General features: G+C 74.1%; 55 protein-coding genes and 1 rRNA gene (1 of these 56 only partly in view). 20 read left to right on the top strand and 36 right to left on the bottom strand.

Annotated features, from left to right (window positions below):
• Positions 1-292: the 5' portion of an ArsR/SmtB family transcription factor gene (locus HK417_RS15350; RefSeq protein ID WP_222267961.1), read on the bottom strand. It extends 236 nt beyond the left edge of the window; the window shows 292 of its 528 coding nt (coding positions 1-292); the start codon lies at positions 290-292; its stop codon lies off the left edge, out of view.
• Between the two features lie 58 nt (positions 293-350).
• On the opposite strand from HK417_RS15350, the gene HK417_RS15345 reads away from it, so the two are divergent.
• Both HK417_RS15345 and HK417_RS15340 read left to right on the top strand, forming a co-directional pair.
• Positions 351-1,628: an MFS transporter gene (locus tag HK417_RS15345; RefSeq protein WP_308123612.1), complete on the top strand. Its 1,278-nt coding sequence runs from the start codon at positions 351-353 to the stop codon at positions 1,626-1,628.
• Between the two features lie 37 nt (positions 1,629-1,665).
• Positions 1,666-1,854 carry a hypothetical protein gene (locus tag HK417_RS15340; RefSeq protein ID WP_222267959.1) on the top strand — a complete coding sequence of 63 codons (189 nt, stop codon included), beginning with the start codon at positions 1,666-1,668 and terminating at the stop codon, positions 1,852-1,854.
• A 6-nt stretch (positions 1,855-1,860) separates the two neighbouring features.
• On the opposite strand, the gene dapF is transcribed toward HK417_RS15340, so the two are convergent.
• Genes dapF through HK417_RS15325 form a run of 3 tightly spaced genes read right to left on the bottom strand, consistent with a single transcriptional unit; the run spans position 1,861 to position 4,372 of the window.
• On the bottom strand, positions 1,861-2,760 hold the full coding sequence (gene dapF, locus HK417_RS15335; RefSeq protein WP_222267957.1) for a diaminopimelate epimerase: 900 nt from the start codon (positions 2,758-2,760) through the stop codon (positions 1,861-1,863).
• On the bottom strand, positions 2,757-3,683 hold the full coding sequence (gene miaA, locus HK417_RS15330; RefSeq protein WP_222267955.1) for a tRNA (adenosine(37)-N6)-dimethylallyltransferase MiaA: 927 nt from the start codon (positions 3,681-3,683) through the stop codon (positions 2,757-2,759). Before miaA ends, dapF begins: the two co-directional genes overlap by 4 nt.
• Entirely contained in the window at positions 3,680-4,372 is a 693-nt protein-coding gene (locus tag HK417_RS15325; RefSeq protein ID WP_222267953.1) for a hypothetical protein, read from the bottom strand. The genes miaA and HK417_RS15325 overlap by 4 nt, the downstream gene beginning before the upstream one ends.
• A 41-nt stretch (positions 4,373-4,413) precedes the next feature.
• Between HK417_RS15325 and HK417_RS15320 the strand changes: the two genes are divergently transcribed.
• A complete protein-coding gene (locus HK417_RS15320; protein WP_308123611.1) occupies positions 4,414-6,207 on the top strand; it encodes a DUF349 domain-containing protein in 1,794 nt (597 codons plus the stop codon).
• Between the two features lie 89 nt (positions 6,208-6,296).
• Positions 6,297-6,941 carry a class I SAM-dependent methyltransferase gene (locus HK417_RS15315; RefSeq protein ID WP_222267949.1) on the top strand — a complete coding sequence of 215 codons (645 nt, stop codon included), beginning with the start codon at positions 6,297-6,299 and terminating at the stop codon, positions 6,939-6,941.
• A 27-nt stretch (positions 6,942-6,968) separates the two neighbouring features.
• Here the strand turns inward: HK417_RS15315 and miaB are convergent, their stop codons facing one another.
• Positions 6,969-8,402, bottom strand: a complete 1,434-nt coding sequence (miaB, locus tag HK417_RS15310) for a tRNA (N6-isopentenyl adenosine(37)-C2)-methylthiotransferase MiaB (RefSeq protein WP_439957927.1) — start codon at positions 8,400-8,402, stop codon at positions 6,969-6,971.
• A 197-nt stretch (positions 8,403-8,599) separates the two neighbouring features.
• Between miaB and HK417_RS15305 the strand changes: the two genes are divergently transcribed.
• From HK417_RS15305 to HK417_RS15285, 5 genes are all read left to right on the top strand, one after another.
• Entirely contained in the window at positions 8,600-9,319 is a 720-nt protein-coding gene (locus HK417_RS15305; RefSeq protein ID WP_222268064.1) for an amino acid ABC transporter ATP-binding protein, read from the top strand.
• Positions 9,320-9,346: 27 nt separating this feature from the next.
• Positions 9,347-10,234 carry a glutamate ABC transporter substrate-binding protein gene (locus HK417_RS15300; RefSeq protein ID WP_222267945.1) on the top strand — a complete coding sequence of 296 codons (888 nt, stop codon included), beginning with the start codon at positions 9,347-9,349 and terminating at the stop codon, positions 10,232-10,234.
• Between the two features lie 74 nt (positions 10,235-10,308).
• Complete coding sequence (locus HK417_RS15295) at positions 10,309-10,959, top strand: amino acid ABC transporter permease (protein WP_222267943.1); 651 nt, start codon at positions 10,309-10,311, stop codon at positions 10,957-10,959.
• Between the two features lie 28 nt (positions 10,960-10,987).
• Positions 10,988-11,881: an amino acid ABC transporter permease gene (locus HK417_RS15290; protein ID WP_222267941.1), complete on the top strand. Its 894-nt coding sequence runs from the start codon at positions 10,988-10,990 to the stop codon at positions 11,879-11,881.
• Between the two features lie 183 nt (positions 11,882-12,064).
• Complete coding sequence (locus tag HK417_RS15285; RefSeq protein ID WP_308123610.1) at positions 12,065-12,493, top strand: hypothetical protein; 429 nt, start codon at positions 12,065-12,067, stop codon at positions 12,491-12,493.
• 150 nt (positions 12,494-12,643) lie between these two features.
• Here the strand turns inward: HK417_RS15285 and HK417_RS15280 are convergent, their stop codons facing one another.
• From HK417_RS15280 to HK417_RS15270, 3 genes are all read right to left on the bottom strand, one after another.
• Entirely contained in the window at positions 12,644-13,555 is a 912-nt protein-coding gene (locus HK417_RS15280; RefSeq protein ID WP_308123609.1) for a regulatory protein RecX, read from the bottom strand.
• 8 nt (positions 13,556-13,563) lie between these two features.
• Complete coding sequence (recA, locus tag HK417_RS15275) at positions 13,564-14,598, bottom strand: recombinase RecA (RefSeq protein ID WP_222267939.1); 1,035 nt, start codon at positions 14,596-14,598, stop codon at positions 13,564-13,566.
• Between the two features lie 186 nt (positions 14,599-14,784).
• Positions 14,785-15,159, bottom strand: coding sequence for a winged helix-turn-helix transcriptional regulator (locus HK417_RS15270; protein WP_222267937.1), 375 nt, complete (start codon positions 15,157-15,159; stop codon positions 14,785-14,787).
• Positions 15,160-15,260: 101 nt separating this feature from the next.
• Here HK417_RS15270 and HK417_RS15265 point away from each other — a divergent pair, with 101 nt between their 5' ends.
• On the top strand, positions 15,261-16,118 hold the full coding sequence (locus HK417_RS15265; RefSeq protein WP_222267935.1) for an NAD(P)H-binding protein: 858 nt from the start codon (positions 15,261-15,263) through the stop codon (positions 16,116-16,118).
• Between the two features lie 26 nt (positions 16,119-16,144).
• On the opposite strand, the gene HK417_RS15260 is transcribed toward HK417_RS15265, so the two are convergent.
• Together HK417_RS15260 and HK417_RS15255 are read right to left on the bottom strand one after the other, a co-directional pair.
• Positions 16,145-16,339 (bottom strand): DUF3046 domain-containing protein, encoded by a 195-nt coding sequence (locus HK417_RS15260; protein WP_222267934.1) that lies wholly within the window; start codon positions 16,337-16,339, stop codon positions 16,145-16,147.
• Between the two features lie 41 nt (positions 16,340-16,380).
• Positions 16,381-17,652, bottom strand: a complete 1,272-nt coding sequence (locus tag HK417_RS15255) for an MFS transporter (RefSeq protein ID WP_222267932.1) — start codon at positions 17,650-17,652, stop codon at positions 16,381-16,383.
• Positions 17,653-17,718: 66 nt separating this feature from the next.
• Here HK417_RS15255 and HK417_RS15250 point away from each other — a divergent pair, with 66 nt between their 5' ends.
• Positions 17,719-18,891 carry a glycoside hydrolase family 3 N-terminal domain-containing protein gene (locus tag HK417_RS15250; protein WP_222267930.1) on the top strand — a complete coding sequence of 391 codons (1,173 nt, stop codon included), beginning with the start codon at positions 17,719-17,721 and terminating at the stop codon, positions 18,889-18,891.
• On the opposite strand, the gene HK417_RS15245 is transcribed toward HK417_RS15250, so the two are convergent.
• Positions 18,888-20,033: an acyl-CoA dehydrogenase family protein gene (locus tag HK417_RS15245; RefSeq protein ID WP_222267928.1), complete on the bottom strand. Its 1,146-nt coding sequence runs from the start codon at positions 20,031-20,033 to the stop codon at positions 18,888-18,890. The two genes, HK417_RS15250 and HK417_RS15245, sit on opposite strands and share 4 nt — an antisense overlap.
• A gap of 65 nt (positions 20,034-20,098) precedes the next feature.
• Between HK417_RS15245 and HK417_RS15240 the strand changes: the two genes are divergently transcribed.
• Positions 20,099-21,136: an acyl-CoA dehydrogenase family protein gene (locus tag HK417_RS15240; RefSeq protein ID WP_222267926.1), complete on the top strand. Its 1,038-nt coding sequence runs from the start codon at positions 20,099-20,101 to the stop codon at positions 21,134-21,136.
• 9 nt (positions 21,137-21,145) lie between these two features.
• On the opposite strand, the gene HK417_RS15235 is transcribed toward HK417_RS15240, so the two are convergent.
• Positions 21,146-21,367, bottom strand: coding sequence for a KTSC domain-containing protein (locus tag HK417_RS15235; protein ID WP_222267924.1), 222 nt, complete (start codon positions 21,365-21,367; stop codon positions 21,146-21,148).
• A gap of 62 nt (positions 21,368-21,429) precedes the next feature.
• Positions 21,430-22,239 carry a glycoside hydrolase family 16 protein gene (locus tag HK417_RS26510; protein WP_222267922.1) on the bottom strand — a complete coding sequence of 270 codons (810 nt, stop codon included), beginning with the start codon at positions 22,237-22,239 and terminating at the stop codon, positions 21,430-21,432.
• A 64-nt stretch (positions 22,240-22,303) separates the two neighbouring features.
• On the opposite strand from HK417_RS26510, the gene HK417_RS15225 reads away from it, so the two are divergent.
• Positions 22,304-26,893, top strand: coding sequence for an ATP-dependent helicase (locus HK417_RS15225; RefSeq protein ID WP_222267920.1), 4,590 nt, complete (start codon positions 22,304-22,306; stop codon positions 26,891-26,893).
• A 9-nt stretch (positions 26,894-26,902) separates the two neighbouring features.
• Here the strand turns inward: HK417_RS15225 and HK417_RS15220 are convergent, their stop codons facing one another.
• The gene (locus tag HK417_RS15220; protein ID WP_308123608.1) at positions 26,903-27,490 is read right to left on the bottom strand and encodes an antibiotic biosynthesis monooxygenase; all 588 of its coding nucleotides are present in this window, start codon (positions 27,488-27,490) and stop codon (positions 26,903-26,905) included.
• 120 nt (positions 27,491-27,610) lie between these two features.
• On the opposite strand from HK417_RS15220, the gene HK417_RS15215 reads away from it, so the two are divergent.
• Positions 27,611-28,462: a DNA-formamidopyrimidine glycosylase family protein gene (locus tag HK417_RS15215; RefSeq protein ID WP_222267918.1), complete on the top strand. Its 852-nt coding sequence runs from the start codon at positions 27,611-27,613 to the stop codon at positions 28,460-28,462.
• A 170-nt stretch (positions 28,463-28,632) separates the two neighbouring features.
• On the opposite strand, the gene HK417_RS15210 is transcribed toward HK417_RS15215, so the two are convergent.
• The 15 genes from HK417_RS15210 to HK417_RS15145 all read right to left on the bottom strand — a co-directional run bounded on the left by HK417_RS15210 (position 28,633) and on the right by HK417_RS15145 (position 46,179).
• Positions 28,633-29,490, bottom strand: a complete 858-nt coding sequence (locus tag HK417_RS15210) for a PspA/IM30 family protein (RefSeq protein ID WP_222267916.1) — start codon at positions 29,488-29,490, stop codon at positions 28,633-28,635.
• Positions 29,491-29,818: 328 nt separating this feature from the next.
• Positions 29,819-31,450, bottom strand: a complete 1,632-nt coding sequence (gene pgi / locus HK417_RS15205) for a glucose-6-phosphate isomerase (protein ID WP_222267914.1) — start codon at positions 31,448-31,450, stop codon at positions 29,819-29,821.
• Between the two features lie 114 nt (positions 31,451-31,564).
• A complete protein-coding gene (locus tag HK417_RS15200; protein ID WP_222267912.1) occupies positions 31,565-33,235 on the bottom strand; it encodes a glycoside hydrolase family 13 protein in 1,671 nt (556 codons plus the stop codon).
• Between the two features lie 25 nt (positions 33,236-33,260).
• Entirely contained in the window at positions 33,261-34,523 is a 1,263-nt protein-coding gene (locus HK417_RS15195) for an ABC transporter ATP-binding protein (protein WP_222267910.1), read from the bottom strand.
• Positions 34,524-34,570: 47 nt separating this feature from the next.
• On the bottom strand, positions 34,571-35,404 hold the full coding sequence (locus HK417_RS15190) for a carbohydrate ABC transporter permease (protein ID WP_222267908.1): 834 nt from the start codon (positions 35,402-35,404) through the stop codon (positions 34,571-34,573).
• Positions 35,404-36,366 (bottom strand): carbohydrate ABC transporter permease, encoded by a 963-nt coding sequence (locus HK417_RS15185; protein ID WP_222267906.1) that lies wholly within the window; start codon positions 36,364-36,366, stop codon positions 35,404-35,406. The genes HK417_RS15190 and HK417_RS15185 overlap by 1 nt, the downstream gene beginning before the upstream one ends.
• A 61-nt stretch (positions 36,367-36,427) precedes the next feature.
• On the bottom strand, positions 36,428-37,678 hold the full coding sequence (locus HK417_RS15180) for an extracellular solute-binding protein (protein ID WP_308123605.1): 1,251 nt from the start codon (positions 37,676-37,678) through the stop codon (positions 36,428-36,430).
• Between the two features lie 186 nt (positions 37,679-37,864).
• A complete protein-coding gene (locus tag HK417_RS15175; protein WP_222267902.1) occupies positions 37,865-39,136 on the bottom strand; it encodes a DUF4032 domain-containing protein in 1,272 nt (423 codons plus the stop codon).
• 181 nt (positions 39,137-39,317) lie between these two features.
• Positions 39,318-40,112 carry a TetR/AcrR family transcriptional regulator gene (locus tag HK417_RS25490; protein ID WP_261326834.1) on the bottom strand — a complete coding sequence of 265 codons (795 nt, stop codon included), beginning with the start codon at positions 40,110-40,112 and terminating at the stop codon, positions 39,318-39,320.
• Positions 40,113-40,177: 65 nt separating this feature from the next.
• Positions 40,178-40,303, bottom strand: coding sequence for a hypothetical protein (locus tag HK417_RS25485; protein ID WP_261326832.1), 126 nt, complete (start codon positions 40,301-40,303; stop codon positions 40,178-40,180).
• 15 nt (positions 40,304-40,318) lie between these two features.
• A complete protein-coding gene (locus tag HK417_RS26165) occupies positions 40,319-40,735 on the bottom strand; it encodes a helix-turn-helix domain-containing protein (protein WP_222267900.1) in 417 nt (138 codons plus the stop codon).
• A 162-nt stretch (positions 40,736-40,897) separates the two neighbouring features.
• Complete coding sequence (locus HK417_RS15160; RefSeq protein ID WP_222267898.1) at positions 40,898-41,383, bottom strand: CinA family protein; 486 nt, start codon at positions 41,381-41,383, stop codon at positions 40,898-40,900.
• Positions 41,380-42,060 (bottom strand): CDP-diacylglycerol--glycerol-3-phosphate 3-phosphatidyltransferase, encoded by a 681-nt coding sequence (gene pgsA / locus HK417_RS15155; RefSeq protein ID WP_308123604.1) that lies wholly within the window; start codon positions 42,058-42,060, stop codon positions 41,380-41,382. The genes HK417_RS15160 and pgsA overlap by 4 nt, the downstream gene beginning before the upstream one ends.
• 3 nt (positions 42,061-42,063) lie before the next feature.
• Positions 42,064-43,554 carry a 30S ribosomal protein S12 methylthiotransferase RimO gene (rimO, locus tag HK417_RS15150; protein WP_308123603.1) on the bottom strand — a complete coding sequence of 497 codons (1,491 nt, stop codon included), beginning with the start codon at positions 43,552-43,554 and terminating at the stop codon, positions 42,064-42,066.
• A gap of 93 nt (positions 43,555-43,647) precedes the next feature.
• Positions 43,648-46,179 carry a DNA translocase FtsK gene (locus HK417_RS15145; protein WP_222267896.1) on the bottom strand — a complete coding sequence of 844 codons (2,532 nt, stop codon included), beginning with the start codon at positions 46,177-46,179 and terminating at the stop codon, positions 43,648-43,650.
• A 670-nt stretch (positions 46,180-46,849) separates the two neighbouring features.
• Between HK417_RS15145 and HK417_RS25475 the strand changes: the two genes are divergently transcribed.
• Positions 46,850-47,047, top strand: a complete 198-nt coding sequence (locus HK417_RS25475) for a hypothetical protein (protein WP_261326860.1) — start codon at positions 46,850-46,852, stop codon at positions 47,045-47,047.
• The gene (locus HK417_RS25470; protein WP_308123602.1) at positions 47,023-47,238 is read left to right on the top strand and encodes a prolyl oligopeptidase family serine peptidase; all 216 of its coding nucleotides are present in this window, start codon (positions 47,023-47,025) and stop codon (positions 47,236-47,238) included. The genes HK417_RS25475 and HK417_RS25470 overlap by 25 nt, the downstream gene beginning before the upstream one ends.
• A 27-nt stretch (positions 47,239-47,265) precedes the next feature.
• Here the strand turns inward: HK417_RS25470 and HK417_RS15135 are convergent, their stop codons facing one another.
• Genes HK417_RS15135 through thyX form a run of 5 tightly spaced genes read right to left on the bottom strand, consistent with a single transcriptional unit; the run spans position 47,266 to position 52,064 of the window.
• Positions 47,266-48,984: a ribonuclease J gene (locus HK417_RS15135; protein WP_308123601.1), complete on the bottom strand. Its 1,719-nt coding sequence runs from the start codon at positions 48,982-48,984 to the stop codon at positions 47,266-47,268.
• A complete protein-coding gene (gene dapA, locus HK417_RS15130) occupies positions 48,981-49,877 on the bottom strand; it encodes a 4-hydroxy-tetrahydrodipicolinate synthase (RefSeq protein ID WP_222267894.1) in 897 nt (298 codons plus the stop codon). The genes HK417_RS15135 and dapA overlap by 4 nt, the downstream gene beginning before the upstream one ends.
• Before the next feature lie 9 nt (positions 49,878-49,886).
• Entirely contained in the window at positions 49,887-50,447 is a 561-nt protein-coding gene (locus tag HK417_RS15125) for a dihydrofolate reductase (RefSeq protein WP_222267892.1), read from the bottom strand.
• 23 nt (positions 50,448-50,470) lie between these two features.
• Entirely contained in the window at positions 50,471-51,268 is a 798-nt protein-coding gene (locus HK417_RS15120; RefSeq protein WP_222267890.1) for a thymidylate synthase, read from the bottom strand.
• Positions 51,269-51,311: 43 nt separating this feature from the next.
• Entirely contained in the window at positions 51,312-52,064 is a 753-nt protein-coding gene (gene thyX / locus HK417_RS15115; RefSeq protein ID WP_222267888.1) for an FAD-dependent thymidylate synthase, read from the bottom strand.
• Between the two features lie 93 nt (positions 52,065-52,157).
• On the opposite strand from thyX, the gene HK417_RS15110 reads away from it, so the two are divergent.
• Both HK417_RS15110 and HK417_RS26505 read left to right on the top strand, forming a co-directional pair.
• The gene (locus HK417_RS15110; RefSeq protein WP_222267886.1) at positions 52,158-52,631 is read left to right on the top strand and encodes a toxin-antitoxin system HicB family antitoxin; all 474 of its coding nucleotides are present in this window, start codon (positions 52,158-52,160) and stop codon (positions 52,629-52,631) included.
• A gap of 20 nt (positions 52,632-52,651) precedes the next feature.
• Positions 52,652-53,488 (top strand): DUF4097 family beta strand repeat-containing protein, encoded by an 837-nt coding sequence (locus tag HK417_RS26505; protein WP_222267884.1) that lies wholly within the window; start codon positions 52,652-52,654, stop codon positions 53,486-53,488.
• 5 nt (positions 53,489-53,493) lie between these two features.
• On the opposite strand, the gene HK417_RS15100 is transcribed toward HK417_RS26505, so the two are convergent.
• Positions 53,494-54,711: a winged helix-turn-helix domain-containing protein gene (locus HK417_RS15100; protein ID WP_222267882.1), complete on the bottom strand. Its 1,218-nt coding sequence runs from the start codon at positions 54,709-54,711 to the stop codon at positions 53,494-53,496.
• Positions 54,712-54,786: 75 nt separating this feature from the next.
• Here HK417_RS15100 and HK417_RS15095 point away from each other — a divergent pair, with 75 nt between their 5' ends.
• Together HK417_RS15095 and HK417_RS15090 are read left to right on the top strand one after the other, a co-directional pair.
• Positions 54,787-55,371: a GNAT family N-acetyltransferase gene (locus HK417_RS15095; RefSeq protein WP_222267881.1), complete on the top strand. Its 585-nt coding sequence runs from the start codon at positions 54,787-54,789 to the stop codon at positions 55,369-55,371.
• Entirely contained in the window at positions 55,368-56,033 is a 666-nt protein-coding gene (locus tag HK417_RS15090; protein ID WP_222267879.1) for a DUF2461 domain-containing protein, read from the top strand. The genes HK417_RS15095 and HK417_RS15090 overlap by 4 nt, the downstream gene beginning before the upstream one ends.
• Before the next feature lie 90 nt (positions 56,034-56,123).
• On the opposite strand, the gene rrf is transcribed toward HK417_RS15090, so the two are convergent.
• Positions 56,124-56,240 (bottom strand): 5S ribosomal RNA (rrf, locus tag HK417_RS15085).
• Between the last annotated feature and the right edge of the window lie 103 nt (positions 56,241-56,343).

The raw sequence follows: 56,343 nt of genomic DNA, 5'->3' as shown, positions 1-56,343 counted from the left end.
CGTCCATCAGCCAGCTCTTGCCGGTGGCCCGGTAGGGCACCTCCCGGGCACCGCGGGCGCCCCGGCGCTCTCCGTCCGCGGCGAGGAACCCCGCGTCGACCAGGGTGCGGACGTGGTGCAGGACGGTGGCCGGGTTCCTGCCCAGCCGGGCGGCGATCTCCTTGTTGGTCAGCGCCTGGTGGAGGCACAGCCGCAGGATCCGCAGCCGGACGGCGGAGGCCAGCGCGCGCGCCTCGGCGTCCGTGGCCGGACGGCGTTCCCCCTCGAGCCGCGGTGCCGCGTCCTCGCTCACACGGCACAGCCTAAAGCAGTGATTGACACTTCCCAATCAGTGCTCGAGGCTGCCGGTCGTGAGCTCTCTCTGGCACCACCGCGACTTCCGGCAGCTGTGGGCCGCGGAGACGGTGAGCCAGGTCGGCACGCAGATCACCCTGCTCGCGCTGCCGGTGCTGGCGGTGGGCGTGCTCGCCGCGACCCCGCTGGAGATGGGCGTCCTGACCGCCCTGGAGACGCTGGCCTTCCTGGTGATCGGGCTGCCGGCCGGCGCCTGGGTGGACCGCTGGCGGCGCAAGCGGGTCCTGGTGGCCAACGACCTGGTCCGCGCGGCCGCGCTGGGCACGCTGCCGCTGGCGTACGCCCTCGACGTCGTCACCCTCGCCCAGCTGTTCGTGGTCGCCGCGGTCACCGGCACGGCCACCGTCTTCTTCGACGTCGCCTACCAGAGCTACCTGCCCACGCTGGTCGCGCGCGACCAGATCGTCGACGGCAACGGCAAGCTGGAGGCCAGCCGCGCGGTCGCCCAGGTGGCCGGCCCCGGGATCACCGGGGTCCTGCTGCGGGTGCTGGGCGCTCCGCTGCTGCTCCTGGCCGACGCCCTCTCCTTCCTGCTGTCCGCGGGGTTCATCGGCCGGATCGGGCACGTCGACGTGGTGCCCGACCGGGCCGCCCGGCGGCCGCTGCGTGTGGAGATCGCCGAGGGGCTGTCGTTCGTCGTCCACCACCCGCTGCTGCGCCGGATGGTCGCCTGCACCGGCCTGGCGAACCTGGCCGGCTCCGCCACGTCCGCGCTGCTGGTCCTGTTCGCGTTGCGCGAGCTGGGCCTGTCCGAGTCGACGGTCGGGCTGGTGTTCTCCGCCGGCGCGATGGGCGGCGTGGTGGGCGCGGTCGTCGCGAGCCGTGTCGCCCGGTCGTTCGGCGAGGGGCGGACCATCCCGGCGTCGGCGCTGCTGTTCGCCGCCGCGGGAGCCGCGGTCCCGGCGGCCGACCTGGCGGCTCCCGTGCCGCTGCTGGTCGGCGGCTGGTTCGTGAGCAGCTTCGCGGTGATCGTCTACAACGTCACCCAGGTGAGCTTCCGGCAGCGGCTCTGCCCGCCCGCGCTGCTCGGCCGGATGAACGCCTCGGTGCGGTTCCTGGTGTTCGGCACGATGCCGATCGGCGGGCTGCTCGGCGGCGTCCTCGCGACCTGGCTGGGCGTCGTCCCGGCGCTCTGGATCGCCGTCGCGGGCCAGTTCGTCGCCGCCCTGCCGGTGCTGCTGTCCCCGCTGACGCGGATGCGGGACCTCCCCGACGAGCTGGACGCGACGCACCCCGCCGCGGTGCCGCAGGTTGGACCGCCGGCGGTCGGGTAGGCGTCGGGGCCCGATCGACCGCACGAGGAGGACGACGATGACCGATCCGCAGCGCAACGCCGACGGCGAGCTCGACGACCCGGGGCGTGACCCGATCGGCCTGGACCCGCCGCGGAACCCGCTGGGCGGTGCGGACCAGGACACCGGTCGCGGCACTCCGCGCGGTGCCGACGGCGACGCCCCGGGCGACAACGACGCGGCGGCGGGCGGCGCGGCGAAGCCCTGAGCGGGCTCAGGAGCCCAGCCACTCCGTGGTGAGGACGCCGGCGGCGACGACGACGGCGGGGCCGCTGAGCACCGTCGTCGTCCCGTCGAACTCCACCGAGAGCCGGCCGCCGGGGACGTCGACCACGACGGTCCCGGTGGTCCGGCCGCCGGCGTCCAGCGCCGCCCAGGCGGCCGCGCAGGCCCCGGTGCCGCACGAGCGGGTCTCCCCGACGCCGCGCTCGTGGACCCGCAGCCTGACGTGCGCGCTCGCCCCGGCGGGGGCGTCCCCGGCGGCGAGCACGTTGACCAGCTCGACGTTCACCCCGTCCGGGAACAGCGCGGGGTCGACCGCGGGCAGCACGGTCAGGTCCAGGGAGTCGACGGAGACGTCGGTGAGGCAGGCCAGGTGCGGGTTGCCCATCGACACCCCCACACCCGGGAAGTCGACGCCGGAGACGCGGGCGCCGCTGGGCCCCAGCGGCCGGGCCGGGCCCATGTCCGCCCAGTAGCCGCCGTCCGGCAAGGCACCGACCCGCCGGGGACCGCCGCGGGTGCCGACCAGGACGCCGGCCTCGGCGGTCTCCCGGTCCAGCAGTCCCTCGGTGAGCAGCACGTGCAGGAACAGCCGGATCCCGTTGCCGCACATCTCCGCGGTCGAGCCGTCGGCGTTGCGGTGGTCCATGAACCAGGTGCACTGCGGCAGCGCCTCGCCGAGCACGGCGAGGGCGTCGGGCACGCAGCGGCTGGGGACGACCCGCAGCACCCCGTCGCCGCCCAGGCCCGCGCGGCGGTCGCACAACCGGCGCACCAGCTCGGCGTCCAGCACGGACTCCGGCCAGGTCACGCCCTCGGGGTCGGGCAGGACGACGAAGTCGTTCTCCGTGCCGTGACCGAGGAGGACCCGGGGACCGGAACTGTCGCTCACCGCTCGATCGTACGGCCGGTGATCTCCGCGACCACCGCGTCGACCAGGCCGGGACGGCCCGCGTCGAACCACCGGGTCGTCGCGTCGCGGCGGAACCAGGAGCGCTGGCGGCGGACGAAGCGGCGGGTCGTGGACGCGGTGCGCTCGCGGGCCTGCTCCGGCGTCAACGTGCCGTCGAACTGCTGGAGCACCTGCGCGTAGCCCAGCGCCCGGGACGCGGTCGGGCCCTCCCGCAGACCGTCCGCGGCGAGCGCGGCCACCTCGTCGACGAACCCGGCCGCCCACATCGCGTCGACCCGCCGGGCCACCCGCTCGTCCAGCTCGCCGGGCTCCCGGTCCAGCCCCACGACGACCGCCGGGTAGTGCGGCCGCGGATCGGGCATCCGGGCGGCGAACGGCGCGCCGGTCAGCTCGATCACCTCCAGCGCCCGCACCACGCGCCGCCCGTTGCCGGGCAGGATCGCCGCGGCGGCCGCCGGGTCGACGGCGGCCAGGCGGGCGTGCAGCGCGGCGGGGCCCTCGGCCGCCAGCTCGCCGGTCAGCCGGGCCCGGACGTCGGGGTCGGTGCCGGGGAAGTCGAGCTCGTCGAGCACCGCCCGCACGTACAGGCCGGAGCCGCCGACCAGCAGCGGGACGACGCCCGCCGCGCGGAGCCGGTCGACCTCCGCGCGGGCCCGCTGCCGGTACTCGGCCACCGAGGCCGGCTGCCGCACGTGCCAGAGGTCCATGAGGTGGTGCGGCACGCCCTCCCGCTCGGCCGGGGTGGGCTTGGCCGTGCCGATGTCCATGCCGCGGTAGAGCTGCATGGAGTCCGCGTTGACGACCTCCCCGCCGAGCCGGTGGGCCAGCGCGACGGCGAGGGCGGTCTTGCCGGTGGCGGTCGGGCCGACGACGGCGACGACCGGTGGCGCCTGACCGCTCATCGGACCCGCCAGTCGGCGACCAGGTAGCCGACACCGAACGGTGCCCCGTCGAAGCGCAGCTCCGCGGAGACCTCCGCGCCGGCGAGCGCCGCGCCCACCGCCCGCCACACCGGTACGCCGGCGGCGAGCAGCCGGGCGCCCTCGTCCGGGTCGAGGGCGGCCAGCGCGGCGGCGTCCCCGGTGGCGAGCGCCTGCGCGACGGCCGCGTCGAACGGCGCCGCGGCGGGGTCGAGGTGCCCGGGCGCCTTCTCGCTGCGCCGCGCCGACCCGTCGCCCATGGCGAGCACGCCGACCGGGCCCGGGACGGCGCCGAGCGCCGTCCCCAGGTCGCCGGGAGCCACGCCCAGCCGGGGCCCGCCGTGGCCCGCCCGGTCGAGCAGCCAGGCCCCCAGCAGGTGCGGCAGCGGGATCCGCCGTCCGCCCGGGCGCACCCGGCCGGCGAACGGGACCTCCAGGTCCACGCCGAATCCGCGCAGGTCACCGGCGTCCCCGGGGCCGAACCGGACGCCGTCCACGTCGTCGCCCACGACGATCACCACCTCCGGCCGGTCGGCCAGCACGGTGTGCACGGCCGCGTCCACCGCGGCCCGCACCACGGTGAGCTCGGGGCTCGGCGCACCGGCCACGGCGGGCAGCAGGAGGGGCGGCTGCGGGCAGAAGGCCACCGTGACCGGACGAGGAGGTCTCACGCCAGGGAGTGTCGCGGATGCATCGTGGGAGACTTCCTGCCGTGTCGAGCACGGAGAACACCGGAGACCGGACGCAGCAGCCCGCCGCCGCCCCCGACGAGCGCCCCGACCTGACGGTCACGGAGGTCGCGCCGGTGGACGAGGGGCCCCTGTCGGCGACCCCGGACGGCGCCACGGGCGACGTCCCCGCCACCAGCGATCCCGCCCCCGTGGAGATGGGGGCCGAGGGCCCGGCCGGCGACGAGGTGACCGCTGTGGCCCCCGTGGACGAGGGCCCGCTGGCGGCGACCCCGGACGCCGCCGTCCCGCAGGACGCCCCCGCGGAGACGCCCGACGCTCCCGGGACCCCGGACATCATCGAGACCCCGGACCCCACCGCCACCCCGGACACCACCGTGGCCCCGGACGGCGTGGCACCGACCGTCGAGACCCCGGACGCCGAGGCTCCCGCTGCGGAGACCCCGGACGCCGAGGCCTCCACCGGGCGGCACACGGCCGAGGCCGTGACCGCTTCCGGCGGCACGCCCGCTGCCCCGACCCCGGCCGACGCCGCGCTCAGCGACGCCGCCCACCACTCGCACGCCGGGGGCGGCGAGACGCCGACCGTGATCCCGTCCGTGCCGGTGTCCGACCCGACGCAGTGGGGCCGGGTCGACGACGAGGGCACCGTCTACGTCACCACCGAGGCCGGCGAGCGCGCGGTCGGCTCGTGGCAGGCCGGCGACCCGGCCGAGGGGCTGGCCCACTACGGCCGCCGCTACGACGACCTCGCCACCGAGGTGGCCCTGCTCGAGGCCCGACTGGCGGCCCACACGGGCAACCCCGCCGAGATCCGCACCAAGGCCGAGGCGCTGGCCGAGACGATCCTCACCGCGTCCGTGGTCGGCGACCTGGACCACCTGGCGATGCGCGCCCGGGCGATGGTCAGCATGGCCGACACCGCCGTGGCGGCGAACCGGCGGGAGAAGGCGGCCCAGCGCGCCGCGCAGATCGCCCGCAAGGAGGCGCTCGCCGCCGAGGCCGAGCAGATCGCCGCGGAGTCCACGCAGTGGAAGGCGGCCGGCGACCGGCTCAAGGCGATCGTCGAGGAGTGGAAGACGATCAAGGGCATCGACCGCAAGACCGACGAGGCGCTGTGGCAGCGCTTCGCGGCCGCGCGGGACGCCTTCGGCCGCCGCCGGGGCGCGCACTTCGCCCAGCTCGACTCGCAGCGCGCGGAGGCCCGCGCCGCCAAGCAGGAGCTCATCACCGAGGCCGAGCGGCTGTCGGCGTCGACCGACTGGGGCCCGACCAGCGCGGCCATGCGCTCGCTGATGGACCGGTGGAAGGCCGTGCCGCGCACCGGGCGGGACACCGACGACGACCTGTGGAAGAAGTTCCGCGCCGCGCAGGACGTCTTCTTCGCCGCCCGCTCCGCCCACGACCAGCAGCGCAGCAGCCAGGAGGTGGCCAACCAGCAGCAGAAGGAGGAGCTGCTGGCCGAGGCCGAGCGGATCGACCCGAGCAAGGACCTGCGCAGCGCCCAGGCCCAGCTGCGCAAGATCCAGGACCGGTACGACGCGATCGGCCACGTGCCCCGCGGGGCGATGCGTCAGCTGGAGGACCGGATGCGAGCCGTCGAGCAGCGGATCCGCGGTGCGGTCGACTCGGTCCGCCCGCGGGTGGAGCCGGAGAACCCGCTGCTCACCTCGATGCGGCAGGCCGTCGCCAAGGCCGAGGACCAGCTCGCCAAGGCGCAGGCCGCGGGCAACGCCCGGCGGATCAGCGAGGCGGAGGCCAACCTGGCCACCCGCCGGGAGTGGCTGGCCGAGGCGGAGAAGTCCTCCCGCCGGTAGGGGTCGACGCGAGGGGCTCGTCCGGTCAGCCGGGCGGGCCCCGCGTGCATTCCGGGGACCGTCGGTGCTCTCCCCTACCGTCCGGTGCTGTGCCCGAGCCGTCGCACCTCACCCGGACCCGGGACGCCTACGACGCCATCGCGGCCGACTACGCCACGGCGTTCTGCGGTGAGCTGGCCGGGATGCCGCTGGAGCGGGCGCTGTACGCCGCGTTCGCCGAGCTGGTGCTGGCTGCCGGCGGGGGCCCGGTCGCCGACCTGGGCTGCGGCCCGGGCCACGTCACCGCGCACCTGACGGGGCTGGGACTCGACGTGTTCGGCGTCGACCTCTCCCCCGGCATGGTGGCCCTCGCCCGGGCCACCATGCCGGCACCGCGGTTCGAGGTCGGGTCGCTGACCGCGCTGGACGTGCCGGACGGGTCCCTGGCCGCCGCCGTCGCGCTGTACTCGCTGATCCACCTCCCGCCGACGGAGCTGCCGGCCGCCCTCCGCGAGCTGCACCGGGTGGTGCGCCCCGGCGGGCAGCTGCTGGTCGCCTCGCAGGTGGGCGGTGGGCAACGGCACCGCGCGGAGGCGTTCGGGCACGCGGTGGCGCTGGACTACTGCTGGCCGCACGCCGACGACCTGGCGGCCGTTCTGACAGGCGCCGGGTTCACCGTCCACGCCCGGCTGCTCCGCGAGCCGGCTAGGGAGACCGAGCAGGTGCCGCGCGTGCACCTCCTCGCCCGCCGCTGAACCCCCGCCCCGCGACAGGGTCCTCACTCAGACCGGCGCGCCGATCCTCGGCATGCCGAGCAGCACGCCGGGCGTGCTCGGCCGGGTCCCCGCCTCGGCGGCGTCGCCGGCGCGGGTGCGCCGGTGCGAGACCAGCGCCCCCTCGGCGATGAGGTGGTGCGGCGCCGCCTGGGTCACGACGGTCTCGACGACGTCCCCGGGACGGACGCCGTCCGCCGCGGTGAAGTGCACCAGCCGCCCGTCGCGGGCCCGGCCGGACAGCCGGCCGCGCACGGCGTCCTTGCTGCCCTCCCCGGCGGCCACCAGCAGCTCGACCCGGGTGCCGACCTGCGCCCGGTTCTCCGCCCAGCTGATCTCGTCCTGCAGCGCGGTGAGCCGCAGGAAGCGCTCCTGGACGACCTCCTTGGGCAGCTGCCCGTCCATCTCCGCCGCCGGGGTGCCCGGGCGCTTGGAGTACTGGAACGTGAAGGCGCTGGCGAACCGGGCCTGCCGGACGACGTGGAGGGTCTGCTCGAAGTCCGCCTCGGTCTCGCCGGGGAAGCCCACGATGACGTCGGTCGTGATCGCGGCGTCGGGCATCGCGGCCCGGACCCGGTCGATGATCCCGAGGTAGCGCTCCTGCCGGTAGCCGCGTCGCATCCGGCGCAGGACGTCGTCCGAACCGGACTGCAGCGGCATGTGCAGCTGGTGGCAGACCGCCGGGGTCTCGGCCATGGCCTCGATGACGTCGTCGGTGAACTCGCGCGGGTGCGGGCTGGTGAACCGCACCCGCTCCAGCCCCTCGATGCGACCGGTCGCCCGCAGCAGGTCGGCGAACGCGCCCCGGTCGCGGAACTCCACGCCGTAGGCGTTCACGTTCTGGCCGAGCAGCGTCACCTCGAGCACGCCCTGGTCGACCAGCGCCTGCACCTCGGCCAGGATCTCGCCCGGACGGCGGTCCTTCTCCTTGCCGCGCAGCGCCGGGACGATGCAGAACGTGCAGGTGTTGTTGCAGCCCACGCTGATGGACACCCAGCCGGAGTGGGCGGAGTCCCGCTTGGCCGGCAGGGTGGACGGGAAGACCTCGAGGGCCTCCTTGATCTCCACCTGCGCCTCGGCGTTGTGCCGGGCCCGGTCCAGCAGCGCGGGCAGCGAGCCGACGTTGTGGGTGCCGAAGACGACGTCGACCCACGGGGCGCGCCGGACGATCTCGCCGCGGTCCTTCTGCGCCAGGCAGCCCCCGACGGCGATCTGCATGCCCGGGTGGGCGTCCTTGACCGGACGCAGATGACCGAGGTTGCCGTAGAGCCGGTTGTCGGCGTTCTCCCGGACCGCGCACGTGTTGAGCACGACGACGTCGGGGTCCTGGTCCTCACTGGCGGCGGTGTAGCCGGCCTGCTCCAGGAGTCCGGACAGGCGCTCGGAGTCGTGCACGTTCATCTGGCAGCCGTACGTGCGGACCCGGTAGGTCTTGCCGTTCACCACCTGATCGTACGGAGCCCGTCGCGGCGGCCCGCCGCAGCCGGGTCCGACGGTGGTCCAGCCGACACGGCGGCCGGGAACCCACGGTCGGCGCCCAGCTTCGTTACAGCTTCGTGATGGACCGGCGACGTCGTCGGGATCACGGGCACCTAGTGTCCGAGACCGTGACCAGCGCGACCGCAGAGCCTCTCGTCCGGATGTCCGGCGTCAACAAGTGGTTCGGCGAGCTGCACGTCCTGCAGGACATCGACCTGACCGTCGCTCGCGGCGAGGTCGTCGTCGTCATCGGGCCCTCCGGCTCGGGGAAGTCGACGCTGTGCCGGACCATCAACCGGCTCGAGTCGATCGAGAAGGGCGAGATCAGCATCGACGGCCAGCGGCTGCCGGAGGAAGGCAAGGACCTCGCCCGGCTGCGCAGCGACGTCGGCATGGTGTTCCAGAGCTTCAACCTCTTCGCGCACAAGACCGTGCTGGAAAACGTGACCCTCGGCCCGATCAAGGTGCGCCGGCAGTCCAAGGCCGACGCCGAGCGGCGCGCCCGCGAGCTGCTGGACCGGGTCGGCGTCCTGCACCAGGCCGACAAGGTGCCCGCCCAGCTCTCCGGTGGGCAGCAGCAGCGGGTGGCGATCGCCCGGGCGCTGGCCATGGACCCGAAGGTGATGCTCTTCGACGAGCCGACCTCGGCGCTGGACCCGGAGATGATCAACGAGGTCCTCGACGTGATGATCGCGCTGGCGCGGGACGGCATGACGATGGTCGTCGTCACCCACGAGATGGGCTTCGCCCGCCGGGCGGCCGACCGGGTCGTCTTCATGGACGGCGGCCGGATCGTCGAGTCCGCGGACCCGGAGACCTTTTTCACCCACCCGGAGTCCGACCGGGCCAAGGACTTCCTCTCCAAGATCCTCAACCACTGACCCATCGCACAACCGAGAGGACCCCCGATGCGCATCACCCGCTATGCCGCCGCGCTCGCGGCCGGCGTCGTGCTGGCCGGCTGCAGCAGCTCCGCCGGCGACCAGGCCGCCGACCAGGCGGAGAACACCGTCGCCGTGGAGACCGAGGCGTCCTTCGCCGCGGGCACCACGATGGCCGAGCTGAACGAGGCCGGCAGCATCACCATCGGCACCAAGTTCGACCAGCCCGGGTTCGGCCTGCTCAACCCGTCGGGGACCCCCGAGGGCTTCGACGTCGAGATGGGCAAGATCATCGCGGCGAAGCTCGGCATCCCCGAGGACGGCGTCGAGTTCGTCGAGACCGTCTCGGCCAACCGTGAGGCGTTCATCCAGAACGGCACGGTCGACCTGGTGATCGCCACCTACACGATCAACGACGCCCGCAAGCAGGTCGTCGACTTCGCCGGCCCGTACTACACCGCGGGCCAGGACATCATGGTGGCGGCGGGCAACCCCGAGGGCATCGCCGGGCCGGACGACCTGGCCGGCAAGAACGTCTGCTCGGTGGAGGGGTCGACCCCGGCGGAGAACATCCGCACCAACTACCCGCAGGCCCAGTTGACGCTGTTCGACGTGTATTCCAAGTGCGCCGACGCGCTGGCCAACGGCCAGGTCGACGCGGTCACCACCGACAACGTGATCCTCACCGGCCTGGTGGCCAACGGCGGCGACGCCTTCGAGCTGGTCGGCAACCCGTTCACCGAGGAGCCGTACGGCATCGGCCTGACCAAGGACGACACGGAGTTCCGGAACTTCCTCAACGACGTCCTCGAGGAGTCCTTCGAGGACGGCTCGTGGGAGGCCGCGTGGGACGCCACCGCCGGCGCGATCACCGGCACCCCGGCGCCCGAGCCGCCGGCCGTCGACCGGTACTGACCTGATCCGGAGCCGGGTGACGCTGCGGCGTCACCCGGCTCCGTCCTGACCACCGAGCCCGAGGAGGAGCGGTCGTGTCCGTCCTGATCGACAACCTGCCGCTCCTGCTGCGCGGCTTCTGGATGACCCTGGTGCTGTCCGTGCTGGCGTGGATCGGCGCGATGGTCCTGGGCACGGTGCTGGCCGGGCTGCGCGTCTCGCCGTCCGCGCCGCTGCGCGGGCTCGGCTACACCTACGTCGAGCTGGTGCGCAACACCCCGCTGACGGTCGTCTTCTTCTTCATGGCCTTCGGGCTGCCGCAGCTGGACCTCGCGCTGCCCAGCTTCTTCTGGTCCGGGCTGCTCGCCCTGGTGCTGTACACGGCGGCCTTCGTCTGCGAGGCGATCCGCTCGGGCATCAACGCCGTCCCCCCGGGGCAGGCCGAGGCCGCCCGCGCGCTCGGCATGCCCTTCGGCCAGGTGCTCGGCCAGGTGGTGCTCCCGCAGGCCATCCGCACGGTGATCCCGCCGCTGGGCAACGTGTGGATCGCCCTGGTGAAGAACAGCTCGATCGCCTCGGCGTTCGCGGTCACCGAGCTCACCGCCGTGCTCAGCCGGCTGTCCAACGCGACCGCCGGGGCGCTGGTGTGGATCGGCCTCGGCGTCGCGCTCGGCTACCTGGTGATCACGCTGCCCTCCGGCTGGGCCGTCAGCCGGTTCGAGCGACGACTGGCCGTGCTCCGGTGACCGCCCCTCTCGACCTCCGGAGGCCCCGGTGAGCTCCCTCCTCTACGACATCCCCGGTCCGAAGGCCCGCGCCCGCAACCGCGTGCTGACCGCGGTCGGGGCGCTCGTCGTCGCCGGCCTCGTCGCGCTGGCCGTCTGGCGGCTGGTGGTCAACGACCAGCTGGACGGCGACCGCTGGGCGGTCCTGTTCGACCCCCGCACCGAGGTGCCGCAGGCGCTGCTGCGGGCGCTGGGGCGCACCCTGCAGGTCGCGGTCATCGGCATGGTGCTGGCCACCGTGCTGGGGGCGCTGCTGGCCATCGGCCGGCTCTCGGACCGCCGCTGGATCAGCCGGCCGGTCACGGTGGTGGTCGAGTTCTTCCGCGCGGTCCCGCTGCTGCTGCTGATCCTGTTCTCGTTCATCTTCATCCCGGCGATCGGCACCCCGGTCAGCCCGTTCGCGGCACTGCTCCTCGGCCTGGTGCTCTACAACATGTCGGTGCTCGCGGAGATCTTCCGGTCGGGCATCCTGTCCGTCGCCCGCGGCCAGTGGGAGGCCGGCTACGCACTGGGGCTCCGCAAGTCCCAGCTGATGACGACGGTGCTGCTGCCCCAGGCGGTGCGCCGGATGCTGCCGGTGCTCATCGCCCAGCTCGTCGTGCTGCTCAAGGACACGTCGCTGGGCTACATCGTCACCTACTCCGAGCTGCTGCGGACCGCCCGCAGCCTGGTCGAGTTCTTCGGCAACACGTACTCGTTCCAGTTCTACGTCGCCGCCGCCGTGATCTACATCCTGGTGAACCTGCTCATCTCCTCCATCGCCCGGCTGGTGGAGCGGCGCACGCGCAAGGACCGCAAGGCGCGCGCCGTCGGTCCCGTGGGGCTGCCGGACGAGATCACGCCGGTGGTCGTCCCGGGCGGTGGCCCCGACCGCAGCCGCTGAGCACCCCCTCGACGGCCCGCACGCACCGCGTGCGGGCCGTCGTGCTGTTCGGGGGGGCGCTGCAGCGGAGCGTGGGAGCAGCCGGGGGCCCGCGCCGACAGGCCAGCAACCGCTCGATCGCGGAGCTCGACTTGTCAGGTTCAGCCGATCCCGCGGCAGCCGGGTCCTGCCGAGAAATGGATCGTGACCATCGCTCCCCCCGCCGCGCACTTCGAGATGGACGTCGACATGGCCGACACGGCTCAGCTCTTCGTCAGCCGTCTGCGCTCGTCCGCTGCCAGCTTCGCTCGTGCCGCCGGCGCCGATGAGGCGATCGTCCGTGAGGCGGTGCCGCCGGCCCGCCACCGTCGTTCGCGCTGCCGGGTGGTGCTCCGCTACCCCGGTGGGAAGGAGTGCGATGTGACGTTCATCGGCCCGGTCGTCTCCCCGGACCTGGGCAAGTACCTGTCGATGTCGGAGTTCGACGCGCTCATCCAGCGCTGGCTCCGCTCCGGCCAGGAGCGCAGCCGTCGCTGGCTGGTGCCGGACGACGAGGCCGCCGACGGCGTGGCCGTGGACGTCAGCGCCTGGCTCGACCGCACCGCGGAGACGAGCCTCACGACCCCGCGCTGACCTCCGTCGCGGCCGGACGGGGCACACCCCGGTCCGGCCCCACGGCAGTGCGGACGGGACAGAGCCGGTGCGACCACGGGGTCGCACCGGCTCTGTCGTGTTGCGGCACCGGCGGCGGGAGCGGGGCAGGGCACCCGCGCCGGAGAGCTGTCAGGGGAGGTCGTCGACCCACGTGCCGGGCGGTACGCCGGCCGGCCGGCCGAGGGACCGGGCGCGCCCCTCCCCCACCTCGAGGCCGTCGCCGACGCCGTCCAGGCCGTCGGGACGGGACGCACCGCGGCGCCGGATCCCGGCGTGCTCCGCCGGTCGCTCCCCGGGGGTCTCGTCCTCGGGGGTCTGGCCCTCGGCCGGCTCAGCGGCTTCGTCGGCGGTCAGGTCGTCCTGCTCACGGGCGTCCAGGGCCTCGCGCACCACCCAGCCGGCCAGTCCCCCGCCGTAGCCCTTGCGGGCGAGCATGCCGACCAGGCGGCGTTCGGCTGTGACCCGGTCGAGGCGGCGCATCGAGGGGAGCTTGCGCTCGACGAGACGACGGGCGGCGTCCCACTCGTCCTGCGGGTCGACCTCGGCCACCGCGGCCGACGCGACCTCCCCGTCGACCCCCTTGGCGCGCAGCTCGGCGGCGAGGGCCCGGCGGGCCAGTCCGCGCCCGGACTGCCGGGAGGACACCCACGCGGCGGCGAAGGCGGCGTCGTCGATGAGCCCGACCTCGGTGAACCGGTCGAGCACCCGGGTCGCGGCGTCCTCGGGGACACCGCGGCGGGCCAGCAGGTCGGCCAGCTGCTTGCGGGTCTTCGACGCCCCGGTGAGGGCCCGCAGGCACACCGCGCGGGCCACCGCCTCCGGGTCGCCCATGTCGTCCTCGGTGCTCCCGGGGACCGCGGCATCGGCGTCGTCCGCCGTCGACGGACGACCGCGCGTGGCCCGGCGATCCCCGGGGCGCTCTCCGTCCCGCCCGCGGGAGCGGCCGGTCTGCCGGCGACCTCGTCGGTCGCCGGCAGACCCGCCCTCGTCAGCGGGCGCCCCGCCGTCCGGGACGCCGTCGGAGAACAGCGTGTCGGACACCGGGCGGATCAGAAGTCGGTCGGCTCAGCCGCCGGCGCGTCCAGCGTCGGGCCAATGCCGAGCTTCTCCTTGATCTTCTTGTCGATCTCGTCGGCCAGGTCCGGGTTGTCGCGCAGGAAGCCGCGGACGTTCTCCTTGCCCTGGCCGAGCTGGTCGCCCTCGTACGTGTACCAGGCACCGGACTTGCGGATGATGCCCTGGTCGACGCCGATGTCGATCAAGCTGCCCTCGCGGCTGAACCCGGTCCCCCACAGCAGGTCGAGCTCGGCCTGCTTGAACGGGGCGGCGACCTTGTTCTTCACGACCTTCACCCGCACCCGGCTGCCGACCGCCTCGGTGCCCTGCTTGAGGGTCTCGATGCGGCGCACGTCGAGGCGGACCGACGCGTAGAACTTCAGCGCGCGACCACCGGTGGTGACCTCGGGCGAGCCGTAGACGACGCCCACCTTCTCGCGCAGCTGGTTGATGAAGATCGCGGTGGTGCCGGAGTTGCTCAGCGCACCGGTGATCTTGCGCAGCGCCTGGCTCATCAGCCGCGCCTGCAGACCGACGTGGCTGTCGCCCATCTCGCCCTCGATCTCGGCGCGGGGCACCAGGGCGGCGACCGAGTCGATGACGATGACGTCGAGCGCGCCGGAGCGGATCAGCATGTCGGCGATCTCGAGCGCCTGCTCACCGGTGTCGGGCTGGCTGACCAGCAGCGCGTCGGTGTCGACACCGATCGCCCGGGCGTACTCGGGGTCGAGGGCGTGCTCGGCGTCGATGAAGGCCGCGATGCCGCCCAGCGCCTGGGCGTTGGCCACGGCGTGCAGGGCGACGGTCGTCTTGCCGGAGGCCTCGGGGCCGTACACCTCGATGACCCGGCCGCGCGGGAGACCACCGATGCCGAGGGCGATGTCGAGGGCGACCGAGCCGGTGGGGATGACCTTCATGGCGACCTCGGGCGAGTCACCCAGCCGCATCACCGAGCCCTTGCCGAACTGCTTGTCGATCTGGGCGAGGGCCATGTCGAGGGCCTTGTCGCGGTCGAGCGTTGCTGCCATGGTGGCCACCTTCGGATGTCGCTGTGTGCGGGTCGTCGCCGACGCTAGGACGTGGGTCTGACAGTTCCACCCGGCCGCGCTCATCTGTGGACGAGCACCGGGCCTGTGGACGCCACGGTAGACCGAACACACGTTCGATTCCAGTGACACGCCGCACGCGCCACACAGGCACCCCTCGCCCCGCCCTCAGGTGGCGCCGTGCGCCTCCCGCGCCGCGACGACCTGCGGCATCACGTCCTCCACGTAGCCGATCAGGTCCAGCAGCCGGGGTGCCAGCCCGGCCCCCAGCGGGGTGAGGGTGTACTTGACGTGCGGTGGGATGGCCGAGCGGACCTCCCGGTGCACCAGACCGTCCCGCTCGAGCACCTGCAGGGTCTGGGACAGCATCTTCTCGCTCACCCCGTCGACCCGGCGGCGGAGCTCGCCGAACCGGTGCGGGCCGGCGTGCAACGCGGCCAGGGCGAGCACCGCCCACTTGCCGGTCACGTGCTCCAGCACCGACCGGGAGGTGCAGTTCCGGCTGAACACGTCGGCCGCGAGCTGCTCTGCCGTCTGCTCCATCACACCTCCTCCACACGCGTCCGAACCCAGTGTAGTTTCGTCGTCGACGGTACTAACCAATCGTTAGTACCTCTTCAGAGGATAGCGACTGGGAGGACATCATGATCACCGTCACCGGAGCCAGCGGCCACCTCGGCCGGCTCGTCGTGACCGGCCTGCTGGACGCCGGCGTCCCGGCGGCCGAGGTCGTCGCGGTCGTCCGCGACCCGGACCGGGCCGCCGACCTCGCCGAGCGCGGAGTGCAGGTCCGCCAGGCCGACTACGTCGACCCCGACGCCCTCGACGTCGCCCTCAAGGGCACCGACCGGCTCCTCCTGGTCTCCGGCAGCGAGGTGGGACAGCGGGTCGCCCAGCACGGCAACGTCCTGGAGGCGGCCCGGGCCAACGGCGTGGGCCTGGTGGTCTACACCAGCGCTGCGAAGGCCGACGGCACCCCGCTGCCGCTGGCCCCCGAGCACCTCGCCACCGAGCGGCTGATCGCCGACCTCGGCATCCCCGCGGTGGTCCTGCGCAACAACTGGTACCTGGAGAACTACGACCGGCAGATCGCCCGGGCCGCCGCGACCGGCGAGCTCGTCGGCAGCTCCGGCGCGGGCCGGATCGCCGCCGCCGCCCGGGCCGACTACGCGGCCGCCGCCGTCGCGGTGCTCATCGCCGAGCACCCGCGGCCGGGGGTCCTCGAGCTGGGCGGCGACCAGCCGTTCACGCTGGCCGAGCTGGCCGCCGCCGTCGCCGCCGAGGCGGGCCGGGACGTCGTGTACCGCGACCTCTCCCCCGCCGAGCACGAGCGGGCGCTGGTCGGGGCGGGTGTCCCCGAGGACGCCGCCGGGTTCGTGGTGGCGCTGGACCAGGCGATCGCCGCGGGCGCCCTGGACACCGGGAGCACCGCGCTGTCCCAGCTGACCGGCCGGCCGACCACGACGCCGGCCGAGTACGTGCGCACCGTGCTCAGCCGCTGAGCGACGGCGACGTCCCGCCGACGGGCTCAGCGGTCCTTCGGCGGGACGTCGTACTCCTTGCAGATCTCCTGCCACACGCGGCGCACCGGCAGCCCGGCCTCGATCGCCTGCACCGGCGTCCGTCCACCGAGCGCGCCGAACACGTGGTCGTGCGAGACGCTCTGCGCCCGCATCGAGCCGAACTGACTCTCCATCCGGGACCAGAACTCCTGCAGACGCACGCCGTCGACCGTACCCACCGCACCGGCCGGACCGATGGCGGTCAGGTGGGAGCCGGTCGCCGGGCGCCGATCCACACCACCGCCAGCGGGACGACGAGCGCGGTGGCCACGACGGCGACCAGCCCGAACCCACCCACGGCCAGCAGCGGGCCACCCAGGGCACCGGCGAGGGCGGCCCCCAGCCCCATGAGCAGGTCGGTCGCCCCCTGCGCGGCCGGTCGCAGCGCCGCCGGGACCGCCTCGGTGACCAGCGTGGAGCCGGCGACCAGGCAGCACGACCAGCCGAGACCCAGGCAGAACAGCCCTGCGCCCAGCTGCAGGGCCGCTCCCGGCGGCGCGGTCCCGGCCACCAGCCCGGCGAGCAGGAGCAGCAGTCCGCCGCAGGCGACGGTGACCGACCGGCCGGCCCGGTCGGCGAGCCAGCCGACCACCGGGGAGAAGAGGTACATGCCGGCGACGTGGACGCTGATCACCAGGCCGATGACCCGCAGCGTCGTCCCGTCGGCGTGACCACCGTGCCCGCCACCCATGTGCACCGGTGTCATGACCATCAGGCCGACCATCACCGAGTGCCCGACGACGACGGCGGTCACGCCGAGCCGTCCACCGGGCCCGGCCCACACGGCGCGCAGCGCCCCGACCGATCCGGTGCGGGCCGGCGGTGTCCCGACCGGGCGGTCGCCGGCGGCGAGCCGCCGGGCCAGCAGCAGCGGATCGGGGCGCAGCAGGAGGAGGACGGCCAGCAGGACGACGGCGAACGCTGCGATCGGCAGCACGTACGCCCCGCCCAGCGGAGGCAGCCCGAGCGCCTGGCCGAGCCCGTCGCCGACCCCGGCGAGGTTCGGCCCGAGCACCGAGCCGACCGTCGTCGCCCACACCACGAGCGACAGTGCCCGCCCGCGGTGCTCCGGCTCGGCCAGGTCGGCGGCGGCGAAGCGCGCCTGCAGCCCGCTGGTGGTGGCCGCGCCGAACAGGAACAGCCCGACGATCAGCAGCGCCAGCGAGGAGATCGCCGCGGCGGCGACCACGAGGACCGCGCCGCCGCCGGCGATCGCGTACCCGAGGGACAACCCGGCCCGCCGTCCCCACCGGTCGCTCGCCCGGGCCAGCGGAACGGCGACCAGCGCCGCCCCGAGCACGCTGGATGTGCTGCCGAGCCCGGCGGCGGTGTCGGTACCGGCAACCTCCGCGGCGAGCAGCCCGCCGACGGTGATCCCGACGGTCACGCCGAGGCCGCCGAGGGCGACCCCACCGGAGAGCACCGCGAGTGTCCGCCGCTGGACCGCGGCGCGCTCGGCCGTCGAGAGGGTCACGGCTCCGCAGTCTGCCGGAGGTCCCCCCGGGTGGACTCCCCCCGGGGCACGGGTAGACAGGAGGCGATGACCGGACGACGTCGCGCCCTCCTCACCGTCGCCGTGCTGCTCTCCGCGGTCGGCTGCGGCGACCGCGGCCCGGCCCGTGAGCAGGCGGCCTCGTCGACTGCCGCGGGCACCCCGTCGACCAGCCCGGAGCCACCCCCGCCACCGCCCTCGTGCGCCGCGCGGACGCTGGCCGGCCTCGACCCGGCCGCCCGGGCGGGCCAGCTGCTGATGGTCGGCGTCCCCGCCGACGACCCCGGCGGCGGCCTGGCCGGGACCGCCGGCGTCCCGGTCGGCGGGGTGTTCCTGCACGGCCGGAGCCGGGCCGACGCCGCCACCCTGGGCGCGGCGGTCGCCGGGCTGCAGGCGTCGTCCGCGGTGCCGCTGCAGGTCGCCGTCGACCAGGAGGGCGGGCTCGTGCAGACGCTGCAGGGCCCCGGCTTCGACGAGCTGCCGACCGCCACCGAGCAGGGGGCGCGCCCGCCGGAGGAGGTGCGGAGCACGGTCACCGCCCTCGCGCGGCAGCTGCGCGCCGCCGGCGTCACCCTGGACCTGGCCCCGGTGGCCGACGTCGTCCCGGCCGGCACCGAGGCGGCCAACCCGCCGATCGGCGCGTCCGACCGGCAGTACGGCAGCGACCCGACGCGGGTGGCCGACGTCGTCGGCACGGTCGTGCAGGCCCTGCAGGACGGCGGGGTGGCCGCCACCGCCAAGCACTTCCCGGGGCTGGGCCGGGTGACGGTCAACACCGACACCGACCTCGGTGCCGCCGATCCGCGGACCACCGCCGACGACCCGGCGCTGCTGCCGTTCGCCGCGGCGGTCGACGCCGGCACGGCCGCGGTCATGGTGAGCTCCGCGACCTACCCGCAGCTGGACCCGGACGCCCCCGCGGTCTTCTCCCCCGCGGTCGTCGGCCTGCTGCGCGACCGGCTGGGCTTCGACGGGGTGGTCATGAGCGACGACCTGGGCCGGGCGGTCGCGGTGTCGCAGGTCCCGGTGGAGCGCCGCGCGGTGGACGCGGTGGCGGCGGGCGTCGACGTCGTCCTCACCGTCCGGACGGCGGACGCGCAGCCGATGGCGCAGGCGCTCACCGACCGGGCCGCCGCGGACCCGGCGTTCGCCGCGCGGGTCACCGAGTCCGCCGGCCGGGTGCTCGCGCTCAAGGAGCGGTTCGGGCTGCTGACCTGCTAGAGCCCCATCGAGCGGCCGATGATCTCCTTCATGATCTCGTTGGTGCCGCCGTAGATGGACTGCACCCGCGCGTCCCGCCAGGCCTTCGAGACCCGGTACTCGTCCATGTAGCCGTAGCCGCCGTGCAGCTGCAGGCAGCGGTCGGCGACCTCGTTCTGCAGCTCCGTCGTCCACCACTTGGCCATCGCCGCGTCGGTGGCGGTGAGGTCACCCGAGCCGAGCTGCCGGATGCACTCGTCGACGAAGGTGCGCGCGATCGTCACCCTGGTCCGCAGCTCGGCCAGGACGAAGCGGTTGTGCTGGAACGAGCCGACCGGCCGGCCGAACGCCGTCCGGGTGGTGACGTGGTCGAGGGTGAGGCCGAGGACCGTCTCGGCCGCCGCGACGGCGCCCGCGGCGATCGAGAGGCGTTCCTGCGGCAGGTTGTCCATCAGGTGCCCGAAGCCCCCGTGCTCGGTGCCGAGCAGGTTGCCGGCCGGGACGCGCACCTCGTCGAGGAACAGCTCCGCGGTGTCCTGCGCCTTCAGGCCCACCTTCGCCAGGTTGCGGCCGCGGGTGAACCCGGGCATGCCCCGTTCGACGACGAGCAGGCTGGTGCCGCGGGAGGCGGGCACACCGGCCGCCGTCCGGGCGACCACGATCACCAGGTCGGCGTTGATCCCGTTGGTGACGAACGTCTTGGCCCCGCTCAGCACCCACGCGTCGCCGTCCCGCCGCGCCGTGGTCCCGATGCCCTGCAGGTCGCTACCGGTGTCCGGCTCGGTCATCGCGATCGCGGTGATGAGCTCGCCGGCGCAGAAGCCGGGCAGCCAGCGGGCCTTCTGCTCGTCGGTGGCCAGGTCGCGCAGGTAGGGGCCGACGACGTCGTTGTGCAGCGGGAAACCGACGCCGCTCGCGCCGAGCCGGGTGAGCTCCTCACCGAGGACGACGTTGTAGCGGAAGTCGCGCACCCCGCCGCCGCCGAACCGCTCGTCCTGGTCCATGCCGAGCAGCCCCTGCTCCCCGGCCGCCGTCCAGACCTCGCGGGGCACGATCCCGGCCCGCTCCCAGTCGTCGTGGAACGGCGCGACGGTCCGGTCGAGGAAGGCCCGGACGCTGACCCGGAACGCGTCGTGGTCGGCCTCGTGCAGCGTGTGGCGCATGGCGCGGAGTCTGGCCGACCGGGAGCTGCCGGGACCAGGTCGGGGCACCACACCGCGGAGGGCGGATGATCAGCCCCATGAGCGCGAGGACGACGGACATCCGCGCCTCGGTGGCGGCAACCGCAGCCGAGGTGGACGCCGGGACGGCGGACACCCGGGCCGCACTGCGGGAGCTCGGCGCGCGGGGGCTGCTCGGCCGGCCGTCGTCAGCCGACCCCGCCGCCTCGCTGGGTGCGCCCGTCGCGCTGGTCCGCGAGGTGGCGGCCGGATCGCTGGCGACGGCGTTCTCGCTGTGGTCCCAGACGATGGTCCTGGAGTACCTGCGCTGCTGCCCCACCCCCGCGAGCACGGCCCTCGTGCCGGACCTGGCCGCGGGTGCGCTGACCGGCTCGACCGGGCTGGCCCCGGCGCTGGCCGACCTCGCCGGCGGGCAGCCGCTGCCGGTGCGCGCCGAGCGGGACGGGGACGGCTGGCGGCTGACCGGCGCGGTGCCGTGGGCGTCCAACCTGTTCGACGACGCCGTCCTGGTGACCCCCGCGCGGACCGCGGACGGCGGGCGCCTGGTCGCGGTCGTCCGGCTCTCCGCCGCGACCGTCGTCCCCGCCGGTCCGCTGCTGGCGCTCAACGGCACCGGCACCGGATCGGTCGGGCTGCGTGACGTGCGGGTGGCCGGCGGCGCCGTGCTCAGCACCGACCTGGCCGGCTTCGTGTCGCTGTGCCTGCCGGCGATGCTCCTCCTGCAGGCCGCGCTGGCCGTCGGGCTGGCCGACGCCGCGCTGCCGGCCGCGGCCGGGCGGCTGACCGGGCCCAACGGCACGCTCCGCCCCGACCACGAGCTGCTCACCGCGCGGCACGCCGAGGTGGCCCGGCGGCTGGGCGCGCGGGCCGCCGACCCGCTGTCGGCCGGCCGGCCGGAGCTCGCCCAGCTGCGGCTGGACGCGCTGCACCTCGCCGCCGACGCGGTGCGGCTGGACAGCACGGTGGCGTCGGGCAGCGGCTTCCGGGCCGACAGCCCGACCAGCCGGCGGGTGCGGGAGGTGGCGTTCCTCCCCGTGCAGGCGCCCACCGAGGGGCAGCTGCGCCGCCAGGCGGCGGCCGGCTGACCGGACCGGTCAGCTCGCCCGGCGCACCGGGCGGTAGCGGTACCGGGGCTTGATCTCGGTGTTCAGGTAGCGGCCCAGGCTGTCGGACTCGAGCAGCGCCAGGGCCTCTTCCGGCGGCACGTCGAGGTAGTCGTACACCCCGCCGTTGTGGAACTCGATCTCCAGCACGTGCTCGTCGAGGTCGTACCCGACCGAGCGGATGTTCGAGGAGTGCACCCGTGCGCGTCTCATCGCTGCCCCCACGGGACGACAACGTCGTAATTACGCCATTGTCATCCTGAGAGCGGCTGCCGTCAGCCTGTCGCGCGCCACCCCCGGAACCACTCGACCACGAACTCCTTGGGCCACGGTCCGGGCGCCGGGGCGCCGTCGGGCCCGGGCAGCGCGTAGCCGGAGAGCATGACCTGCACCGGGTAGTCAGGCGACTGCCGCACCACGTGCACGAGCTGCTCGTCGACGTAGAAGGCGACGTCGGACGGCGTCCACTCGACCGCGTACTCGTGGAGCTCACGGGCGTCGACCGGGAGCTCCGGGCGGACGAAGTCGTCGGTGATCAGCGGGTCGCCGAACGGGTGCACGCCCATGCCCACCGCCGTCCCGCCGTCGCGCACGTCCCTGCCGAACACCTCGACCACGCAGATCTCCGCCGACCGCTCGGGCGCGTCCTCGACCCCGATCAGCCACAGCGCGCCCATGGCGGCGGGGTCGTCGCTGAACCGGGCGCGGACCTCGACCAGCCCGTACCGCGGCGTGTACAGCCGCCGCTCCTCCTGCTCCTCCCGGACGACGAGCTCCGGCCGGAACCGGTGCTGTCCGACGGAGCTCCCCAGCGGCCCGGCGAACGCCCCCGTCTGCAGGTTCGAGACCCGCACCTGGCCGTCGAACTCCGGGCACCACGGCGGCTGGTCCTCCTCCACCAGCAGCCGCAGCGCGCCGTCCCCGAGCCGGTACCGCGCCGCCGCGGCCGCCCGGGAGCTCCAGTGCGGCAGGTACCACGGCAGCCACAGCGACCGGTCCAGCGCGGTGCCGGCGAAGGTGTCCTCGACCGCCAGCTCGTAGCCGCTGCGGTCCAGCGTCGTCGGCACGTCCCGGTACTGGTCCACGTCCGCCCTCCTCGTCGTCGCGCAGGCCCGGCGGAAGTGTCGTACCTGCGTGGACACTGGTCGCGTGTCCTCCCTCGACCGGTTCTCCGCGGCCACCCGGGCGTGGTTCACCGGCGCCTTCGCCGAGCCCACGGCGGCCCAGGAGGGAGCATGGTCGGCGATCAGCAGCGGCGAGCACGCCCTCGTCGTCGCCCCCACCGGGTCGGGCAAGACGCTGGCCGCCTTCCTGTGGTCCCTCGACCGGCTCGCCGCGGTCCCCCCGCCGGGGGACCCGCTGGCCCGCTGCCGGGTGCTCTACGTGTCACCGCTCAAGGCACTGGCCGTCGACGTGGAGCGGAACCTGCGCGCGCCGCTGACCGGGATCGGCCAGGCGGCCGCCCGGCTGGGGCTGCCGCGACCGCAGATCACCGTCGGGGTCCGCTCCGGTGACACCCCCGCCGACGAGCGGCGCACGTTCGCGCGGCGCCCGCCGGACATCCTGATCACCACGCCCGAGTCGCTGTTCCTGCTGCTCACCAGCCAGGCGCGGGAGTCGCTGCGCGGGGTGGAGACGGTGATCCTGGACGAGGTGCACGCGGTCTGCGGCACCAAGCGCGGCGCGCACCTCGCGGTCTCCCTCGACCGGCTCGACGAGCTGCTGGAGCGACCGGCGCAGCGGATCGGCCTGTCGGCGACCGTGCGGCCGATCGAGGAGGTGTCCACCTTCCTGGCCGGTGGGCGGCCGGTGCAGGTGGTGGCGCCCCCGGCGGACAAGAAGTGGGACCTGTCGGTCGTCGTCCCGGTGGAGGACATGTCCCAGCTGGGGCAGCCCACCGGTGAGCTGGGAGGGTCCGCCGCCGGCGACCAGCCGCGCGCGTCGATCTGGCCGGCGGTCGAGGAGCGGGTGCTCGACCTCATCGAGGCGCACCGCAGCACCATCGTCTTCGCCAACTCCCGGCGGCTGGCCGAGCGGCTCACCAGCCGGCTGAACGAGCTGCACGTCGAGCGGACGACGGGTGAGCCGCTGCCGCACGGCGCGAACCCGGCCCAGCTGATGGCGCAGGCGGGCGCCGGCGGCGGCCTGCCGCCGGACGTGAAGCCGATCGCCGCCGCCCACCACGGCTCGGTGTCCCGGGAGCAGCGCGCGATCGTGGAGGAGGCGCTCAAGTCCGGGCAGCTGCCGGCCGTGGTCGCCACGTCCTCGCTGGAGCTGGGTATCGACATGGGCGCGGTCGACTTCGTGGTGCAGGTCGAGTCCCCGCCCAACGTCGCCGCCGGCCTGCAGCGGGTCGGCCGGGCCGGGCACCAGGTGGGCGCGGTCAGCGAGGGCGTCATCTTCCCGAAGTTCCGCGGCGACCTGGTGCAGAGCGCCGTCGTCGCCGAGCGGATGCGGACCGGGTCGATCGAGTCCACCCGCTACCTGCGCAACCCGCTCGACGTGCTGGCCCAGCAGGTCGTCGCGATGGTCGCCGAGCGGCCGCGCACCGTCGACGACGTCGCGGCGGTCCTCCGCCGGTCCGCCGCGTTCGCGTCGCTGCCCGACTCCGCGCTGCAGGCCGTGCTCGACATGCTGGCCGGCCGGTACCCCTCCGACGCGTTCGCCGAGCTCCGCCCGCGGCTCACCTGGGACCGGGTCACCGACACGCTCACCGCCCGGGCCGGCGCCCAGCGGCTGGCGGTCACCAGCGGCGGCACGATCCCCGACCGCGGGCTGTTCGGCGTCTTCCTCGTCTCCGGTGCCGGGGAGACCGGCGGCCGGCGGGTCGGCGAGCTCGACGAGGAGATGGTCTACGAGTCCCGGGTGGGCGACGTCTTCCTGCTCGGCTCGTCGTCCTGGCGGATCGAGGAGATCACCCACGACCGGGTGCTGGTCAGCCCCGCCCCCGGGCTGCCCGGGAAGATGCCGTTCTGGCACGGCGACACCCAGGGCCGCCCGCTGGAGCTGGGCCGGGCCCTCGGCGCGTTCCTGCGCGAGGTCGGTTCCGCGACGCCGGAGGCCGGCGCCGAGCGGGCCCGCGCCGCCGGGCTCGACGAGTGGGGCGCGGCCAACCTGCTCGCCTACCTCGCCGAGCAGAAGCAGGCCACCGGGCACCTCCCCGACGACCGCACGATGCTGGTCGAGCGGTTCCGCGACGAGCTCGGTGACTGGCGGCTGGTCGTCCACTCCCCCTTCGGCGCGCAGGTCAACGCACCGTGGGCGCTGGTCCTCGCCGCCCGGCTGCGCGAGCGGTTCGGCGTCGACGTGGCCTCCATGCACTCCGACGACGGCATCGTCCTGCGGCTGCCCGACACCACCGGCGAGGCGCCCGAGGCCGACCTGGCGATCCTCGACCCCGACGACGTCGAGCGCGAGGTCACCGCCGAGGTCGGCAACTCCGCGCTGTTCGCCAGCCGGTTCCGCGAGTGCGCCGCCCGCGCCCTGCTGCTCCCCCGCCGCGACCCGCGCAAGCGCACGCCGCTGTGGCAGCAGCGCCAGCGGGCGGCGCAGCTGCTGTCGGTGGCCAGCGAGTTCTCCTCCTTCCCGATCACGCTCGAGGCGGTCCGGGAGGTGCTGCAGGACGTCTACGACGTGCCCGGCCTGGTCGAGCTGATGACCGACGTCCGCTCCCGCCGGGTGCGGGTCGTCGACGTCCAGACGCAGTCCGCCTCGCCGTTCGCCCAGTCGCTGCTGTTCGGCTACGTCGGCCAGTTCATCTACGAGGGGGACGCGCCGCTGGCCGAGCGGCGGGCCCAGGCGCTCGCGCTGGACACCGGGCTGCTCGCCGAGCTGCTCGGCCGCTCCGAGCTGCGCGAGCTGCTCGACGCGGACGCGATGCACGAGGTGGAGGCCGAGCTGCAGCGGCTGCCGATGGAGCGGCACCCGCGCGACGTGGACGGCGCCAGCGACCTGCTCCGCGGGGTCGGCGACCTGACCGCCGCCGAGGCCGGGGTCCGCGGGGTGCCCGCCGCGTGGCTCGACGAGCTGGTCGCCGCCCGGCGGGCGATCGTCGTGCGGATCGCCGGCGAGGAGCGGCACGTCGCCATCGAGGACGCCGGCCGCCTGCGGGACGCGCTGGGTACCGCGCTGCCGGTCGGCGTGCCCGAGGCGTTCACCGAGCCGGTGGCCGACCCGCTCGGGGACCTGGTCGGCCGCTACGCCCGCACCCACGGGCCGTTCGTGCCCGGCGACGTGGCGGGCCGGCTGGGGCTGGGCGTCGCCGTCGTGACGGCCACCCTGCAGCGTCTGGTCGGCACCGGTCGGCTGGTCACCGGGGAGTTCCGCCCCGGCGGCACCGGCCAGGAATGGTGCGACGCCGACGTGCTGCGCTCGATCCGCCGCCGGTCGCTGGCCAAGCTCCGCCAGGAGGTCGAGCCCGTGCCGGTCGGCACGCTGGCCCGGTTCACGCCGTCCTGGCAGTCCGTCGGCAGCCGGGTGCGTGGGGTGGACGGCGTCCTCGCGGTGGTGGAGCAGCTGGCCGGCGCCCTCGTGCCCGCCTCGGCCCTGGAGTCGCTGGTGCTCCCGTCGCGGGTGCGCGACTACTCCCCCGCGATGCTCGACGAGCTGACCAGCGCCGGTGAGGTGCTGTGGGCCGGCGCCGGCGGGCTGTCCGGTGGGGACGGCTGGCTCACCCTCGTGCCCGCCGACCTGGCCCCGCTGCTGCTGGCCGAGCCGCCCGGCGGGGCGCGGCTCGAGGGCGGGGTCGCCCAGCAGGTGCTCGACGAGCTCGCCTGCGGGCAGGCGCTGTTCTTCCGCTCGCTGTCCGACCGGGTCGGCGCGACCGACGACCAGGCGCTGGCCGACGTCGTCTGGGACCTGGTCTGGAGCGGCGCGCTGACCAACGACACGCTCGCCCCGCTGCGGGCCCGGCTGGGCAGTGGCGGCACGCACCGCAAGGCCCCGGCCGCCCCGCGGGCCCGGCTCGACCGCAGCCGCTACGGCCGCACCCGGCTGGGCCGCCCGGCGATGCCCAGCCGCACCGGCCCGCCGACGGTGGCCGGCCGCTGGTCGCGGCTGCCCGACCTGGAGACCAACGCGACCAAACGCACGACCGCGCGCGCCGAGGCGCTGATGGAGCGGCACGGCGTCCTCACCCGCGGTGCGGTCCAGGGCGAGCAGGTCCCCGGTGGCTTCTCCGCCGTCTACCCGGTGCTCCGCGCGTTCGAGGAGAACGGCCGGGCCCGCCGCGGCTACTTCGTCGAGACCCTCGGCGCCGCGCAGTTCGGCGGCGCGGGCGCGGTCGACCGGCTGCGCAGCTTCGCCAGCCCGGACCGCACGCCGGCCGGACCGGTCGTGCTGGCGGCCACCGACCCGGCGAACGTGTACGGCGCGGCGCTGCCCTGGCCGGAGCGGCCCACCGGCGACGAGGAGGCCGTCGACATCGGAGAGGGCACCGGCTCCCGCAAGAGCGGGCACCGGGCGGGGCGCAAGGCCGGTGCGCTGGTGGTGCTGGTCGACGGGGAGCTGGTGCTCTACGTCGAGCGCGGCGGCAAGACGCTGCTGTCCTGGACCGAGGACGAGCACACGCTCAAGGAGGCGACCACCGCGCTGTCCGGTGCCGTGGCGTCCGGGGCGCTCGGGCGGATGACGGTGCAGAAGGCGGACGGCGCCTCGGTGCACGAGTCCACGCCGTTGTCCGCGGCGCTGCAGGCGGCCGGGTTCGCCGCGACCCCGCGCGGCCTCCGCCTCCGCGGCTGACCCGGGAGGTCAGCGGCGGCGGGAGCCCTGCAGCCAGTGGGCGAACCGGCGGCTGAGCCGCGGCATGAGCACCCGCAGCGCGCTCACGACGTACACCGCCGACAGCACCAGGCGCAGCGGCCAGGGCCAGTCGCCGACGAACGGGACCGCGACCAGCTGGAACGACGTGGTCACGACCAGCACGACCGCGACGGTGAGCAGCCAGCTGCGCCAGGCCGGGCCCGGGCGCGGCGGCACCGCGAAGAAGGTCTCCAGACCCACGGCGCGGGCGATCCGCTCGTTCTCGACCAGACGGCGCACCTCCTCCAGCGCTGCGCGGCGCTCGGCCGAGCGCTCCCACGCGGCCAGGGACGCGTCGTCGGCGAACCGGTAGACGAGGTGGTACTCGTCGCTGCCCGGGCCGGGACGCAGCAGCGACGAGCCGAGGTGGCCCGGGAAGGTCGCCACGACGTCCTGGACGTCGGTGGCCCACTGCTCGAACGCGTCCTGCAGCTCCGGGCGCACCACCCGCGCGACGGTCACCGTCACCGGCTCGGGTGCCCGGCCGGTGGGGTTGCCGGCCAGCCGGGCGGGCAGGGTGCGCAGTCGCGTCGTCACGTCCACGGCCTACCGGAGCGCCGCCGGGGCCGCGGCTGTTCCCGGATGTCGGCCCCTTCACACCGCCCGGCCCGCCCGACGGCGAGCGGACAGGCCCCGGGGCGCGGGATCATGGTCGGCATGCCCGAGGGAGACACCGTCTGGCTGGCCGCGCAGCGGATGCACACCGCGCTGGCCGGGGCCACGCTGCGCCGGGCTGAGCTGCGGGTGCCGCAGCTGGCCGCCGTCGACCTGGCCGGCGCGACCGTCACCGAGGTGGTCCCTCGCGGCAAGCACATGCTCATCCGCCTCGCCGACGGCCGGACCCTGCGCACCCACTACCGGATGGACGGCAGCTGGCACATCTACCGGCCCGGCACGAGGTGGCACGGGGGCCCGGCCTTCGCCGTCCGCGCCGTGCTGGCCACCGAGGAGTGGGAGTGCGTCGGGTACCGGCTGCACGACATGGCGCTGGTGGCCACCGCGGACGAGGACCAGCTGGTCGGCCACCTGGGGCCCGACGTCCTGGGTCCGGACTGGGACCTCGACGAGGCGCTGCGCCGGCTGCTCAACCATCCCGACGAGCAGATCGGCGTCGCGCTGCTCGACCAGCGGAACCTGGCCGGCATCGGCAACCTCTACAAGGTCGAGGCGCTGTTCCTCACCGGCGTCCACCCGTGGACCCGGGTCGCCGACGTCGCGGACCTGGCCGGTGTGGTGAACCGGGCCCGGACGCTGATGCTCGCCAACCGGCACCGCCCGGAGCAGAGCACCACCGGCAGCACGCGGCACGGCGAGGACCACTGGGTCGCCGGGCGGAAGGGCCGGCCCTGCCGGCGCTGCGGCACCCGGATCCTGCTCGGTGACCAGGGACCGGACACCCAGGAGCGGGTGACCTGGTGGTGCCCGCGCTGCCAGGCGCCGCGCAGCGCCATCGACCCGTCGGCACGCACCGGCGAGCACGACCACCCGCCGACGCTCGCCGGCCGCTGAACAAGGACCCCACTCCCCTCATTCCTCGCACGCTCGGAACGAGCCTCTGAGCGGGGCCGACAGCAGGCGACCTCCGGGCTGCTACACGTTAACCCCGCCGTCCATCGGGACGACGGGGTTCCGGCGGAGGCCTGCTCCGGGCCCGCTGCGGGCCCGGGGAGCGGGTCGGCTCAGGCCGGGTCGGTGCGCTCCACGGGCTGCGCCTGCGGCTGCTCGGCGCCGACCCCGGTGCCGCTCACCGCACCGTTGCCCTGCTCCAGCGCGCCGGCCGCCGTGGTGCCCTCGACCGCGGGGCGGCTCGCGGCTCCGCCGCTCATCGCCGACCGGATCTCGGCGAGCCGGGAGGCACCGGCCACGTCGAGGGTGGCCCTCTGCACCTCCTGCATCCGGCCCTCGACGGAGTTCTGCGCGAGCTCCGCGTGTCCCAGCGCGTTGGCGTACCGGGCCTCGATCTTGTCGCGGACCTCGCCCAGCGACGGGGTGTTGCCCGGCGCGGAGAGCTCGTTGACCTGGCGCAGGGAGTCGGCGACCCGCTCCTGCATCTTCGCCTGCTCCAGCTGCGAGAGCAGCTTGGTGCGCTCGGCCAGGGTCGTCTGCAACCGCATGCGGCTCTGCTCGACCGCGCCCTTGGCCTGCTCGGCGGCCTGCAGCGCCTCGTCGTGGCTGCGCTTGAGGTCCTCCATCGCCTGCTCCGCGCTCACCAGCTGGGTCGCGAACGCCTGCGCGGCCTGCTCGTACTCGGCGGCCTTCTGCGGGTTGCCCCCGGCACGCTGCTGGTCGGCGAGGGTCAGCGCCTGCCGCGCGGACGCCTGCAGCTGCTCCACCTCACCGAGCTGCCGGTTGAGCCGCATCTCCAGCTGACGTTGGTTGCCCAGCACCGCCGCGGCCTGGTTGGCCAGCGCCTGGTGCCGCGACTGCTCGGCCTCGATGGCCTGCGCGATCTGCACCTTGGGGTCCGCGCGCTGGTCGATCTGCTGGTTCGCCGACGCCGTCAGGTACTTCCACAGCTTCACGAACGGGTTGGGCATGGTTCCTCCTGTCCGGCGCACTGGCCCCGCCGGGCGGCGAGAGGTGCGGCACGGGCGACGTCCTCGCCGATCATCGTCCCAGGCACCTGCCCTCGTCAGCCACCGCGCGTCACCGGTCGCGCCCCAGGGGGCGGAGGCGCGGCTCGTCGCCGTGATCCGCGTCATGGGCGAGCTCGTCGTCGACCTCGTCGCCGACCGGTCCGTCGGCGCGGGGCCCGAGGCACCGCGCCGCACTTCATCGCCCGGCCCGGAAGCAACGCGCTACCGGTCTCAGAGGGCGTTGCATCCACCCCTGAGCCCGAGCGACCTGATCAGCGCGGGCGCCGGATCACACTGTGCGGCCGCGCAGCTCCCGGTAGCGCCGGATCAGCCCGGCCGTCGAGCTGTCCTGGTCCAGCGCCGGGGCGTCCTCGCTGGTCAGGGCGGGCTCGAGCTGCTTGGCCATCACCTTGCCGAGCTCCACACCCCACTGGTCGAACGAGTCGATCTGCCAGACGACGCCCTCGACGAACACCGTGTGCTCGTAGAACGCGACCAGCTGGCCCAGCGTGCTGGGCGTGAGCCGGGGCGCCAGGACGGTCGAGGAGGGCCGGTTGCCGGGCATCACCTTGTGCGGCACGACGTCGGCCGCCGTCCCCTCGGCCGCCACCTCCTCCGCCGTCCGGCCGAAGGCGAGCACCGCACTCTGCGCGAAGAAGTTGGCCATGAGCAGGTCGTGCATGTCCCCGATGTCGTGGTTCGGCTGCCCGAAGCCGATGAAGTCCGCCGGCACGATCGAGGTGCCCTGGTGCAGCAGCTGGTGGAAGGCGTGCTGGCCGTTGGTCCCCGGCTCGCCCCAGTACACCTCGCCGGTCGACGTCGTCACCGGCTCGCCGTCCCAGCGCACCGACTTGCCGTTGCTCTCCATGGTCAGCTGCTGCAGGTAGGCGGGCAGCCGGGAGAGGTACTGGCTGTAGGGCAGGACGGCGTGGGTCTGGGCGCCGAAGAAGTTCGTGTACCAGACGTTGAGCAGCCCCTGGATGACCGGCAGGTTCTCGGTCAGCGGAGCGGTGCGGAAGTGCTCGTCGATGGTGTGGAAGCCGGCGAGCATCTCGGCGTAGGCGTCCGGCCCGATCGCGACCATCAGCGACAGGCCGATCGCGGAGGTGAAGGAGTAGCGGCCGCCGACCCAGTCCCAGAAGCCGAACATGTTCTCCGGGTCGATGCCGAACGCCTTCACCGCCTCGGTGTTGGTGGAGACGGCGACGAAGTGCTTGGCGACCGCGGACTCGTCGCCGCCGAGCGCGTCCAGCAGCCAGGCGCGGGCCACCTTCGCATTCGTCAGCGTCTCGAGCGTGGTGAACGTCTTGGAGCAGACGATGACGAGCGTCTCGGCCGGGTCGAGGTCACGGGTGGCCTCGGCGAAGTCGGTCGGGTCGATGTTGGAGACGAACCGCAGGGTCAGGTCCCGGTCGCTGTAGTCGCGCAGCGCCGTGTAGGCCATCGCCGGCCCCAGGTCCGACCCGCCGATCCCGATGTTGACCACGGCGCGGATCCGCCTGCCGCTGTGCCCCACCCACTCCCCCGACCGCACCCGGTCGGCGAAGGCCCGCATCCTGCCCAGCACCTCCCCGACGTCACCGGAGACGTCCTGCCCGTCGACCTCGAGTGCTTGGCCGGCCGGGGCGCGCAACGCGACGTGCAGGACGGCGCGGTCCTCGGTGACGTTGATGTGCTCGCCGCGGAACATGGCATCCGCGCGCTCCCGCACCCCGGCACGCTCGGCCAGCGCGACGAGCAGCCGGAGCGTCTCGTCGGTGACCCGGTGCTTCGAGTAGTCGAGGTACAGGTCGCCGGCGGTCGCGGTGAGCCGGGTGCCGCGGTCGGGGTCCTCGGCGAACAGCTCGCGGAGCTGCCGGCCCTCGACCTCGGCGTGGTGGGTGGCCAGCGCCGCCCACTCGTCGGTCGCGGTGATGTCCATGCCTGTGTGCCTCCAGAGTCCGCCGTGGTCCGTCGGGGATCGGATGTGCACGCCACCGTTCCCCGGCAAACACTGCCGGGGGCATCGTGCCCGACCGGCGGGGCGGCCGGGCGCTCAGGGACTCCGGAGGTCAGGACGACGGCCGTCGGTCGCCAGCCACACGGCGGTGTCGGGCGGGAGGACGTCGGACACCGGTCCGCTGGCGAGCAGCACCCGTCCCCGCCCGGCGAGACCCACGGGCTGCTCCCCGAGGTTGACCAGGCAGCGGAAACCCGGGGCCCGGCGGAAGGACAGCACGTCGGCGCCGGCGTCCGCGTCCCAGCCGAGCTCCTCCGCGGCGAGCCCGGGCAGTTGCCGGCGCAGCGCGAGCGCGTCCCGGTACAGCGACCAGGTGGAGTCCGGGTCGGTGCGCTGCCGCTCGGCGGTGAGCACCGCCCAGGCGGCGGGCTGCGGCAGCCACGGCTGCACGCCCGGTGCGGTGAAGCCGAACGGCGGGGTGTCCCCGGACCAGGCCAGCGGCACCCGGCACCCGTCGCGGCCCCGGACGGTGTGCCCGGACCGGAGCCAGGTGGGGTCCTGCAGCACCTCCTCGGGCAGGTCCTCCACCTCGGGGAGTCCCAGTTCCTCGCCCTGGTAGACGTAGGCGCCGCCGGGCAGCGCAAGGCTCAGCAGCGCGGCCGCCCGGGCCCGACGCAGCCCCAGCTCGAGGTCCACCGGAGCGTCGCCGTCCGGTGCCGCCGGATCGGCACCGGGCTGCGGCCGGGCATACCGGGTGACGTGCCGGGTCTCGTCGTGGCTGCTCAGCACCCAGGTCGGTGGCGCACCGATCGGCCGGAGGCCGGCGATGGTCCGGTCGATCACCTCCCGCAGCGGACCGGCCCGCCACGGCGCGATGAGGAAGTCGAAGTTGAAGGTCGTGTGCATCTCGTCGGGACGGACGTACCGGCTCAGCCGCTCCGGCCGCACGACGGCCTCGGAGACGAACACCCGGTCGCCGGGGTAGCCGTCGCCGATGGCCCGCCAGCGGCGGAGGATCGCGTGCACGTCGTCGACGTCCCAGTGCGGGCTGTCTGTCCACCGGCGGGAGTCGAAGCGCGCGCCCGGTCCGTGCCCGGCGTCGGGCAGGCCGGGCTTCTTGGCCATCGCCGGGGCGGCGTCGACGCGCAGCCCGTCCGCGCCGCGGTCCAGCCAGAAGCGGACGACGTCGTCGTAGGCCTGCTGGACCGCCGCGTCGCCCCAGTCCACGTCCGGCTGCTCGGGGGCGAAGGTGTGCAGGTACCACTGCCCCGGCCGGCCGTCCGGCTCGCGGACCCGGGTCCACGCCGGCCCACCGAACGCGCTGACCCAGTCGTTGGGCGGCTCGTCGCCGCCGGCCCGGCCGTCCCGGAAGAAGTACCGCGCCCGTTCCGGCGCGCCCGGCCCGGCGGCGAGCGCCGCGCGGAACCAGGGGTGCTGCTCGGAGGTGTGATTGGCGACGAGGTCGACCACGACCCGCAGGCCGAGCGCGTGGGCCTCGTCGAGCAGGGCGTCGACGTCGGCGAGCGTGCCGAACCGCGGGTCGACGTCGGTGTGGTCGGTGATGTCGTAGCCGCCGTCGGCCATCGGGGACGGGTAACAGGGCGTCACCCACAGCGCGTCGACCCCCAGCTCCGCCAGGTACGGCAGCCGGGCTCGGAGACCTCCCACGTCCCCGAGCCCGTCGCCGCTGGCGTCGCTGAAGCTGCGCAGGTACACCTCGTAGACCACGGCACGCCGCCACCAGGGCTGGGCCGGGACGCTTCCCATCCCCGTGACCGGGACCGCGGTCGTCTCAGGCGGCGCCGGCGTGCCGGCCCTGCATGCCGGCCTGCGCCTCCTGCACCTGCTCGGCCCGGTCCTCCTCGGCCATCTGGGTCAGCCGCGCCCCGGCCTCGGCGTCCCGGGTGAGGTTCTCGCCCGTGGTGGGGTCGAAGACGTGCACCTTGCGGGTGTCCAGCCAGAACTCGGCCTCCCGGCCCTCCCGGATCCGGCTGGTCGAGTCGATGGAGACGATCGCCTGGGTACGCAGCTCCTCGGAGTCCAGCTCGCGCGAGAGGTCCCGCAGCTGGGAGGTGATCTCGGCCGGTGCCTCGTAGGGGATGTAGGCGTACTGCTGGTCGCCCAGCCACTCGGTGACGTCGACCCGCGCCCGGAATAGCGTGCCCAGCGGCCGCTTGGCCTCGTCGACCAGGGACGCGTCCTCGAAGTACTCCGGCCGGATGCCCACCAGCAGCAGGTCCCGGCCGGCCACCGCCGCCGCGCGCTTCTGGTCGAGCTCCACCGGCCCGAAGGGCGTGGTCAGCCGGTTGCCCTCCGGCCGGGCCGGCAGGAAGTTCATCGGCGGCGAGCCGATGAACCCGGCGACGAAGAGGTTGACCGGCTGCTCGTACAGCTCTCGCGGCGAGGCCACCTGCTGGATCTTGCCCTTGCGGAGGACGCAGACCCGGTCGCCGAGGGTCATCGCCTCGGTCTGGTCGTGCGTCACGTAGACGGTGGTGATGCCCAGCCGGCGCTGCAGCCGGGAGATCTCGGTGCGCATCTGGCCACGCAGCTTGGCGTCCAGGTTCGACAGTGGCTCGTCGAAGAGGAACGCCTCCGCGTGCCGGACGATCGCCCGACCCATGGCCACGCGCTGCCGCTGACCACCGGAGAGGTTCGCCGGCTTGCGCTCCAGGTGCTCGTGCAGCTCCAGGACGTCGGCGGCCTCGGTGACCCGGCGGCGCACCTCGGCGTCGTCGGTCTTCGACAGCCGCAGCGGGAAGGCGATGTTCTCGAAGACCGTCAGGTGCGGGTACAGGGCGTAGTTCTGGAAGACCATCGACAGGTTGCGCTCGCGGGGCGCGAGGTCGTTGACCCGCTTCCCGCCGATGACCATGTCCCCGCTGCTGATGTCCTCCAGCCCGACGATCATCCGGAGCAGGGTGGACTTCCCGCAGCCGGAGGGCCCGACGAGGATCATGAACTCCCCGTCGGCGATGTCCAGACTGACGTCGTTGACCGCCGGGAAACCGTCGCCGTACTGCTTCACGATGTTGCGCATCTCGATCGAGGCCATGAGGGCTCGTTCCCTTCGGGTGTGGCTGTGGTCGGTGGTGGGGCCGGTCAGCCCTTGACTGCGCCGTTGGTCAGGCCGGCGACGATGCGCCGCTGGAAGAGCAGCACCAGGGCGACGACGGGGATCGTGACGATCACCGCGGCCGCCGCGATCGCCCCGGTCGGGTCCTCGAACTGGGAGGCGCCGGAGAACAGGCCCAGTGCCGCGGGAACCGGCCGGGCCACGCTCGTCGAGGTCAGCGAGATGCCGTAGGCGAAGTCGTTCCAGGCGATGAAGAAGGCGATGATCGCCGTGGTGAACACGCCCGGTGCGGCCAGCGGGACGATGACCTTGCGGAAGGCCTGCCACGTCGTGGCGCCGTCCACCTGGGCCGCCTGCTCCATCTCCCAGGGGATCTCCCGGAAGAACGCCGACATCGTCCAGATCGAGATCGGGAGGGTGAGCGACAGGTAGGGGATGATCAACCCCAGCCAGGTGTCGTACAGCCCGATCTGCCGCCACAGGTTGAACAGCGGCGTGACGATCGAGATGACCGGGAAGATCGCCACCCCGAGCGCGGTGCCCAGGATGAGCTTCTTGCCCGGGAAGTCGAGCCGGGCGATGGCGTACGCGGCGAACATCGACAGCACGCAGGAGATGAACGTCGCGATGAGGCAGATCCCGAACGAGTTGCGCAGTGCCGGCAGGAACAGGTCACTGGCCGTGCCGGTGAGGATGGTCGAGTAGTTCTCCCCGGTGGGTGACGTCGGGAGGAAGCCCTTGTTGGCGATGTCGGACGGTGCCTTGAAGGACAGCGAGACGATCCAGGCGACCGGGAACAGCGCGTAGATGATGATCGCGACCCCGCCGACGTACCACCATGTCTTCTCCTTCGTGGACATCAGCGCTCCCCTCTCGCCTGGGCCAGGTCGACCTTGAAGCCCTTGATGAAGATGAAGGCGATGAGCACCACCGCCAGGAACAGGAGCACCGAGACCGCCGAACCCAGCCCGATCTCCACTCGCGAGATGGTCTGCCGGTAGGCCAGGAACGACACCGACTCCGTCCCGTTGGCGCCGGCGGTCATGATGAAGATCGAGTCGAAGATCCGGAACGCGTCCAGCGTGCGGAACAGCACCGCGACCATGATCGCGGCCTTCATGTTCGGGATCGTGACCCGCCGCATCCGCTGCCACCAGGTGGCTCCGTCGACCTTGGCCGCCTCCTGGAGCACCTCGGGGACCTGGGCCAGACCGGCCAGGAGCAGCAGCGAGATGAACGGCGTGGTCTTCCAGATCTCGGTGATGCAGATGACCAGCAGCGAGGTGCCGCGGTCGCCGAACCAGTCGGTGTCGGCGCCGATGCCGGGCAGCCAGGCGAGCCAGCTGTTCACGAAGCCGGTGTCGACGTCGAAGGCGAACTTCCACGCGAACGCCGACACGACCGTGATGACGGCGTACGGGATCAGGATGGCCGCCCGGACGATGGGGCGGATGGAGGACAGCGCCTTGGCCATCACCATGGCGAGGGCGAACCCGAGGACCAGCTCCACCGCGACGGTCACGACCGTGATGAGCACCGTGACCCACAGCGACGTCCACCAGACGGGGTCACTGAGGATGACCGCGTAGTTGCCCAGCCCCCGGAAGGACCGGTTCTCCGGGTCGGTCAGCCGGTAGTTGAACAGTGAGTAGTAGACGGCCTGCACGATCGGGTAGGCCGTGACCAGCAGCATCACGAAGAACGCGGGGCCGGCCAGCATCCAGCCGAGCTTGCGCTCGGCCCGCGACCGGTCGCTGATCCCGCGCCCGGGCGCGGAGACCGGTGCGGTTTTCTCGGTCGGTGGGAGCGTGGTCTGCGTCATCGCCGTGCCTCCGGGCTCACTCGTCCCCCGCTGCGGAGCTCACTCCTGCTTCGCTGACTGGTCACAGCAACTGGTCCCCTCGGAGTACGGCGCTGATCAGGTCCTCGGCCCGCTGCGGGGTCGACTCGGGGTCGACCGTCGAGGGTGCGTGGTACTCCCGCTGGACGCCTCCGGAGACCTCGCTGTAGTACGGGGTCTGCGGACGCGGCGCGGCCTGCTCCAGGGACTCCGCGATGACCGGGGCCATCGGGAAGACCTCGACGACCTCCGGGTCGTCGTAGACGGCGGTCGACGCGGCCGGGTTGCCGTTCGACACCATGTAGTAGGCCTGGTTCTCGTCCGACGTGATGCACTCGGTGGCCTCGTACGCGAGGTCCGGGTGCTGGCTGTAGGCCCCGACCCCGATGTTGATCCCGCCGTAGGGCGGAGCGCTGGGCTCCCCGGCGTCGACCTGCGGGTACAGGGCCCAACCGATGTCGTCGGGCACCGACGCGTCGAGGGTGCCGCCCTCGACCGCGGAGAGCGCGCGACCCCAGACGAACGGCCAGTTGACCATGAAGCCGGCCTCCGGCCCCTCGAACTGGGTGGCGTTGGAGTCCTCGTTTGCGGTGGAGAAGGCCGGTCCGGTGACGCCGGAGTCGGCGACCTGCCGCATCACCTCGGCCGCCCGGATGCCGGCGTCCGAGGTCAGGCCCAGCTGGATCTGGTCGGGGTCGGTCGAGTTCTCGGCGATGATCGAGCCGCCCGCGGACTCGATCAGGGCGTTGAGCCACACCGTGAGCGACTCCGAGCGGGTGCCCTGCGCGCTGACCGTCGTCCCGGTCTGCTCGGCGACCTGCAGCAACTGCTCCCAGGTGACCGGCTGCGACATGTCCAGGCCGGCCTGCTCGACCACGGACTTCCGGTACCACAGCAGCTGGGTGTTGGCCCAGAACGGGATGGCGACCAGTTCGTCGTCCCAGGTGGACCCGTCGATGGCGCTCTGCACGACGCCCTCGGTCACCCGGTCGCCCACCTCCTGGGGCACAGGGGCGAGGAAGCCCGCCTGCGCGAACTCGGGGATGTAGGGCGGGTCCAGGCTCATCAGGTCGATCGAGGAGTCCTCGGCCGCCAGGCGCCGGACGAGCTGCTCACGCTGGGAGGGCGAGTCCCGGGGCAGCACGGCCGTCACGAGCGTGTAGCGCCCCTCGGCGGCCTCGGTGCACCGGGCAGCGATCTCGGCCTGACCGCCGGAGTCGGGGTTGATGTACCAGGTGAGCGTCGGCACCCCTCCGGAGTCGCCGCCGCAGGCGGCCAGCCCGGAACTCAGCACCAGGGCTGACGCTGCGCCACCCAGAGCTCGCCGCCATCTCCGCCGATGCGGGGACCCGACCCTTCCGGTCCGTCCCCCGCCGTCCCCGTTCTTGCGAACGTCGAGCACCGTCCACCGCCTCTGCTGGCGGAAGCGACCCCATGACCGCCTCTGGATCTCGGAGCGTGGCCCGAGTCACACCACCTGTCAATCGGAGCGTGATCTCCCGGTGACCAGTCTGTCGACGGACCCGTTGCGGTCGGCGATCACCGAGGGCGTGGTGAGCTCGCTCGGGGTTGCCGCGAGGACTTGCTGCAGGTAGGAGCGCACTGCGGCCCAGGTCCCGACGTCGAAGCCGGACCGCTCGGACAAGAACCAGCGGTGCTCCAGCACCTCGTGGTAGATCTCCGCCGGTGCCAGGCGGCCGGCCAGCTCCTCGGGGACCGCGCTGACCACCGGCAGGTAGACCTCGGTCAGCCAGCGCCGTCCCGCCTCCAGCTCGGGTACCGATCCGCCACCGCGGGTCTCCAGGTAGGCCCGGTAGGAGTGGACGTCGTTGAGCAGCCGGCGGGCCTGCTTCTCCTGCACCTCGAGCCCGGTGAGGCGGGCGAACTCGCGGCGGTTCTGGCCGGGCTCGCCGACCCGGGTGTCGACCCGCAGCCGGGCGCCCTCCGGCGAGGTGACCAGCTCGATCTCCCCCACGTCGAACCCCAGGTCGTTGATCCGCTGCAGCCGCTCGGCCACCCTGAGGGCCTGCTCGTCTGCCCGGAAGACCTCCTCCCGGTTGATCTCGTCCCACAGCGCCTCGTACCGGACCGGCAGGCAGTCGGCGATCTGGATCGGGTCGATGTCCTCGGGCAGCAGCTCGCCGGCCTGCAGGTCCATCAGCTCCGCGCCGACCCGTTCCCTGGCCAGGTCGACGTCGTAGGCGCGCTTGCCGGCCGACAGGGTCGGGTACCGCTCGGCGGTCTCGGCGTCGACCATGTACGCCGTGTACGAGCCGGCGTCGAGCCGGAACAGCGTGTTCGACAGCGAGCAGTCACCCCAGTACACGCCGGCCAGGTGCAGCCGGACCAGCAGCTGCACCAGGGTGTCGATCAGCCGCTCGGGCTCGTGCTCGGCCCGCGGTCCGGAGAACAGGTAGCGGTAGGACATCGAGTACTCGAGGTAGCGGGTCACCAGGATCGCCTCCTGGTCGTCGGGCCGGTCCACGCAGATGCCCAGCACGGAGACCGACGGCAGCCCCTCGGCCTCGAACTCGCCCAGCAGCGCGTACTCGTGCCGGGCCAGCGGCTCGGCGATCTCCTTGAGCGCGAAGACCCGTCCGTCGCAGGCGGTGAAGCGCACCACGTGGCGGGAGATGCCCCGCTGCGGCACCTCGAGCACCAGCGCGTCGTCCCACTCGGCCAGCGGTTGATGCCACGGCAGGGACAGCAGGCCGGCGGCCTCCGCCGCGGGTGGTCGGAACAGGTACCGCATCACGGGCTCCGGGGGTCGGCTGTCACGGCGCGGTTTGCCGGACCGGACGGGACCGTCGCCGCCGTCACCTTCCCACGGCGGGTGTCCGGCCACGAACGGGCAGGAACGGACACCGCGCCGGTGGCTTCCGCCCCGGTCCGCTCCTCGGTCGCTGGCGCTCCCTGCGGTGCTCCCGGCGGCGTCAGCCGACGATCTGCCCGGTGATGACGGCGGCCTGCGCGGCGCGCTCGGGAGCCGTGCCCGGCTGCAGCACCAGCCCGAGCAGCCACCGGCAGACCAGCTCGGCCTCCGGGCGGGAGATCCGCAGGGCGGCGGCGAGGGTCAGCACGACGTCGCCCCAGCGGGCGGCGTCCAGCCCCATCATCTGCACCAGCACCTCGGGCTCGGTCTCGGCGAGCCGGCGCAGCACCGGGTGCGCGCCGACCTCCTCGGCCAGCGCCGGGACGGCGACCGTCAGCGGCAGCTCGGCGGCCAGCGCGGCCAGCCGGTCCAGCTCGAAGGCGATGAGCGCGTGCGCGACGTCGTCCTTGGTGCGGAAGTGGTTGTACAGGGTGGCCTTGGCGACGCCCGCCGCGGCGGCGACGTGCTGCATCGTCGTCTTCTTCAGGCCGCGCTCGGCGAAGGCGGTCCGCGCCCCGGTCAGCAGGCCACGACGGGTCCGGCTCATCGCGACACCGGCCCGCGCCGGGGGACGGCGGTGATCGCGCGCCGCGGGCTGGGCGGGGCGCGGCGCGGGCGCGGGGACCGCGACCGGGAGCGGCGGTACCGGGGCGGTCAGCTGCATGCCGGGCGGCGGCTGCAGGTAGGCGCCCGTCGGGACCGGGGTGGTCAGGTGCTGCCCACCGGTGGCCGCTGCCTCGGCGGCGGCCTGCTCAGCGGCGTCCGCCTCGAGCACCGTCACGCCGCTCCGGCCGGCACCGGGCACCGGCAGGGAGGGGTGCGGCGGGAGTGACGACGAGAATCCGGGGGAAGACATGGACACTTTGTGCCCTCCCGGTCGCACTGGGTCAAGGAGGTGGACGTTGAGCGCCGCTCGTGTCGTCACTGGCGCAGCAGCCGCCCCACGAAGGACCCCTCTACCCCCCACGCCTCGTAGGCGCGGCGCGCCGGCCCCGTCCGCACCGGCCCCGTCCAGGGCCCCGCCCTGGGCCCGCGAAGGGTGGGCACGACGGGGTCCTTCGTCTAGGCAGCCAGGGAGACGGCGCCCTGGGACGGCGCGGCGTCGCGGGCCGGCTGCGACCCGCCGACGAGCGCGAGGGCGGGCTCCGCGACCGGGGCTTCGGCGGCAGGCTCCGCGGCCGCCTCGTCCCCCGTCTCCTCCGCCGGCTCCGCGACGGTGAGCGGACGCACCGGGCGGCGTCCGCCGTCGGCCAGCCGCATCTCCAGGCTGACCTCGGCCAGCAGGTCGGCGAGCTCGAGGTCGAGGGCGTCGCAGATCGACGCCAGCAGCTCGGAGGAGGCCTCCTTCTGGCCCCGCTCCACCTCGGACAGGTAGCCCAGGCTCACCCGGGCGGCGCCGGAGACGTCGCGCAGGGTGCGACGCTGACGCAGCCGGTGCCCGCGCAGGGTGTTCCCGAGCTGGGTGCGCAGCAGCGTCATGGCCGTCTCCTGTCCACTCCGGGGAGCGTGTCGAACGAGCAGTGCGAGCACTGACGCCGTCGTCCGGGCCGGCCGGAGGACGACGTGCACTCACCGTACGCGGCGCTGCCCCTCGCCACCGCCCCGGTGGGGAGCCGTCCGCTCATGGCGTAAACGCGCCGCTCACCCGGGCACTTCCCGCTCGTCGAGCCGGTCCAGCAGCCGCAGCAGGGCCGCCTCGACCGCGCCGGTCCGCACGGCCGCCCGGTCCCCCGGCAGGTCCAGCCGGTGGACGTCGGTGCGGGTGCCGTCGCTGATCCCGACGTACACCCGCCCCGGTCCGTGCCCGTCGACCGGGTCCGGGCCGGCCACCCCGGTCAGCCCCACGCCCCAGGTGGCCGTGCACCGCTCCCGGATGCCCTCGGCGAGCGCCGCCGCCGTGGGCTCGCTGACCGGGCCGGAGGCGGCGAGCAGCGCGGCGGGCACGCCGGCCAGCGCCGATTTGAGGTCGGTCGCGTAGACGACCGCACCGCCGCGCAGCGTGGTGCTCGCCCCGGGCACCGTGGCCAGGGTCGCGCAGAACAGCCCGGCGGTCAGCGACTCGGCGGCGGCGACGGTCTCGCCGCGGGCGAGCAGCGCCGCGTGCAGCCGCTGCTCGGGGGAGCTCACGCGGCGGTGTCCCGGCGGACGTCCCCGGGCCCCGCGTCGTCGGCCCGGCGGGCCGCCGCGGCACGCATGGCGCGCGCGCTGGTGCGCCTGAGGCCGATCGCCCGGACCACGTAGTCCAGCCCGGTCACCACCGTGAGCACGACGGCGGCCGCCATGACCCACCAGCGGACCGAGCCCAGCACGCCGCCGAGCGGGAGGATGTAGAGCCCGATGGCGAGGGCCTGCAGCACGGTCTTGGCCTTGCCGCCGCGGCTGGCGGCGATGACGCCGTGCCGGATGACCCAGAAGCGGAGCAGGGTCACCCCGATCTCGCGCACCAGGATGACCGAGGTCACCCACCACGGAAGCAGGCCGAGCGCGGAGAGGCCGACGAGCGCGGTGCCGGTCAGTGCCTTGTCGGCGATCGGGTCGGCGAGCTTGCCGAACTCGGTCACCTGGTTCCTGCGCCGGGCGATCATCCCGTCGTACCGGTCGGTGATGATCGCCAGGGTGAAGAAGACGGTGGCCCAGATCCGCTGCTCGTCGTCCATGCCGCCGTCGGAGAACAGCAGCATCGCGAACAGCGGCACCACGGCCAGCCGCAGCACGGTCAACGCGTTGGGCAGGTTCACCAGCCGCGCGGTCTGCGGCGGCGTGGCGGCCGGGTCGGCCGCACCCTCCGGCATCGCCGCGCTCACGGCTCAGGCCCCGGTGCCGGACAACGCGGGTACCAGGGCACGGGTGACCAGGTCCACGCCCTCGGTGTCCACGACCTCGGCGGTCAGCAGCTGCCCGGCGACGGCGTCGGCGGGCACGCCGGAGACGGTGGTGGTGCCGTCGGCGTCCGGGTCCTGGTGTGCGGCGTGACCGGCCCAGGTGCCCGGCTCCTCCTCGGCGGAGAGGTCCTCGGTGAGCAGCACCTCGACGGTGGTGCCGATCCGCTCCTCCGCCCGCTGCGCGGTGAGCTCCTCGACCAGGTCGGTGATCCGGCGGACCCGCTCCTCGATGACGTGCGGCTCGAGCTTGCCGGGCAGGCCCATCGCCTCGGTGTTCTCCTCGTCGGAGTAGCCGAACACGCCGACGGCGTCCAGCCTGCCCTCGACCAGGAAGCGCTCGAGCTCGGCGACGTCCTGCTCGGTCTCGCCGGGGAACCCGAGGATGACGTTGGTGCGGAAACCGGCCCCGGGTGCCAGCGCCCGGGCGCGCTCGATGACGGCCAGGAAGTCGTCGGTGCCGCCGAACCGGCGCATGCGGCGCAGCAGCGTGGGCGAGGAGTGCTGGAAGGACAGGTCGAAGTAGGGGGCGACGCCGTCGGTGCCGGCGATGACCTCCAGCAGGCCCGGGCGCAGCTCGGCCGGCTGCAGGTAGGCCACCCGCACCCGGGCGATCCCGGGGGTGGCGGCCAGCTGGGGCAGCAGCTTCTCCAGCGACCGCAGGTCGCCGGTGTCCTTGCCGTAGGACGTCGAGTTCTCGCTGACCAGGACGATCTCGGTCACGCCCTGGGCGGCCAGCCACTGGGCCTCGCCGAGCACCTCGGCCATCGGCCGGGACACGAAGGCGCCGCGGAACGTGGGGATGGCGCAGAACGCGCACCGCCGGTCGCAGCCGGACGCTATCTTGACCGCTGCCGACGGGCCGCTGGCCAGCCGCCGGCGCCTCAGCCAGTCGTGACCGGGGATCGCCGGGGCGTCGGCGGACCGAGCAGCCGTGGTGCGCTCCACCGGGCTGATCGGCAGCAGGGTGCGCCGGTCGCGCGGCGAGTGCGGCACCAGCGTCCGGCCGGTGAGGACGTCGTCGAGCCGGTCACCGATCGCGGCGTAGTCGTCGAACCCGAGGACCGTGGCCTCGGGCAGCGCGCCGGCCAGCTCCGCGCCGTAGCGCTCGGCCATGCAGCCGACGGCGATCACCTCGGCACCGGAGTCGGTGGCGGCGAGGATCGCGTCGACCGAGTCCTTCTTCGCGCTCTCGATGAAACCGCAGGTGTTCACCAGGACCGCGTCGGCGCCCTCGGCGTCCTCGACCAGCTCGTACCCGTCCCCCGCCAGCCGGCCGGCGAGCTCCTCGGAGTCGACCTCGTTGCGGGCACAGCCGAGAGTGACCACGGCGACCCGGCGCGGCGACCGCCCGTCCCGGTCCCCGTCCCCGTCCTGGGAGGGGGCCGATGTGGGGAGGGAGCGGGGCAGGGCTGGCACCGGACCATCGTAGGCGCTGCCCGGGGTCGCACCAGGTATGACTTCAGTCCGGCCCGGACTGCCGGGCCCGGCGCCGCAGCGGGGGTCCTGTTGCTACTCGCCCCCGCGCAGGGTGAACATCACCGATTCCAGCTCGTCGGGCTTGACCAGGACGTCGCGCGCCTTGGACCCCTCCGAGGGGCCGACGATCCCGCGGCTCTCCATGAGGTCCATCAGCCGGCCGGCCTTCGCGAACCCGACCCGCAGCTTGCGCTGCAGCATCGACGTCGACCCGAACTGGCTGGTGACGACGAGGTCGACCGCCTGGACCAGCAGCTCCAGGTCCCCGCCGATGTCCTCGTCGATCTCCTTCTTCTCACCGGCCGCAGCGGTGAAGACCTCTTCCCGGTACTCGGGCTCGGCCTGCCGCTTGGTGAACTCGACGACCGCCTCGATCTCGGCGTCGGAGACGTAGGCGCCCTGCACGCGCATCGGCTTGCCGGCACCGATCGGCAGGAACAGGGCGTCGCCCATGCCGATGAGCTTCTCCGCGCCGGGCTGGTCGAGGATGACCCGGCTGTCGGTGAGGCTGGAGGTGGAGAAGGCCAGCCGCGAGGGCACGTTGGCCTTGATCAGGCCGGTGACGACGTCCACCGACGGGCGCTGCGTGGCCAGCACCAGGTGGATGCCGGCCGCACGCGCCTTCTGGGTGATCCGGACGATCGACTCCTCGACGTCCCGCGGAGCCACCATCATCAGGTCGGCCAGCTCGTCGACGATCGCCAGGATGTACGGGTAGGACCGGTAGACCCGCTCGCTGCCCGGCGGGGCGGTGATCTCGCCGGCCTCGACCTTGCGGTTGAAGTCGTCGATGTGCCGCACCCCGGAGGACCGCATGTCCTGGTAGCGCTGCTCCATCTCCTCGACCAGCCAGGCGAGCGCGGTCGCGGCCTTCTTCGGGTCGGTGATGATCGGCGTGATCAGGTGCGGGATGCCGTCGTAGGGCGTGAGCTCGACCATCTTCGGGTCGATGAGGATCATCCGCAGCTGGTCCGGCGTGGCCCGCAGCAGCAGCGAGGTCAGCAGCGAGTTGATGCAGCTGGACTTACCGGCACCGGTGGCGCCGGCGACGAGGAGGTGCGGCATCTTCGCCAGGTTCGCGCAGACGAACCCGCCCTCGATGTCCTTGCCCAGTCCGACCAGCATCGGGTGCGGGTCCTGCTTGGCCACCTGCGAGCGCATGACGTCGCCCAGGCTGACCGTCTCGCGGTCGGTGTTGGGCACCTCCACGCCCACCGCGGACTTGCCCGGGATCGGCGCGAGGATCCGGATGTTGTCGTTGGCCACCGCGTAGGCGAGGTTCTTCGTCAGCGCAGTGATCTTCTCGACCTTGACCGCGTTGCCGAGCTCGATCTCGTACCGGGTGACCGTCGGGCCACGCGTGTAGCTGGTGACCGCGGCGTCGATCTGGAACTGCTCCAGGACGCCGGTGATCGCCTCGATGGCGACGTCGTTGGCCTTGGACTTGGCGCGCGGCGGGGTGCCCGGGCGCAGCACGCTGACCGAGGGAAGCATGTACTCGCCCTCGACCGGCTGGATCCGCAGCTGCTCGGGTTCCTCGATCGGCGGGAGGTCCTCCGGCGGGGCGGTCCGGTCGACGGGGGACGGCACGCGGCGGGGCGAGGGCACCGGCACGGGCTCGGGCGCCGGCTCGTGCACGACCGCCAGCGGTGCCTCGTCCAACGCGCCGAGGTCGGGGACGGCGCCGGTGTCGAGGGTGTCCTGGACGGCGGCGGCCGCGGACTTGCGCCCACGCCGGGAGCGCGGCGCCGGCTGCTCGTCCTCGTCGTCCTCGTACAGGTCGTCGTAGTCGTCGTAGTCCTCGTCGGCGTCGCGGCCGAGCTGGCGGTCCAGCCAGCCGCGCAGCCGCTCGGGCACCTGGTGCACCGGCGTGGCCGTGACGACGAGCAGCCCGAAGGCGGCGAGCAGGACCAGCAGCAGCACGCTGACGACGGCGCCGACACCGCTGGTCAGCGGCGACCCGACGGCCCAGCCCAGCACCCCGCCGGCGCCGGTCCGGTCGCGGGCGTCGATGTCCGGGCCGGTGACGTGCGTGATCCCGACGACCGCGGCGACCACGCAGGTCCAGCCGATGAGCAGCCGGCCCCGCGCCTCGGGGCGCGGGGGGTGGCGCAGCAGGCGGAGGGCGACGAGCAACAGCACGACGGGCAGCGCGGCGGTCAGCGTGCCGATGAGGAACCGGACGGCGCGGTCCAGGCCGGCGCCCGCGGGACCGATCCCGTTGGTCCAGGCCGCGGCGCCGAGCACGATGGCCAGTCCGAGCACGGCGAGCCCGACGCCGTCACGGCGGTGCTCGGCACCCAGCGGCTCGGCCTCGTCGGGGCGCGCGACCGAGCGGGCGAGGCCGCCGACGCCGCGGGCGAGCAGGCCCCAGGTGCCGGCGGCCGCCCGGACGGCACTGCCGCCCAGGCTCCACTGGTCCTTCTTGGCCGCCGGACGGCGGGCAGCGGTGGAGCCACCGCGCTTGGCCGGCGGGCGCTTCTGGGCGGTGGAGCCACCGGCGCGCGGGCGCGAGGAGGACCCGCCCCGCGCCGGCGCCCGATTCGACGTCGCGCGAGCAGGCATGCGTCGACGGTAATCGCCCGGAGCGTCCAGCTGGACGATTCGTGGCCGCGTGTCCGGACCGGAGCCGAACAGCCACCCGGGCAGCGGACCGACCAGTCCGCGCCCGGCCTGCCCGGTCACGTTCGCGACGTGACCGAGCCCACCACTCCGCGCGTCCTCCCCCACGGCAGCTGGCCGACCCCGATCACCTCGGAGCTGGTGGTGCGCGCCGCCGCCCGGCTCGGCGAGGTCGGCGGGGACGGCGACGACGTCTGGTGGGCCGAGGGTCGCCCCAGCGAGGGCGGCCGGACGGCACTGGTCCGCCGCTCCGCCGACGGCACGACGGCCGACCTCCTGCCCCCGCCGTGTAACGCCCGCACCCGCGTGCACGAGTACGGCGGGGGCGCCTGGACGGTCGCGGGCGGCACCGTCTGGTTCACCGGCTACGCCGACCAGCGGCTTCACCGTGTCGAGCCCGGCGGCGAGCCGGTGGCGGTCGCCCCGGAGCCCGCGCTGCCGGCCGGGGTCCGGTTCGCGGACCTGCGGGTGACTCCCGACGGGGCCGCGGTGCTCGCCGTCCGGGAGACCCACGCCGCGAGCGGAGCGGCGGCCGACGTCGTCCACGAGGTGGTGGCCGGGTCGACCCCGCGCGGATGGCCGTCCGCGGGGCTCGGCCGGTGGCTACACGACGCTGGCGGCGCTCACCTTCCGCCCCGGGGTCTTCGCCGCCGGCGCCAGTCACTACGGCGTCGCCGACCTCGCCGCACTGGCCGCCGACACGCACTCCCTCGAGTCGCGGTACCTCGACGGGCTGATCGCCCCGTGGCCCGCGAGCGCTGACGTCTACGCCGAGCGCTCGCGGTGGTGCCGCCGGCGCAGGCCGAGCTGATGGCCGCCGCGCTCCGGGAGAACGGCGTGCCGCACGCCTACGTGCTCTTCGCCGGCGAGCAGCACGGCTTCCGCAAGGCGGAGAACATCCGCGCCGCGCTGGACGGCGAGCTGTCCTTCTACTCCCAGGTACTCGGCTTCGACCTGCCCCCCGAGGACGGCATCACGCCCATCGCCGTCGTCCGGCAGTGATCAGCAGAAGGGCCCCACGCGGCGGGCTTACACCTCGAGGACGGTGGGGATGATCATCGGGCGGCGGCGGTAGGTGTCGGAGACCCACTTGCCGACCGTCCGGCGGATGACCTGGGAGAGCCGGTGGGCGTCCACCTGCTCGTCCTCCAAGCTGCGCTTGAGCTCCTTCTCGACCAGCCCGAGCACCTCGTTGAACGCGGTCGGGTCGTCGGAGAACCCGCGGGTGGACAGGTGCACCGGCCGCACGATCGTGCGGGTGGACGGCTCGATGACCACGGTGAGCGCCACGAACCCCTCGTCCCCGAGGATCCGGCGGGCCTGCAGCGACTCCTCGCCCACGTCCCCGACGTTGACGCCGTCGACGTAGACGTTGCCGATGGGCACGCTGCCCACGATCGACGCCTTGCCGTCGACGAGGTCCACGACGACGCCGTCCTCGGCCAGCAGGATCCGGTCGCGGCTCATCCCGATCTGCTCGGCCAGCGCGGCGTGCGCCCGCAGGTGCCGCCACTCGCCGTGCACCGGCATCAGGTACCGGGGCTTGGCGACGTTGATCAGGGTGCGCAGCTCGCCGGCGGGGGCGTGGCCGGAGACGTGCACCATCGCCGTCTCCTTGTGGATCACGGTGGCGCCGAGCCGGGCCAGGCCGTTGATCACCTTGTAGACCGCCGTCTCGTTCCCCGGCACCAGCGAGGACGCCAGGATGATCGTGTCACCGGCCTCGATGGTCACCTGGTGGTGGTCGCCGCGGGCCATCCGCCCGAGCGCGGACAGCGGCTCACCCTGGGAGCCGGTGCTGATCAGCACGACCTGCTCCGGCGGCATGGACGTCGCCTCGTCGAGCTTCACCATCAGCCCCGGCGCCACCCGCAACAGGCCGAGGTCCTGGGCGACGCCCATGTTGCGCACCATCGAGCGGCCCACGAAGGCGACCTTGCGGTCGTGCTTGACCGCGCAGTCGAGGACCTGCTGGATGCGGTGCACGTGGCTGGCGAAGCTGGAGACGATCAGCCGCTGGGTGGCCCGCTCGAAGACCGAGTCGAGCACCGGGCCGATGTTGCGCTCGGAGGTGACGAAGCCGGGCACCTCGGCGTTGGTCGAGTCCGCCAGCAGCAGGTCGATCCCCTCGACGCCGAGCCGCGCGAAGGCACCGAGGTCGGTGAGGACGCCGTCGAGCGGCAGCTGGTCCATCTTGAAGTCGCCGGTGTGCACCAGCGTCCCGGCCGCGGTGTGCACGGCGACCGCCAGCGCGTCGGGGATCGAGTGGTTCACGTTGATGAACTCGGTGTGGAACGGGCCGGCCAGGTGGTCGTCGCCGGCGGCCACCTCGACGAGGACCGGGTCGATCCGGTGCTCGCGCAGCTTGGCCCGCACCAGCGCAAGCGTGAACCGCGAGCCGATCAGCGGGATGTCCCCGCGCAGCCGCAGCAGGTAGGGGATCGCGCCGATGTGGTCCTCGTGCCCGTGGGTGAGGACGACGCCGACGATGTCGTCCAGCCGGTGCTCGATGACCCCGAAGTCGGGCAGGATCAGGTCGATGCCGGGCTGCTCGGCCTCGGGGAACAGCACGCCGCAGTCGATCACCAGCAGCCTGCCGTCGAACTCGAGCACGGCCATGTTCCGGCCGATCTCACCAAGCCCGCCGAGCGCCATCACCCGCAGGGCGCCGGCGGGCAGCGGCGGGGGCGCCTGGAGGTCCAGGTGCGGCTGGTGGGCCTGCTGGGCAGGCGGGGTCTTCGTCGTCACAGCTGGACTCCTCCGGCGGCGAGGTCGGCGCGCAGCTGCTCCACCTGTTCGGGAGTCGCGTCGACCAGCGGCGGGCGGACCGGCCCCGCCGGCAGGCCGAGCGCGCGCAGCGCCGCCTTCACCGTGATCACACCTTGGGTACGGAAGATGCCGGTGTAGACCGGCAACAGGCTCTCGTTGACCGCGCGGGCCTTGACCAGGTCACCGGAGTCGACGGCGGCGATCAGCTCCGCCAGCCGGCTCCCGACCAGGTGCCCGACGACGCTGACCACACCGACCGCGCCGACGGCCAGCAGCGGCAGGTTCAGCATGTCCTCGCCGGAGTAGTAGGCCAGGTCGGTGCGCGCCAGGGTCCACTGCACCGCGCCGAGATCGCCCTTGGCGTCCTTGACGGCGACGATGTTCGGGTGCTCGGCGGCCCGGACGAGCGTCTCGACCTCGATCGGCACGACCGAGCGCGGCGGGATGTCGTAGAGCATCACCGGCAGGTCGGTGCTGTCGGCGACCGCGGTGAAGTGCCGCAGCAGCCCCGCCTGCGGCGGCTTGTTGTAGTACGGGGTGACGACGAGCAGCCCGTCGGCGCCGAGCCGCGCGGCCGACTGTGCCTTCTCGATGGAGTGGGCGGTGTCGTTGGTGCCGACGCCGGCGACCACGGTGGCCCGGTCGCCGACGGCGTCGATCACCGCCTCCAGCACCGCGTGCTGTTCACCGTCGCTGACGGTGGGCGACTCCCCCGTCGTGCCCATGACGACCAGGCCGTCGTGCGCCTGCCGGTCGACCAGGTGGGACGCCAGCTCCTGGGCCCCCGCGAGGTCGATCGTGCCGTCCTCGGCGAACGGGGTGACCATCGCCGTGAGGACTCGCCCGAAGGGCCGGGCGGGGTCGGTGGTCATGGTGCGAATCTACCGACCGCCGCCAGCGGACCATCGCGCCAGGACGGCGGCGGGCCCGTCGGTCGCCTCGCCGTCCGGCTCGCTCCGCCGTCGCGACAGGGTGACCCGGTAGCGCAGCCCGGTCGAGGACGTCAGCCACCCGGTCCCGGCGGCGGTCACCCACTCGTCCTCGGGCAGGGCGGGCGCCCAGGTGTCCCCCGGCACCCGGACGTCGACCTCGGTGACCACGGCCGCGGCGGCGCGGGGCAGGAACGCCGCGTAGACGCTGCCTCCACCGATCACCCAGACGTCGCCGTCGGCGGCGGGCACCTCGTCCGCGGAGCGCGCCACGTGCACTCCCTCCCCCGCGGTCTGCAGGGTGGAGCTGAGGACGACGTTGCGCCGGCCCGGCAGCGGTCGCACCCGGGGCGGCAGGGACTCCCAGGTGCGCCGGCCCATCACCACCGTCGCGCCGACGGTGAGCGCCCGGAAGAGCCGAAGGTCCTCGGGGAGGTGCCAGGGCAACGCCCCGTCGGCGCCGATGACCCCGCCGTCGCCCTGGGCCCAGACGAGCCGGACCGTGCCCTGCACGACCGCCGACCTCGCGCGCTCGGTCAGACGGCCACCGCACCCCGGATGGCGGGGTGCGGGGCGTAGTCGTGCACGTGGAAGTCGGCGTAGTCGTGCTCGAACAGCGAAGGGGCCGGGTCGATCGTCAGCCGCGGGAAGGGCCGCACCTCGCGGGACAGCTGCTCGCGCACCTGCTCCACGTGGTTGGCGTAGATGTGGCAGTCCCCGCCCACCCAGATGAAGTCGCCCGGCTCCAGGCCGACCTGCTGGGCCACCATCTGCGTGAGCAGGGCGTAGCTGGCGATGTTGAACGGGACGCCGAGGAAGAGGTCGGCGCTGCGCTGGTACAGCTGGCAGGAGAGCCGGCCGTCGGCGACGTGGAACTGGAACAGCGCATGGCAGGGCGCCAGGGCCATCTCCGGCAGCGCGCCGACGTTCCAGGCGGAGACGATCATCCGGCGGGAGTCCGGGTCGGTCCGCAGCGTCTCCAGCACCGCGGACAGCTGGTCGACCGTGCCGCCGTCCGGCGTCGGCCAGGACCGCCACTGCACGCCGTAGACGGGGCCGAGGCTGCCGTCCTCGGCCGCCCACTCGTCCCAGATGCTGACGCCGTGCTCCTGCAGCCAGCGGACGTTGCCCTCGCCGCGCAGGAACCACAGCAGCTCGTAGGCGACCGACTTGAAGTGCACCTTCTTGGTGGTCACCAGCGGGAACCCGCAGGACAGGTCGTAGCGCAACCGCTCGCCGAACAGGCTCACCGTGCCGGTGCCGGTGCGGTCGGACTTCGGGCTGCCGGTGTCGAGCACCCGGCGCAGCAGGTCCTCGTACTGGGTGTCGATCATGGTGCTCCCGCCCCTCGTCCGCGACCGTCGATGCTAGGCGGGGTCATCCCTCGGTCACGTAGGGGCTCGCCGCGACCTCGGTGCCGTCGGCGAGCCCGCTGATCCGGAAGTCGCTGAACACGTGGCCGGCCACCCGCTGCAGCTCGCGCAGGCACGCGACGGCGACCTGGCGCATCTCGACGTCGGCGTGCTCGCTGGCGCGCATGGCGATGAAGTGCCGCCACGCCCGGTAGTTGCCGGTGACCACGACCCGCGTCTCGGTGGCGTTGGGCAGCACGGCGCGGGCGGCCTGCCGGGCCTGCTTGCGGCGGAGGGTGGCGTTGGGGACGTCGGCGAACCGCTTCTCCAGCCCCTCCAGCAGGGTCTCGTACGCGGCCAGCGCGGCGTCGGTCGCGGCGAGGAACAGCTGGTGCAGCTCCGGGTCCTCGGCGATGACGGCCGGCTCGACGACGGCGGCGTCCCGGTCGGGCACGTAGCGCTGGGACAACTGGCTGTAGGAGAAGTGCCGGTGCCGGATCAGCTCGTGGGTGAGCGACCGCGAGATCCCGGACAGGTACATGCTCACGGTGGCGTGCTCGAGCACCGCCAGGTGGCCCACCTCGAGGATGTGGCGCAGGTAGCCCTGGTTGGTGGCCGTGGCGGGGTTCGGCTTGTCCCACGACTGGTAGCAAGCCCGCCCGGCGAACTCGGCGAGCGCCTGCCCGCCCTCGGCGTCGGTCTCCCAGGGCACGTCCGCGGGCGGCGTGAACGCGGTCTGGGCGACGACCTCGACCTTCAGCGGGGCGATGGCGGGCACCCGTCGAGCGTACGGCGGCGTCGCGAAGCGCCCTTCCCGTGACGCTGGACATGACGTCACTATGGCGTCATCCTGACGTCAGGAGGCGAGACCATGGACCTGGGCGACTACGTCGACGCGCTGCGCAGCCACCTGACGACGGCCGCCGCGGCGGGCACGGAGCAGACGCGCGAGACAGCCCGGCTGCTGGCCGAGACCCTGGAGCCCGCCGTCCGGCTGGCCCTGACCGACGCCCTGTCCGCGATGGCGGCCGAGGTGACCGCGGCCTGGGGCGAGGGACTGGTCGACATCCGCGTCCGCGGCGGAGAGCCCGAGGTCGTGGTGGAGCACACCCGGCCCGACCAGCCGGTCGACGACGTCGATGCCGGGGGCGAGGACGGGTCGATCGCCCGGATCAGCCTGCGGCTGCCCGAGTCCCTGAAGGCCCGCGCGGAGTCCGCCGCGGCCACAGCCGGGATCTCGCTGAACGCCTGGCTGGTCCGCACCGTCGCCACCGGCCTCCGCGAGCCCACCGAGCCGCGCCCCGGGCGCGGTCCTCGCCGCTACTCCGGCTTCGCCCGGAGCTGATCCCCGTCCAGGAGGTCCCCGTGTCCGTCCGCACCCAGCGCGTCCCCGTCCCCGGCGGCCCGCCCGCCGTGGAGGTCCGCAACCCCGCCGGCTCGGTCACCGTGGACGCCGTCGAGGGCGCGTCCGAGGTGGTGGTGACGATCGAGCCGCTGAACGAGGCCGCCGAGCACGAGGTCGACCTCGTCGACGTCGAGGCGACCGCGTCCGCGGTCCGGGTGCGCGTCCCGGAACGGCGGCTGTCCCGCTCGCCGGCGTTCGCCGTCGCGGTCAGCACCCCGCCGGACGGCCCGGTCGTCGTGTCCACCGCGTCCGGCGACTCCTCGTTGCGCGGGCGCCTCGGGCGGGTAGTCCTCACCAGCGCGAGCGGCGACGTGGCGGTCGAGCACTGCACGACCCTGCAGGCCCGCGCCGCCAGTGGGGACGTCCGGGTGGGCGAGGTGACCGGCGCCGCGACGGTGGGGACGGCGTCCGGCGACGTCCGGCTCGAGTCGGCCGGCGGTCCGCTGGAGGTCCGGACCGCCTCCGGTGACCTGGTGATCGGGGACGCCGCCGGAGACGTGCGCGCGAGGACCGCGAGCGGCGACGTGCGCGTGGAGCGCGCCGCCCGCGGGACGCTGCGGCTGACCACCGTGTCCGGCGACGTGACCGTGGGCGTCGAGCGCGGCCTGCGGGTCCGGCTCGACGTGCAGACCCTCACCGGGCACTGGGTCTCCGAGCTGACCGAGGAGGCACCTGGCGCGGCGGAGGGCGACACCGCCGCGCTGACCCTGTTCCTGCAGTCGGTCTCCGGCGACCTGCGGGTCCACCGGGCGACCGCCTCCACCCCGCCCGCCCCGGAGACCTCCCTCGCGAGCTGACCGGCTCAGGCCGCGGCCGGGAGCGCTCCGCAGAGCGCCGGCGCCAGGTCCCCGGCCCCGGTGACCGCAACGTCGGTCAGCTCCATCCAGTCGGCCATGAGCCGGAGCTCGGCGGCGAGCGCCGCGGCGACCGCGCCGTGGTCGACCCCGGGTTCGCCGTGCGCGGCCTGCACCCGCAGGACGCCGGACCGCCGGTCGGCCTTGAGGTCGACCCGGGCCACGAGGGCGTCACCCAGCAGGAACGGCAGCACGTAGTAGCCGTGCACACGCTTGGCCGCCGGGGTGTAGATCTCCAGCCGGTAGCGGAACCCGAAGATGCGCTCGACGCGCGGGCGTTCCCAGACCAGTGAGTCGAAGGGGCTCAGCAGCGCGCGGGCCTGGGCACGGCGCGGTCGCCGCGCGGCCGCGTCGAGCCAGGCCGGGCGCGCCCATCCGTCGACCACCACCGGCAGCAGCTCGCCGGCCTCGGCCAGCTCGGTCACCGCGGTCCGGGCGTCGGCCGGGGACAGCCGGAAGTAGTCGCGCAGGTCGCTCTCGGTGGCGACCCCCAACGCCCGCGCGGCGGTCCGGACCAGCTCACGGACGGCGTCGGGCCGTTCCGGCGTGGCCGCCTGCACGACCGTGGCGGGCAGCACCCGCTCGGGGAGGTCGTACACCCGCTCGAAGCCGGCGGTCCGGGCGCGCGCGGTGAGCGCCCCGGTGAAGAACAGCCACTCGAGCGCGACCTTGCCGGCGTGCCAGTTCCACATCGTGCCGGGGCGGTCGCGCCGGTGCTCCAGCAGCTGGCTCGCCTTCAGCGGACCCTCCGCGCGGACGCGGTCGAGGACCTCGGCGACGTACCCGGGCCGTTCCCGTTGCAGCCTGACCATGTTCCCCCAGGCGTGCTCCTCCGCGGCGGCCATCCGCCAGCGCAGGTGGGGGTGCAACCGGACCGGGAGGAAGGACGCCTCGTGCGCCCAGAACTCGAACAGGTCGTGCCGCCGGTTGGAGAGCGCGTCCAGCGCCGGCCGGGGGTAGGGACCCAGCCGGCTGAAAAACGGAAGGTAGTGGGACCGGCTCAGCACGTTCACCGAGTCGATCTGCACCACGGCGAGCTGGTCGGCCGACCGGCGCAGCTGACGGGTGCCGGGCCCCCCGGCGGGACGCTCGTCCGCGAGCCCCTGTGCGGCCAGCGCGATCCGCCGCGCCAGGGCAGCGGACAGCCGTTCCGCGGGTCTGGTCACGGAGCTGATCCTGCCGTGTGGGTACGACAGACCGCCTGGTGCGCGGGCGGCGGTGCCCTCCCTAGGCTGCCGGGCGTGCACCCACCTCCCAGGCCCGGCCCCACCGGGCGATCCGACGTCCGGGTGCGCCGGGCGCAGCCGGGGGACGAAGCGGCGGTCGCGCGGGTCCAGCTGGTCACCTGGCGGACCGCCTACCGTGCGCTGATGCCGGCCGAGGTGCTCGATGCCTGGGACGAGCAGGCGGCCGCCGACGCCTGGGCGGAGGCCATCGGCGCACCGCCCGGCCCCGACCACGGCGTCCTGGTGGCCGTGGAGTCGGACGACGTGGTCGGCGTGGCGGCGTTCGCCCCGGCCGGGACCCCCGACGACCAGCCCGCCGCCGAGCTGACCACCTTGCTGGTCGAACCGCGGTGGGGCCGGCGTGGCCACGGCAGCCGGCTGCTCGCGGCCGTCGCGGACCTCGCCGGCGAGCGGGGCGTCCGCACGCTGCTCAGCTGGGTGCCGGAGGCCGACGAGGTCACCGCAGGCTTCCTGCAGAGCGCCGGGTGGGCCCCGGACGGCTGGGCGCGCGACCTCGACGCCGGGACGGTGACCATCCGCCAGCTGCGCTGGCACACCCGTCTCGACGACGAGCGGGACGACGACCGAGGAGCTCCGTGACGTTCACCGGCTTCCCCGACGAGGCTCTCGTGTTCTACGAGGGGCTCGAGGCGGACAACAGCAGGCCCTACTGGACCGAGCACCGCCAGGACTACGAGCGGTACGTCCGCGCGCCCATGCAGGCGCTGGCCGACGAGCTCGCCGCCGAGTTCGGACCGGCCAAGTTGTTCCGTCCGTACCGGGACGTCCGCTTCAGCTCCGACAAGACGCCGTACAAGACGCACCAGGGCACGGTCCTGCACCCCGAGGGGCGCGGCCTCGGCTCGGTGTACGTGCAGGTGTCCGCGGACGGACTGCGCGTGGCCGGTGGCTGCTGGGGCCTCCAGCCGGACCAGGTGGAGCGGTACCGCCGCGCGGTGGACGACGAGCTGCCGGGCGGGCTGCTGTCCGCGGAGGTCGACCGGCTGCGCGCCGCCGGCTACGCCATCGAGGGCGATCGGCTCGTCCGGATGCCCCGCGGCTACCCCGCCGACCACCCGCGAGCCGAGCTGCTGCGCCACAAGGCGCTGCACGCCTCGGCGCAGTGGACTCCCGACGACTGGCTGCACGGTCGCGAGGCGCTGCAGCGGGTGCGGGACGCGTGGCGCGAGTTCGCCGAGCTCAACCGCTGGCTGAGCGACAACGTCGGCGCGAGCACGGCACCGCCGGATCGGCGACGCTGACCCCGCGGCGGCAGACCGCCGGCGGACACGAGTGCACAAACGCCGAAACGGGGCCGCAGCTGTCGCTGTGGCCCCGTTTCGGGAATGGTTGTCCGGCGGTGTCCTACTCTCCCACCCCGTCTCCGGGGCAGTACCATCGGCGCTGAAAGGCTTAGCTTCCGGGTTCGGAATGGGACCGGGCGTTTCCCTTTCGCCATGACCGCCGTAACACTGTGGAACCGCCCCCCACCCCGGCACGCGGGTGGGGGGTGTTCGTTGTTCCAGAGCTGCACAGTGGACGCGTGACATCGAGCTCAAAAGGGCTGGATGG

This window comes from Modestobacter marinus (genome assembly GCF_019799945.1).
GTDB lineage: Bacteria > Actinomycetota > Actinomycetes > Mycobacteriales > Geodermatophilaceae > Modestobacter > Modestobacter marinus_B.
Note: the sequence above shows the minus strand (reverse complement) of the source record. Positions and strands in the feature narration are given on the sequence as shown.

Coding starts and splice junctions, on each gene's coding strand:
- HK417_RS15195 (WP_222267910.1), bottom strand. CDS start 34,523: ATGGCCTCGATCGAGATGCGCAACATCGTGAAGCAGTACGGCGACGGT.
- HK417_RS15175 (WP_222267902.1), bottom strand. CDS start 39,136: ATGCGGTACCTGTTCCGACCACCCGCGGCGGAGGCCGCCGGCCTGCTG.
- HK417_RS15215 (WP_222267918.1), top strand. CDS start 27,611: ATGCCCGAGGGAGACACCGTCTGGCTGGCCGCGCAGCGGATGCACACC.
- HK417_RS15110 (WP_222267886.1), top strand. CDS start 52,158: ATGGACCTGGGCGACTACGTCGACGCGCTGCGCAGCCACCTGACGACG.
- HK417_RS15265 (WP_222267935.1), top strand. CDS start 15,261: ATGATCACCGTCACCGGAGCCAGCGGCCACCTCGGCCGGCTCGTCGTG.
- pgi (WP_222267914.1), bottom strand. CDS start 31,450: ATGGACATCACCGCGACCGACGAGTGGGCGGCGCTGGCCACCCACCAC.
- HK417_RS15340 (WP_222267959.1), top strand. CDS start 1,666: ATGACCGATCCGCAGCGCAACGCCGACGGCGAGCTCGACGACCCGGGG.
- miaA (WP_222267955.1), bottom strand. CDS start 3,683: ATGAGCGGTCAGGCGCCACCGGTCGTCGCCGTCGTCGGCCCGACCGCC.
- HK417_RS15235 (WP_222267924.1), bottom strand. CDS start 21,367: ATGAGACGCGCACGGGTGCACTCCTCGAACATCCGCTCGGTCGGGTAC.
- HK417_RS15120 (WP_222267890.1), bottom strand. CDS start 51,268: ATGATCGACACCCAGTACGAGGACCTGCTGCGCCGGGTGCTCGACACC.
- HK417_RS25490 (WP_261326834.1), bottom strand. CDS start 40,112: ATGTCTTCCCCCGGATTCTCGTCGTCACTCCCGCCGCACCCCTCCCTG.
- HK417_RS15185 (WP_222267906.1), bottom strand. CDS start 36,366: ATGACGCAGACCACGCTCCCACCGACCGAGAAAACCGCACCGGTCTCC.
- HK417_RS15210 (WP_222267916.1), bottom strand. CDS start 29,490: ATGCCCAACCCGTTCGTGAAGCTGTGGAAGTACCTGACGGCGTCGGCG.
- HK417_RS15240 (WP_222267926.1), top strand. CDS start 20,099: ATGATCAGCCCCATGAGCGCGAGGACGACGGACATCCGCGCCTCGGTG.
- HK417_RS15200 (WP_222267912.1), bottom strand. CDS start 33,235: ATGGGAAGCGTCCCGGCCCAGCCCTGGTGGCGGCGTGCCGTGGTCTAC.
- HK417_RS15245 (WP_222267928.1), bottom strand. CDS start 20,033: ATGCGCCACACGCTGCACGAGGCCGACCACGACGCGTTCCGGGTCAGC.
- HK417_RS15305 (WP_222268064.1), top strand. CDS start 8,600: ATGTCCGGCGTCAACAAGTGGTTCGGCGAGCTGCACGTCCTGCAGGAC.
- HK417_RS15250 (WP_222267930.1), top strand. CDS start 17,719: ATGACCGGACGACGTCGCGCCCTCCTCACCGTCGCCGTGCTGCTCTCC.
- HK417_RS15270 (WP_222267937.1), bottom strand. CDS start 15,159: ATGGAGCAGACGGCAGAGCAGCTCGCGGCCGACGTGTTCAGCCGGAAC.
- HK417_RS26165 (WP_222267900.1), bottom strand. CDS start 40,735: ATGACGCTGCTGCGCACCCAGCTCGGGAACACCCTGCGCGGGCACCGG.
- HK417_RS15300 (WP_222267945.1), top strand. CDS start 9,347: ATGCGCATCACCCGCTATGCCGCCGCGCTCGCGGCCGGCGTCGTGCTG.
- dapA (WP_222267894.1), bottom strand. CDS start 49,877: ATGACCACCGACCCCGCCCGGCCCTTCGGGCGAGTCCTCACGGCGATG.
- HK417_RS15145 (WP_222267896.1), bottom strand. CDS start 46,179: ATGCCTGCTCGCGCGACGTCGAATCGGGCGCCGGCGCGGGGCGGGTCC.
- HK417_RS15190 (WP_222267908.1), bottom strand. CDS start 35,404: ATGTCCACGAAGGAGAAGACATGGTGGTACGTCGGCGGGGTCGCGATC.
- recA (WP_222267939.1), bottom strand. CDS start 14,598: ATGGCAGCAACGCTCGACCGCGACAAGGCCCTCGACATGGCCCTCGCC.